The organism is Actinomadura sp. NPDC000600 (assembly GCF_040492135.1).
In the GTDB taxonomy this organism is placed as follows: Bacteria; Actinomycetota; Actinomycetes; order Streptosporangiales; family Streptosporangiaceae; genus Spirillospora.
The window spans coordinates 1-57,142 of record NZ_JBEUPD010000011.1 but is presented as its reverse complement, the minus strand read 5'-3'; the positions used below and the strand labels follow the sequence as shown (position 1 = coordinate 57,142).

The following is a 57,142-nucleotide window of genomic DNA, read 5'->3' as shown; positions in this document are numbered from 1 at the left end:
CGATGACAAGATCATCGCGGTATCGGCGGAGCGGGGCGTGCCGTGGTTCGCGGTCGCCGAGGGCAACCAGCGCACCTTCACCCAGGGCTACGACCTGCTCGGCTGCCTGCCCCCGACGATCGAGCCGCGCGCCACCGGGCACGTCCCGGAGATGATCATCCTGATGCGCCGGCTGATCGAGAAGGGCCACGCGTACGCGGCGGACGGCGACGTGTACTTCGACGTCAAGTCCTGGGCGGACGAGTACGGCGCGCTGTCGAACCAGCGGCTGGAGAACATGCGCTCCGCCGGCGACACCCCCAACGAGGACCTCAAGCGCGACCCGCGCGACTTCGCGCTCTGGAAGGGCGCGAAGCCGGGGGAGCCGTCCTGGGAGACGCCCTGGGGCGACGGGCGCCCCGGCTGGCACCTGGAGTGCTCGGCGATGGCGACCCGGTACCTCGGCCCCACGTTCGACATCCACGGCGGCGGCGTCGACCTGATCTTCCCGCACCACGAGAACGAGATCGCCCAGTCCCGCGCCGCGGGTGACGGCTTCGCGCGCTACTGGCTGCACAACGGGCTCCTCACCGTGGACGGCGAGAAGATGAGCAAGTCCGTCGGCAACGTGGTGCTGCTGCCCGACCTGCTGGGCAAGGCCCGCCCGGTCGAGGTGCGCTACTACCTCGCCTCGGCGCACTACCGCTCGCTGATGGACTTCACCGACGCCGCCCTGGCCGAGGCCGTCTCCGCCTACCAGCGGATCGAGGGCTTCGTGACGCGGGCCTCTGAGCTCGTGGGGGCCGGCGCGCTGTCCTCCGTGCCGTCCGCGTTCGCCTCCGCGATGGACGACGACCTGGGCGTCCCGCAGGCGCTGGCGGTGCTGCACGAAACCGTCCGGGAGGGCAACAGCGCTCTTGCGTCCGGCGACAGCGCCGCAGTAAAGGTGCACATGACAGCCGTCCGGGCGATGGCGGACGTCCTCGGCATCGACCCGCTGGCGCCGCAGTGGCAGTCCTCCGGCGAGGACGACCTGCACCCCGTCGTCGACGCCCTGGTCAAGGTGGCGCTGGAGCAGCGGCAGGCGGCCCGCGCCCGCAAGGACTACGCGGCCGCCGACGCCATCCGCGACAGCCTCTCGGCGGCCGGTATCGTCGTCGAGGACACCCCGCAGGGCCCACGCTGGGAGCTGAAGCGCGGCTGACCGTGCATGGCGCACGCCGCGCGCCGGATAAAATCGAACGTTCGCGGGGGTTCGTCGCCGTCCGCTTATCTTGAGCCGCCCGGCCGGGGCGAGCAGGCAATCGTCGCGAAGGGCGTTACCGACAAATGGCAGCCAAGCGCAAGGGCAAGGGACCCACCCCCAAGGCCGAGGACCGGCACTGGCACGGCAAACGCCAGAAGGCCCGCGCCGTGAAGAACTCCAGGCGCACCGGCACCCCGACGCTCGGCCCCGGCGCGCGCGCCCAGGGCTCGTCGGAGACCCGTCCGGCCGGGCGTCCCGCCGGTGCGCGCCGCGCGACCGGCGAGGTGCCCGAACTGGTCACCGGCCGCAACCCGGTCGTCGAGGCGCTGCGCGCGGGCGTCCCCGGCACGGCCCTGTACGTCACCTCCGGGACGGACGAGCGCGTGCGCGAGGCGATCCAGATCGCCGCCGACCGCCGCATCCCGCTGCTGGAGACCGGCAAGAACGAGCTCGACCGGCTGACCGACGGCGCCGTCCACCAGGGCATCGCGCTGCAGGTCAAGCCCTACCGGTACGCGCACCCCGACGACCTGCTCAAGGGCACCGCCCCGCTGATCGTCGCGGTGGACGGCATCACCGACCCGCGCAACCTCGGCGCGATCGTCCGGTCCGCGTCCGCGTTCGGCGCGACAGGCGTGGTCGTCCCGGAGCGGCGCGCGGCGGGGGTCACGGCCGGCGCCTGGAAGTCGTCCGCGGGCACCCTCGCGAACGTCCCGGTCGCGCAGGCCACGAACCTCTCGCGCCAGCTCAAGGCCTACCAGAAGGCCGGCTGCTTCGTCGCCGGCCTCGACGCGGACGGCGGCACGACGGTCGCCGACCTGGAGCTCGCCTCCGGGCCGTTCGTGCTGGTCGTGGGCTCGGAGGGCAAGGGGCTCGGGCGGCTCGTCGCCGACACCTGCGACCTGCTCGTCACGATCCCGATGCCGGGCAAGGCCGAGTCGCTCAACGCCGGGGTGGCCGCGGGCATCGCGCTGTACGAGATCAGCCGCCTCCGCGCCTGAGATCGGAAATAATCTCAACGTTCAGATAATTGACGTTGAGGTGAACCACGCGACAGCCCTCCCGGCACCGACCCTGCGCACCCGCTACGCCTCCGACCTGGCCCTCGCCGCCCTCGCACCCGCGAGCTGGGGCACCACCTACGTCGTCACCACCACCCTGCTGCCCGACGGCCGCCCGATGCTCGCCGCCACCATGCGCGCCCTGCCCGCCGGACTGGTGCTGCTCGCCGCCACCCGCCGGCTGCCGCGCGGCGACTGGTGGTGGAAGTCGGTCGTCCTCGGCCTGCTGAACTTCGGCGCCTTCTTCCCGCTGATCTTCTTCGCCGCCTACCGTCTCCCCGGCGGCGTCGCCGCGACGATCGGGTCCGTCCAGCCGCTGGTCGTGGCGCTGCTGTCGCTCGGCGTCCTGCGGATCCGCCCGGCCCGCGCCGTCCTGTACTCGGCCCTCGCCGGAACCGGCGGCGTCGCCCTGCTGACCCTCAGCGGCGAGGCCCGGCTCGACCCGCTCGGCATCGCCGCCATGCTCACCGCGACCTCGCTCATGGCCACCGCGATCGTCCTGGCCAAGAAGTGGGGACGCCCCGAATCGCCGCTGGTCATGACCGGCTGGCAGCTCACCGTCGGCGGCCTCGTCCTCCTGCCGCTCACCCTCGCGCTGGAAGGCGTCCCGTCCTCGCTGACCGGCGAGAACCTCCTGGGCTTCACCTACCTCGGCATCGTCGGCACCGCGGTCGCCTACGCGCTGTGGTTCCGCGGCATCGACCGCCTGAACCCGACCTCCGTCTCCCTCCTCGGCCTCACGAACCCGATGGTCGCCACCCTGGCGGGCCTGCTGATCCTCGGCCAGACCCTCACCCCGTGGCAGGTCGTCGGCTTCACCATCGCCCTGGGAGCCCTGGTCGCGGGCCAGACCCTCAACCGGAGACCGCGACCCGCCGCCGTCTGAGGAACGCCTTCTCGGCCTCGTCCTCGGTACGCCCGATGGCCTCGTCATAGGCTGCGGCGGCCTCCACGTCCCGCCCCAACCGCCGCAGCAGATCGGCACGGACCGCATGGAACAGGTAGTACCGGCCGAGGTCGAGCCGCTCCACCAACTCCAGCGCGGCCCCGGCCCCCTGCACCTCGCCCACCGCCACGGCCCGGTTGAGCGCCACCACAGGACTCGGCGCCACGACCATCAACTGGTCGTACAGCTGGAGAATCTGATCCCACCGAGTGTCCTCGACCCTCCCGGCATCGCTGTGGACCGCGTTGATGGCCGCCTGGAGCTGGTAGGGCCCGGGCCGCCCGATCTCCAGGCACCGCCGGACGAGCGACTGCCCCTCCTCCACGAGCCTTCGATCCCAGAGCCCGCGATCCTGCTCGCCCAGCAGCACCAGCTCCCCGTCCCGCCGCCGGGCGTCCTTGCGCGACTCGATGAGCAGCATCAACGCCAGCAGCCCCAGCACCTCGGGCTCGTCCGGCATCAGCTCCCGCAGCACCCGCCCCAGCCTGATCGCCTCGTCAGCCAGCTCGTCGCGCCCCCCATAACCCTGGTTGAACACCAGATACACGACCGCGAGCACACCTGAGAGCCGTCCGGGCAGATCGGGCAGCTCCGGCACCCGATACGGAATCCCCGCATCCCGGATCTTCGCCTTCGCCCGGACGAGCCGCTGCGCCATCGTCTTCTCCGGCACCAGGAAGGCTCGCGCGATCTCCGCCGTCGACAACCCGCCCAGCAACCTCAGCGTCAGCGCGACCCGGGCCTCCATCCGCAACGCAGGATGGCAGCACGTGAAGATGAGCCGCAGCCGATCGTCCTCCACGGCCGACGCCTCGGCCGGCTCCGCCGCGTTCAGCAGCACGGCCTGCGCGTACTTCCCGGCCCGCGCCGCCTCCCGCCGCAACCGGTCGATCGCCTTGTTCCGCGCCGTCGTGATGATCCACCCCGCCGGACTCGGCGGCGCCCCCTCCACCGGCCACCTGCGCACCGCCTCGGCGAACGCCTCCTGGACCGCCTCCTCGGCGACGTCCACGTCCCCGAAGACACGGACCAGCACGGCCACCGCGCGCCCGTGCTCCTCCCGGAAGACCCGCTCGATCACACCTCGCCCAGGAACGGCCGCACCTCGATCGGCAACCCGGTCACCTGCGTGAACCTGGCCGCCACCTTCAACGCCGCCTCCAGATCCACCACCTTGATGACGGTGATGCCGCCGACGTGCTCCTTCCCCTCCGTCCACGGCCCGTCCGTCGCGATGATCTCGCCCTCCCGCATGCACACCACGGTGCTTGCCTCCGGCTGCTCCAGCCCCCGCCCGAACACCCAGCACTCCTGCCGCTCCAGATCCCGCCGCACCTCGGCGAGCTCCGCCATCACCGGCTCCAGCACCTCCGGCGGCGGGATCTCCCCGACCGGCTGGATGATGTTGAGCACATAGAGCTTCATCCCTCCTCCTTCACCGAACGACGCCGCCCCCACGACACTGTCCTTCCCCGCGAGGCCCCCTCCCCTCCCACACGAACGGCCCTCCACCAGATCGACACCCACCCCAGAAAAAACCCGGATCCCCCCGAGCCCCCAAGTCGACTACGATGCGGGACGAGCCCGCCGGCGTAGCTCAATTGGCAGAGCATCTGTCTTGTAAACAGAAGGTTAGGGGTTCAAGTCCCCTCGCCGGCTCCCAGCTCAAAGCCCCCTTCCGCCCAAGGAAGGGGGCTGTTTGCTAACAGTCTTGCTAACAGCGGCCTACGCCGCGCCGTCGACCCTCTCCGCGAAGATCGTGGCCGCTTCGGCGAGCTGCTCGTTCACGACGTGCGCGTAGACCCGCAACGTGATCGCCGGATCAGCGTGCCCGAGCCTTGCGGCGACGACGTGCACGGGAACGCCCGCCAGGAGCAGAGTCGTCGCGTGGACGTGGCGGAGGTCGTGGAGCCGAGCGTGGGGGAGAGGCGTCACGCCGTCCGTCGCGTTGTGCTCTTTGATCAGCGTCGCCATGAGGGACGAGACCGTGTCCGGATGCACCGGCCCACCCCATCCCGTCGTGAACACGTGACCGTCCTCCGCGCCCTTCCAGAACTCTCCCGCCTTGAGCTTGTCAGCGAACTGGCGCTTCCGGTGGGCGCCGGCGACGAACCCCACCGACCCTTTGATGTGGATCGAGGCCCCGTCGAGGTCGACGTCAGGCCACCGCAGGTTGAGCAGCTCACCGCGCCGAGCACCGGTGTAGGCGGCCAGGTGGAAGAACGCCGACAGCCGATGCTTCTCAGCAGTGAGGAGGGAGGCCCGGAGCTGCGCAGCCGTCCAGACCTTGCCGGGCTCGGCACGGTGGAGCCGAGGCCGCTTCGCCCGTTCCGTGGGGTTGGACGTCGCCGAGCTGCTCGCCGCCCTTGAGCACCACATCGACGACCCGAGACCGGCGAGATCAGTTGGGGTGCCAACGCCCGCACCATCCCGGCCGCCAAGGCCCGGCTCTCCGGCACGCCCAGCGCCGCAAGCGGCCACGCCCAGGACCTCGGCCGCAGACTCCTCCAGCTCCAGCGCGACCGCCGCCTGAACGACGCCGACATCACCGAGCTTGCCGGCCTGTCCGGTCACGTGGTCGAGCTGGCGAAGACCATCGACATAGCCGAAGACGGCGCCGCACGGCTGGAATACCGCTTTGACATGCTGAATCTCGGCGACAAGCCGCAGGCCCGCGTGTCCTGCGAAGTCTGGTTCCAGCACACCACCGGGCCCCTGGTCATCAAGCCCGTCCCCGACATTGACCGGCGCATCGCGATCCAGCGGATTCACGACACGACCAACCTCGCCAAGTTCGCCTTTCAGATCTCGCCGCCGCTCAAGCCGGGGGAGTGGGCCCGCGTCGGCTACGTCTGCGAGGCCGGAAAGTTCGATCTGAACCACTACTGGCGCGAATCGATGCCGCGCTACTGCCGCCGCTACGAGATCCACGTCCGGCAACGCGGCGTGGACCTCGCGGGATGCACCGCGAGCGAGGAACATCCCGACGGTTCGGAGAACTCCGCCACCGATAGCCTCGTGTGGGACATCGACGGCAAGGACGCCGTCATGTCCCTGACCCGTGATCACCTGCGCCCGAATCAGGCCGTGACGCTGCGCTGGGAGCCGATCCGTGAACCTGCGTGACGAGATCGAAACGACCCTACGGACCTGGCACGCCTACGAGACCGGCCGCGGATCAGTCGCCGTGATCGACTTCGACTGCGCACCCACCACCACGCCCACCGAACCGGCCGACAGCCGCTTGGCGGTCTACCAGCGTCTGACCGATCTACGCGCCCGCACCGCCGAGGCCGGAGCCGACCGCCTCACCGCCGATCTGGCCTACCTGGGGGCGCTGCTAGGCGAACACAGGCCTTTGAACGACTACGTCCAGGCAACCCAGGGATGCCCCGCCGCCGGATGGCAGGACGGCTACATCACCCACCGAGGCGAGCAGGCCCGCCACGCACTCGACACCTTGGGCATCGCGTGGGGGCCCGACACCGCGCGCGAGCTGAACGCGGTCGAGGGGCCCATTGAGACCGACGAGGCCCCCGACGCGATCCGCCAGGCCGCCGCCGACTACGAGCCCGCAGTCCGCCAGATCACCGGCAGCCAGGCCCCGTTCAATCTCACCGTTGAGACGGCCGAGGTTGACGCCTACTGGGCGTACTGGCTGGACGGTGCCGGCGACAAGGTCCGCCTACGCCTCAACCTCCGCCGCGCCAGCTTCACCAAGGTAGCCGCCCGCCAATTCGCCCTTCACGAGGTCCTCGGCCACGGCCTCCAGGGCGCGAGCTGGTCAGCCCGAGCCGCCACCCAAGACGTCCCCTGGGTCCGCCTGATGTCGGTCCACGCCCCCCAGCAAGTCCTGCTCGAAGGACTGGCCCAGGCGCTACCCCTGTTCATCGCCCCCGACGACGAGCTACTGGCCACCCGGACCAAGTTCGACCACTACAACCAACTCGTTCGCGCCGAGCTGCACATAGCCCTCAATCAGGGCGCCGGCATCGCCGAGTTGGCCGACCATGCCCGCTTTCGCATGCCCTGGATCAGGGACGCCGCCATAGCCGACCTGCTCACCGACCGAGGAGCCAACCCCCAACTCCGCTCGTACCTGTGGGCCTACCCGGCCGGAATCGACTGGTTCGCCAACCTCGCCGAAGCCGACAAGCCGACCAGGACGAGGGTCCTACAGGCCGCCTACCACGACCCGCTAACCCCGAGCGACCTAGAGGCCCTCTGGCCGGCAGGCCCCACCATCGGCGGCCAGGCCACCTAAAACCCAAGGTCAGCCGGGTACCCCGCCGACCGGATGAGACCTCCGATGTGGTTACGGAGTCAAGCGACAGCTGTGATTCCGGCGGGGATTCTTGTTCTCTGGCCGTCGGTGGGCTTTAGCGTGATCAAGGTGGATGCGCGTGAGGGGGACCGGCTGTCCGCCGAGGAGTTTCAGAGCATGCTGCGCCTGCTGCGACGGTTCGCTGACACCGAGATGGACCAGTTCGCACTCTGGCGACTCGATAGCGGAGAGGCCGAGCCGGTCTATGTGTCGGTCGGGTTGAAGCCCGTCGGTGCCGCGGAGTCATCGTTCACCCGGTTGGAGGCCCCTGACGTGGGGCGCTAGCTTCGATGCGCTTGCTGCCTCACGCTGCTGCGGTGACGGGTGGGGCGAAGGCTTTGACCGGGTCGTAGTGCTGCCTGGTCTGGAGGCAGTGGTGGAGTTGTCCGAGCATCCGGTTGAACAGGTTGCGCAGAGCGGCGGCGTGCCGGTCTCCGTGGTCGCGTCGCTGCTGGTAGTGGCTTCGCGGGGGCCCGGCTTTGGCTGCCGCGCAGAACGCCCATCTGAACCCGGTGGCGGCCAGGCGGTTGTTCTTGATGGAGCGCCGGGTGATGGACACGCTGCGTCCCGAGGCGCGGGTGACCGGCGCTGACCCGGCGTAGGCCTTCAACGCCCGGGCGTCGGCGAACCAGGCCCGGTCATCGCCGATCTCGGCCAGCAGCCGGGCGCCGAGCTCGTCGCCCAAGCCGGGAAAGCTGGTGATGATCTCGTAGTCGGGGTGCTGGGCGAAGGCCTCGGCGACCGCCTGGCCGAGCCGGTCGGCGTTGCCGCATTCGGCGTCCAGGACGGCCAGCAGCGCGCGGGCCTGGACGCCCATCGCGTCTTCGACCAGCGGTGGTTGATGCAGGTGCGGCCGCCGCAGGGCCTGCTGGATCCGGCGGGCCAGCTCGTCGATGCCGCGTTGCCGACCGGCCCGCCGCAACGCCGCGGCGATGCGGGTGCGCGACAGCCGGGCGGCCGCCGACGGCGTGAACGCCAGCGCCAGGACGGCGCGGGCGTCGCGCCCGGCCAGGTTGGTGGATCGGTCGCCGGCAAAGGCGGCCAGGAAGGCCGGGAAATACTCGCGCAGCAGCGACCGCAGCGCGTTGGACGCGCGGGTCCGCCGCCAGATCGCGTCCTGGTGAGCCCGAGCCAGCACCGCGATGGCGCGGGCCAGCTCGGTGTCGTCGGGCAGCGGCCGGTGAGCGTGCGCGTCGGTGCGCAGGATGCCCGCCAGCGTCATCGCGTCGACATGGTCGGACTTCTTGCGCGCGACCGAGTGCCGCTCGCGATAGCGGGCCACCGCCATCGGGTTGATGGCGAAAACCCTCCGGCCCGTGCTCCACAGCGCCGCCACCAGCAGCCCACGCGGCGTCTCGATCGCCACCGGGATCGGATCGCCGGGGTCGTCCCCGACGTCGGCCAGCAGCTTCAGCAGCTCCTCAAACCCCTCGGCGCTGTCGTCGATCCGGCGTTTGGCCAGTAGCTGACCGGCCTCGTCGACCACGGCGACGTCGTGATGGTCCTCGGCCCAGTCGATCCCGCAGAACGCTTTCACCCCGGTGCTCTCCCTCGATCACCTGTGACCAGTCAGTGCAGGTGGCGGCCTGGCCGGGAACGCGCGGCGCCCTAATCACAAGGCTCTACGGCCTACCCTCCGATGGAGCCGTCCGCGATCCCAGCGACCCGCGCGGGCCCCAGTCTCATCCGGGAGCTCCAAGGCTCAGAACTTTCTCAGGGGTCACCGCGCGGGCGGCTCGAACCACGACCGGCAACCTGCCACCAACACCACCGCGGCGAGGCCCACCTGCCGGACTCGGTCTGGACGCCCAACGACCCTGATTAGAACTTTCTCTACGTCTTCAAGGGCGCCGCTACGCGTCGCCGGCGGCCGCCCGCCCCGGCGCGCCGGGCATGCGGCCTGTCCGGTCCGGTCCCGCCGCGCCGGAACGAGCGGCCGACCGTCACCGAGGGTTGACCACAACGACGGCTTAAGTACGGCACCTTCGCCTTGAAGCTTTCAAGGCGTATAGGCCGACAGCCAGATGAAGCCGTCAAGGTCTAAGGCGGTGAAACGCCGGTAGCGCGCGCCCAGTCAATCGGGTTGATCAACGCCGACTGCACCCGTATTTTGAACCAGGATGCACGATTTGCCGTAACCAGCTGCGAGAGAGCGGCGCTGAGGATAGCATCGGTGACTCGAACACGGGAGACGGAGACCGATGAATTGGCTTGATGAACTGGATATTGACCGGGCTATCGCCAATGTTTCCCGAGACCAGCTTAAGGATTGGTATCGAGATCCTTGGGGCTGGCCTGAGAATAGATTCATCCGCCAAGGTGAGCGAGGCTATCTCGCCGCGCGAGCAAAAGCCGTAGGAGCCCGCAGGGTTGCCAATCTAGATGTGCCAAAAGAAAACTTCTCTTTCCGTCCGGCAGTAGTTATGGATCCGGTGGATCGAATCCTCTATCAGGCGCTTGTGGATCGAATCAGCAGGTCCTTGGTCGGCAGTATGCCCGATTGGGTGCATGGCTGGCGCCTGAAGAGGAACAACCCCGAATCGGGTCATTATGCGGGAAATAATCTCGAGTGGGATCGCCAACGAGCAGACCTTAGCTGGCTTGTCACCCTATATAGCCACGGCCTTAAGACGGACATAGTCTCATGTTTTGCGTCGATGCCCATCATCCGAGTGTGCGAGGAGATTGAAAGAAGAGCAGGAAGCGAGCATGTGCCTTCCCGGCTAATTTCAATGCTGGAAACATGGGACACAATGCCCGGCAGGTACGGTCTGCCGCAGCGGTCAATGGCGTCCTCTGTGATAGCGAACATGTTCCTCGCACCACTGGACCACCGCATTGGCATCTTCAACGATGAAAACGCCAGGCCCGTCAGGAAGAGCGAGAAGACCGAGAAGCGAAAGGCCATCTTCGCTAGCCTTTACCCTGATCACCTGAGCACGAGGTGGATGGACGACATTTGGGTCTTCGGCGATGATGCTGGTGCTCTCAGAAGTCTTCAGGTCGAACTGCAAAAGATCGCTCGCGATTATGGGCTTGAGTTGAATGCCTCAAAGACAGGCGTATATAGCGGCGACGAACTCGCGGAGCTTGCACTCAAAATCAATCACAGTGCGATCGACAATGCACTTGATGGCAAGGATCCAGATCCGACACCACTCGAAGAACTCATCGATGCCATAGTCAACGATCCGGAGGGTATTGATCGCCCATCAGTTCGATTTGCCACGGTTCGGATGCGTAAACAAAATCTCAAAGCCAAGCTGCCACTACTCCAAGAAGTTGCACCCAGAATCCCCCATGCAGCGGACCATCTTGCGCGCGCATTCCGTGACTTTGATACTTGGCGTGACTTGCAGGACTGGTATCTCGACTATCTGGATAGTGACTGGTCGTGCTTCGAGTGGAGTTCCGCTCAGCTTGGAACCATGTTCCCTGCTAGCGCCAAGGTCGAAGCAAGGCTTGTTGAAAGACTAGAAGATGCCGCCAGCGCTAGGCCCTCCCTGCCAATGATGGCGCTAGCGATGCAGCGGCTCTGCAGATGGAAGCCATCTGCAGTAAAAGAACTGGTTAGAAGCCTTCATGAAGTCGCAGATCTTCCGCATGAGCGCAGGCTCCTTGCCTTGGCAGCAGTTGCCGTTGAGGACGAGCGCTCTCTAATTGGCGAACTTCTTAGCGAGTATGAAGAAAATTTGGTCACTCTTGAAATGATCAAGTCGGCTTCCTATCGCCCATTTAGGGTTGCTGGGGACTTCGATGGCACCCCGAAAGAGTCGCCCCAGCACGAGTGACCTAGATTCTGAAGACAGGCGAGCGACAGGAACTTCCGGTGCTCCACTTGCAGGAAGAAATCTGGATGCCCTGAAGCAGAGCTAGTTGTTCTGTCCCGCGAGGTTGGGAACGCGGCTGGCGGGTGGTTTGCCGGTAAGTGCGGTGGCCGCGGTTTCAATCATCCGATTCAAAATTCATTGATGAACCAAACTCCGAACGGCGCTAGAAGTGCTACTGGAATGACCAAGGTTACGTAAGGAAAAGCCATCGAACCGAAATATCCTAGCCAGCCGAAGAACCAGCGTACGCGCCCCCAGAAGTGGGCCGGGACTCGCTGCGTCTTCCGATAATCATGCACGGTGTGATTCTCGGAAGATGTCATCGCTATATTGTACTCATCTTGCAGCTTCTGATATTTTTCGCGCCTATCTGAGCCAGCATATTCTTTTAGATTCTCGGCCGAGACAGAAATTTGCTGTATCCTCTTGTAGTTTTCCTCCATCGCCTTGGCTCTTGTTCCGTACTCAATACTGGAGACCACGAGCGAGATAGATAGAGAAAATACGGCCAAAGCGACCATTAGGGCATCGCCACCCTTGCCATACATCTCTCTCTGGGCCAGCATTCCGACTGAAGCGATTACTGTCGAAGTCGACAAAGCAACAAGAGCAACGTTCCAAGCCATATTTGCGCGCGCTAGACGGCGGTAAGCGTTGAGTCGACTCAGGTATGTATTGTAACTTCTTTTCTCCAGTCGCTCTATCGCCGGTGAAATCTCATCAGACAGCCCCGTCACTGGTCTCCTCCGGATTATTTTCTCGACAAAGCATCCGTGATCCTATGGGTGCGATTGGTTTATCAGAGAAAAACTGCCCTTCGGGGCATTGTGATATTTGCTGCTGCTGCCCACGCGGGACATCCTCTGAAGCGCTGTCCGCTTGGGTGCTTGGCCGAGCCCTATTCGACCATAGCAGTCACCGCCCACTCCGCTCTGGCGAAGAGTTGATTGGTCAGGCCTAATCGCCCTCTACCGGGCGGACACCTGCGGGCGACAAGTTCGCCCGGTCCCTAGTTGCAAGACTGATGTGGGATGCGTGTGGACAGGGTACTTTGACCTCTAGCGAACTGTTCAGTGGTTCAGCCCTACGATCTCCAGAGAGTGGTTGAGATGGGTTGTGTGGTCGGGGGCGATCGCTGCCGCGCGGCTTCCGGTGCTCGGGCCGTGGCCGGCCCTGCGCTCCGGGTCCGCTTGGCCTCGGACGATCGAGTGCTGTCGCTTCTCCGATCAGGTCGAGGGTGTGCAGGTCAGCACCTGCGGCGCTGTGCCATTAGCGTGCCATTGGGGGCGGTCAGTGAGGGGTACTCGCGGTCACTCGCGGGACGGTCGAACGTAGGTCAGGCAGGGTGACGGCTGAGTTCGTGATGCTTCCCAAGCTGACAGCAGGCGGTTCGCTCAGGAGCCTGCTGTACAGCACAGAAGTACCGCAACAGAGGCTTACGCCTCCTGGGATCGGCGACCAGTCGCACACGGGTCTACCTGCGGCGATGCAGACGATCACCGGGTGGCCGGTTTCTTGTAAACAGAAGTTAGGGTTCAAGTTCCCTCGCTGGTTCCCAGCAGCTCAAAGCCCCCTTCCGGGCCGTGGAAGGGGGCCTTTGCTGAGAGCAGGCCCTACGCCGCGCCGCCGACTCTCCGCAAAGATCGTGGCCGTTTCAGCAAGCTGGCCGTTGACGATATGCGTGTAGACCCACAACGGATCGCCGGGTCAGCGTGCCCGAGGTGAGCGGCGACGACGTGAACGGGAAGGGCCGCCAGGAACAGAGTCGTCGCGTGGACGTGCCGGGGGTCGTGAAGCCTTGCGTGGGGGAGCGCGGCGACCCCGCTCGCCGCGTTGTGCTCTTTGATCAGGGTGCTCATGAAGACGAGACCGTGTAGCGGTGCATCAGCTCACCCAACCCCGTGGCGAACACGTGGCCGCCTTCGGTGCCCTTCCAGAACTCACCGCCTTGAGCTTGTCGGCGAGCTGGCACCTGCGGTGGGCCTTGAGGACGTCGACCGTGCCGGGGTCGAGGCTGACCCCACACGAGACCGGCCGCTCTTGGTCGTCCTCTCGATGCGCTCGAGCCCGTCCATTGGGCTATGGGGCAGGAAGCCGGTTCGGTGGCGCCGAGGGTGTCTCTACTCGGCTCGCAGGCCCAAGCCGAGGGCACGAGCCCTAGACTTGGGCCTTCTGCGTTTCCGCCTCCACACGCCGCTGTGCGTTGAGCGTGCAATCAAGCCACCGACACGAGCGCGCCGGCCCCGGCTGGCCTGGTCCTCCACTTTCCGCTCGGCTCGACCAGGTCATTGATTCAGGCCTCTCACCGTTCCTGCGTGCCGCCCTGGTGTCCTGGGCGTCGAAGCGATCTCAGCCGAGACGTCGGGGTTCAGCGTAGGCCGTCGTCCCGTACGAGCAGGTCATAGAGCAGTCTGCCGGCGGCGATCAACACTGCCCCGTACCTGGCGAGGAACTCCCTTGCTCTCTTTGTCTTCGGACGTTCATCCATGATCACAGTCCTCTCGCGACGTGAACTCGATGCTTCAAGTCTGCGGCGTCGGCTATCGGGCGAGTCGAAAGATGACAGGTGATAGGGGGAAGCCCTTCCTGGAGGGTTAGAATCCCACGTCGATGTGACACTAGTTGACGGGGGACGACATGCCTCGGATTCCGATACTGGACGAAGATGCCCTCCCGCCGGGGCCACACCGAGACCTCGTGGTCGCTCTCCAGGAGATCCACGCTGCTGCAGGTTGGCCGAGCACGCGAAGGATAAGCAGGATCGAGGCGGAAGAGTTTCCTGGGACTCTGAGCCACGAGCGGGTCCGTACGATCATCAGTGGCAAGACCCTTCCCCGCTGGGAGACCCTTGAGACGTTGGTGCGGGCGCTGGTCCATCTCAGGGGCTCCGCTCCCCGAGAGGTCGCCGCCGAGGTCAGCAGGTTCATGTCGCTCTGGAAGGCCGCGTCGGTGGGCGAATACGGCGCGGTCGAGCTGCTCCTGCACGCCGATCCCGCCGACGGCGTGCATGGAGACGGCAAGCAATGGGTCGCGAGCGATATCGCTCGGCTCACGGTCAATCCCATCTACGCGATCGAGATAGACCCGCAATTGGCATCGCCGCATGAGCCAATCGTCTCGGAAGAGGAGTGGGTAGCTGCCAATCTCCGCATGATCGCGGATGTTGGCCCCGAGGCCTTCCTCAGGACGCTTCTCCACGTCCTCAAAGGGGGATGGGTCGCAGGCGGCGACGATGAGAACGAAATAGCCCCTGCGGCCCTCGACGCCTTCATCACCGAACAAGTACTCAGGCGGATCGGCGAAGAGCCAAACGCCCTTGGCCGCTCGGCAGCAGCGCTCGACCGCCATGGGGACGCTGAGGAGGCCATCGCCGAGATCGAGGAACTTGAGTCCGACGTCGTCGTGCTTCGGGAGACGCTCACCATGACCCCGGACAACTGGAACACGATGTCACCGCAGGCGCAGCGACTCGTCTTTCTTTATCTCATAGATCGCGTGTTTGTCGGCCCTCCGGGAGCCGGAGCCGAGCAGATCGAGATTGTCTGGCGCGTCCCCCCGGCTGACAGTTCTTCGGTTTGACAGCTGCCAGAGGTTCTTCTGGGCCCTTGCGGTGTAGCGCTGGAGTTTGGGGCGTTGTGCGATGAGTGATGATGCAATGAGCTGCGGCCCCAAGGTGTGGAGGATCCAGTAGCTTCGAAGAGTACATACATCCAACACGCAGACCGGTTCGTACGCCGGCTGGTTGGCTGGCGAGGTCGACTTCCGCCTGCCGGATGCGCAAGGCCGTCCAGGTTGGTCGCGCCGAATACGTGCCGAGACTCGCCCGTTGCCAGAAGGTATCGTCCGGTCCTGGAGATTCGGCGGTGGGACTGCAAATCCGACGGTGGGGCGAGCGCGAAGCGGGGGTCTCGCGACCCCCAGCCCCCCGCGGGCCGGAGGGTACGCCCGCGCGAATCTGTCTGCCACACCGTCTCGCCGTTCGCGCGGGCGCACCCTCCGGGACGGGTGTGGGTGCTAACGGCGGTGCTAACAACAGGGTCGGACGATCTTGGACGGGGTGTGGACGTCCGAGAGTTCGCGGCGCTGGTCAGCGGGCACGTGGAAACATGCCTGGACGTCGTTGATCTTGCTTGTAAACAGAAGATTAGGGGTTCGTGTCCCTTCACCGGCTCCCATCGCAGGCCCCTCCCGACCTTTGAGTCCTTGGGCCCGTTACAACGCTGCGAGTTCACTGATAGGCCGTGGTGAAACCGGCGATGGCGGTGATGAGGCTCATGACTATGCCGTAGGCGAGAGCAGCTTTGAGTGGGATCAGATCAGATAGTGCGAGGGTGCTGGTGGGGTCAGTGCGGCGGTAGGTGAGATAGATGAGAGGGGGATAGAGGAGGGCGAAGGCGGTGGTGCCAATGATGAGGCCGACCGCGCGGAGGCGGCTGTCGGACTGGTCGCGGACGGCGGTGTTCACATCGAACCTGATCTTGGCGGCTTGGGCTGTCAGGTCTGCCGCCGCTGCGGGGTCGGACTTGGCTAGGCTCTGGGCCTTGGAATCGAGCGCGCTGGCGTGGGCGTGCTGCGCCTGCTGGAGCTGGGCCGAACCGGGCGGAGACTTCAACTCAAAGAGCGCGTGCTTGTCCAAGGCGAATCCGATGATCAGAAAGTAGACGATCGTTCCCCAGCCGAGCACTTTCAAGATCACTTCTCGCCGTGCGGCGCCGTCCATCTCCATGGAGAACCCTCCTGTTAGGCGCGTAGGGATCTACATTATGGGGATCTTCTGCTTTTCTTCCCGGAGAAGAAGGCAAGCCGACAGGTAGTGACGCAGCGCCGGGGTATTCCGTCGACGTCGTGGCAGCCCTGATCGTCAGCGAACTGTCCGACGATGCCCGCTGGACCAGACGGCATTCACGGCCGATGGATCGGGGCGACAGCGCACCTGGACAGGGGGCTGGCCGTGTCCAAAGCGCGAGCCTCGTGACCCGAGCCGCCCACCGGCCGGTGGACCGCGCCTTTGCCTGGTCGGCGTGCAGCGTGCGCAGGCTATTTATGATCTCCGGTGTGATAACCGAGCGCGCATAAGCCGCTCCCGGCCTTCCGGCCAGGGGGCAGCGGCGCTCACGCCGTTGGCATGGCTTGCCGCGCGCGCGGCCGATGTGCGCGGCGGCGGCTCCGGTCGCGTGACCGCCCGCGAGGCTGGGCTCGCTCTCGGCGAACGGGATGCTGCGGAGTTCAGCCACCGTAGGCCGATCCGGGCCCAGGCAATGGCTTCTGCTCGACACGATGCCTGATACGGAATCGTTGATACGGCGCTTTGGCCGACCCCCACCCTGCCGGCATGAGGACGAAGCCGCGGGCCGCGCCGCACCTAACCCGACTTGCGGTCCCTGCGCCGATTGAGGCAAGCGAAGAAAGCCTGAGAGGCCCTGATCACAAAGGAAGGGTCTCCGCCCCCCTGCAGCGACTGTGTTCCGATGAAGTTCGCGTTGGGATCCCGCCGTCGTTCATACTCGGCGTTGGTCTGCCCGGGAATGCGCTTCTCAGGTGCGGTCATCGTGCTCCAACGGTCGTTGTGGACCTCGCCTTATGGCGCGAGCCGCGGCTTCGTCGCTCTGACGCAATCCGCCCCCCTCTGGTTGCCCCGGCGGGGTGACTACGGCTACCGACCGCAGCCCTCGCGTCAGCGCCTGGGGAGCCGGTTCCAGTGCTCGCTTCGCGCCATGGCTGTGCATACGCGGCGCGGCGAGCCGCACCAGCTTCTGGCCCGGACCTACGCGATCGCTCATACCGGCAACCGGGTCGTGTTGATCAAGATGTTCCCGCGTCCTGACGCCGACGCAGCGGCGATCTTGTGCTGCGCCCGGCCCGTTAGCAGCCCGTACCTCCTGACACACTGGGCTCTGTGGCTGAACTCAACGGCATACCTGTCTCCCCGAATGAGCTCCAAGCACTGGCTCTGGTGAACTACGGTCACTTCACCTCGATGCGCGTGGAAGGCCAGCACGTCAGGGGCTTCTCACACCATCTGGAGCGGCTTGTTCGAGACTGCCGTGTGCTGTTCGGTCACGAGTTGGACCGCCAACAGGTCCGGGAGTACGTCAGACAGGCCACCGCCGGACGGGACGGCGTGTTCGTCGTGCGCGTGACGATCTACGATCCCGACCTCGAACTTGGCCACCCGGGAGCCCGAGCCAAACCGAAGGTCCTCGTCACGACCCGCCGGTCCGGGGCGTGGCCGATGGCGCCGATCCGGGTCCAGTCCGTCCCCTACGTGCGCGAGCTGCCTGAACAGAAGCACCTCGGCCTGTTCGGCACCCTCAGGCATCGCCGCAACGCCCAACTCGACGGATTCGACGACTGCGTCTTCACCGACTCGGACCTGTACGTCTCCGAAGGAGCAACGTGGAACATCGGGTTCTTCGACGGACAGCAAGTCATCTGGCCTAACGCCGAAGTGCTCACAGGCGTGACCATGCGCCTACTGCACGAGGTGCACGAAGCGACATCCATCGCCCCCGTCAACCTCTCCGACCTGCCCGGCATGGAAGCCGCGTTCGCGACCAACACGGCCATTGGAGTGCGCGCGATCACGGCCATCAACGAGGTGGAGTTCCCGGAAGAGCATCCGATTCTGGAGACCCTTCGCAAGGAATACGAAGAGATCCCGGCGGAAGCACTCTGAGAACCGTCCCGCTGTGGTGCGGGCGACGGTTGGACGACTGCGAAGCGGGGGCTCGCGACATCCAGCCTCCGAGGACCGGAGGGCGGGGCCGCGCGAAGCTGTCTGTCATTTCGTCTCGCCGTTCGTGCGGGTGCGCCGTCCGGGACGAGCGTGCAGCCGTCCAGAGGACGAGTCGGCGGCGGGACCGGCGCGCAGTGGGTGTCCACAGGCTGTCCATGCCCGTTCCTGACCGGCTCCTCCATATCTCGAAGTCGAAGGGACGCAGGCACAGGGGCCTCACATCGATCTCATGTGAGGCTGCGGGCCTATGGGGGCTGAGTCGGAGCGGGGCGTGTTCAGGTCGGCTGGGGTGGTGCTTTGGTGGTCAGCTTGGCGATCTGCTCTGCCAGCAGCATGACGAGCAGGCTGATCCCCACACCGCACAGCGTCCACAGCACTCGGTAGCCCTCAGCCGCGTAGTCGGAGGGCTGCGGAAGGTCCACCATGATCAGCACTCCCGCGGCGATGGCCGCGCTGTAGAGCGTGTAGCTGAAGAAGCGGATCCCCGCCGCGTGCATGAACAACACGAGCGCCACCACTCCGAGTCCGTGCTCCACCGCGAACAGCCGGAGTCCGTGTTCGCTCGCTGGAACCAGCAGTAGCAGCGCGGCTGCTGCGGCGCCGATCAACGCGCCCACAAGGCGCTGCGCGGCTATGAGCGTCGTCTGCTCCAGGCTCGGCTTCATCGCGATCATGGCCGCGATCGGGATCCAGACGCCGTGTGACAGGTTCAGTCCAAGCGCGAGCGCGACGGTGCCGGCGATGACCACGGCGCGGATCACCACGAACATGACCAGTGGTCGAGTCGGCTTCTTTCGCGAGGCGTCGCCCGGGATCTCCGCGAACGGCTGGGGCGAGTCCGCACGCCCGCGGATCAGCCACCAAATGAACGTCACGGCGATCCACAGCGCTGCCCCACCGGCCCAGGCGAGCACCTGAGCCCAGGTGTAGTTGGTGATGCGGGCGTGTTGATGGAGGTTGAACTCCAGTCCGATGACGACGATGAACCAGATGTTGAGTAGCAGGGCGTTGACGAGTCTGCGCACCCCGAATGCGACGGTCAGTCCGGCCGCGAGCGTGACCACGAAAGCCGCCAACACCGGCCAGCCCCAGGCCTCCCTCCCGATTCCGAACCCCAGCGCGGTCAGCCCTGCCCCGACCAGTGCAAAGGCGGAGATGTGCGCCACGCGATGTCCGTAACCGCCTCCCGGGTCGGACAGCGCAGCGAGAAGCAGGCCGAACAACGCGCTGAGAAGGTACTGCTCGTGCCCGATCGCCCAGAAGACGAACAGCGGCACCAGCCCGACGTCCAGAAACGCCACCGCCCGCGGCCAGTTGACGTCCGCGGGGTTGAGTTGGAACACCTCCGACAGCCAACTCATCACCCTCCGGCTGTGAACAGGCTGTCCTCCTCGTTCGGTCGCCCTGGTCATGGCCCGCCCCTGTCCGCCCGCCCGTCGCCGGGTATGCCGCTCCAAGTCCCCAACTTTGTGGAGGTACTGCTGGCGTACCCCGACCGAGCGCCCTTCTTCTCTTGGACGAGGATGGAGCCCAAGGGTGCCTCGTAGGGCTGCCCAGCAAGGTCAACAAACGATCTGGGCAGTTGTCGTGCTCTTGGAGCAGGGGTCTCTTTGCGCCCGGGCCGGCCGCCACGACCTACGGCACTTGGGCGACGCCGGCGAAAACGCGTAGCTCTCCCACCGGGGCACCGCCTTCGGGACGCCACGCCGCGACATCGACCAAGCCCGGCTCGAGCAACGGCAGCCCGCCGAACATTCGGCCGATCTCCCCACATGTGCGGAGCCGCGCGTCCGCCGACGATCCGGTGAACACCTTGCCGATGCGCTCGCGCAGCTCACTGCCGGCGCCGTCACCGGACACGTGTGTGATCACCACGTGCGAGCCGGGGGCCAGAGCGTGGGCGTAGGCGGCCACGAGCCCGGCCGGGTCGTCGCCGTCGCCGATCAGATGCAGCACGTTGACGAAGAGCAGCCCGACCGGCTCTGACAAGTCCAGATGCTCGCCTGCGCCCTTGAGCACCGCGTTGGTGTCGCGGATGTCGGCCGACAGGAAGGTTGAACCCGAGTCGGGGGCGAGGAAGGCGCGGCCGTGCGACAGGACGATGGGGTCGTTGTCGACGTACACGGTCTTGGTGTCGGCGGCTGCGGCCTGGGCGACCTCGTGCGTGTTCTCCACCGTCGGCAGGCCGGCGCCGAGATCGAGGAACTGGCGGACACCCAGTCCGGCCAGGTGGCGGACCAGCGCCGTAGGAAGGCCCGGTTCTGCCGGACAGTGTCGCGGATCTCTGGAGCGATCTCCAGCAGCATCTCCGCGGCCCGCCGGTCCACGGCGTGGTTGTCCTTGCCGCCGAGGACGTAGTCGTAGACGCGCGCGGCGCTGGGACGGTCGACATCGACATCGGAGGGGGACATGTGCACGAATGCTGCCACGGGACTTACCGGCAGAAACAATGCTGTGACCGGACGTGGTCGAAATTCGTTCGGACTGCGGATGCGGTCCCGGGTCCTGGCGCGGCTGACTGCGCCATCCCCTAACGCTGGAGGACTCATAAACAAAGGTCGCGCGATCAGGATGATGAACGGCGACGAAGATTATGACGACGACTCCAGCGTGATGATGACACCGACCTTCGGGCCTGCAAGCGCTGGGCGCAGGGCCGGTCAGCGGTCCTGCGCCCGTCCGTCGCGCGTCAGCGATCGGGGTCGACCGGTCTCACGTCTTCTTCTGCCCTTTGGCCTGGCCGGCGCTCGCAGGAGTCCTCCGGCTGGTTCCCCGACTGGTGCCGGGGTGCTCCATGGCCTTGAGGATTTCGGGAGCCAGGGCCTCCGCCAGCGCCGGGGCCAGGGCATCGGCCAGGGAGGACGCGAGGACCTCGACGAGCAGGAGCCGCTCGAGCGTCAGGCCCGTCGGTCCCGCCGTCGATGCCGATGTCATCGCCGTCTCGATCAGTTTCGCCTTGGAATCCCCACCGCGCGCGCGAGCCTTCGTGGTCTGACCGCCCTCGTTGAGGATTTCCCGGATCAGATCGTCGACCAGTGACTCGATTGGATCCTGACCAGCCGACTGGCCGGATTCCTCGGACGCCATGAATTGCTCCTCTGCGGTTGTTGCGATCAGTCCCCCGGTCACCGGGTTCCGGCGACCGGGGGACGTTGTGCCTGCGGCCCGATGTCCTTGTCAGCGCTTCGCGAGCGCGGCGAGCAGGAGCGGGTGCTCGATGATGCCCTCCCCGTCCTGTTCCCGGCGGCGCATGAGGGCGGCGAGCAACAGCGGGTGCTCGATCGCGGGCTCGGCGGCCTCCTCGCGACGGGAAGCAAGCGCAGCGAGCAGGACCGCCTCGATCGCGCGCTCCTCGCCTTCGCCCTCCTCGACGGACGGGGCCCGCTCTGCTGTCGTCGTCACGAAAGTCTCCTTCCCATGTGGGTGACAGTATCCGTACTTCGTTGGCAGAATTCCCCCGACAAACGGCACACTATGCAGTGCAACCAAGTCGCAGCCCATCTATTGACCGGCGCATTATCGTGGCCGCTAAGGTGCCATTTCTCGGCATTGGTGCTGCCAAATTGCGCTAAAGAAGTGACGGGTCGCGGGCGCTTGCCGGTCACGGCGCCGGATGCGCCGTCCCTGCGAGCCCTGGGAGATGACCGAATCGGACGCTCCCGACCGAGTGGTGGTGTGCTCCTTGGCGTGCAGCGCTGGGTACGGGGATCCATGCAGAGCTGTTGAGCCGTCACACTGGGCGAGTTCGACTTTGGGGGTTTGATGCGTGCAGGCGTCGTGGTCGCCGCGCACCCCGGCGTGGAGGAGCTCGCCGTGCGGGCCGAGGAGTTGGGCTTGGACAGCTTCTGGGTCAACGACACCCCTATGGTCCACGGTGCCCCTTTCATCGCCCTGGGACTGTGCGCGAAAGCCACCAGCCGCATCAGGCTCGGCATCGGCGTGACCTCACCGGCGCTGCGCTCGGCCCCGGCCGCCGCCAGCGGGCTCGCCAGCCTCAATGCCCTGGCTCCGGGCCGGATCATCTGCGGAGTCGGCACCGGGAACACCGCCCGGCGCACCCTGGGGATGCGGCCGACCACGGCGGCCACGCTGGAGAACTTCACCGCCGCACTGCAGGACCTGTGCGCCGGACGCCCGACCGAGTACCGCGAAGGTGACCGGCGTCGCGACATCCGGTTCCTGCACGCCGGGGCGCACGTGAACACCGCCGACCCGATCGAGTTCGTCGTCGCCGCGCAGGGCGGACCGAAGGCCGCCGCCGTAGCCGGCCGCCGGGGCGCCGGCCTCATCTCCTTCGGCCTGCTGGACCCCGCCGCGTGGCGAGCGTTGCACGACGCCCGCCGCACGCCGGTGGCGCCCCGCGACCCCGACTCCCGGGTGAACTCCTATGTGGTCACCGCGCTCCACGTACTCGACGAGGACGAGGACCCGCACGGCGACGCGGCCCGGGACGCGACGGGCCACCTCGTCCTGTCGCTGCTGGCCTTCGCCGCCGACACACCCGCCTTCGCCGAGCGGCTCGGTCCCGCCGAACGCGAGGCGGTGCGGCGATTCCTCGACCGGCGCGGCACCACCGCCACCGCGCCGGACAGGCACACCAAGCTCTACCCCAACTACCTCGGACGCATCGCACCGCAGGATCGGGACCTGGTCCTGCCTCCGCTGATGAACACCCTGGCCCTTGTCGGCACCCGCGCCGACCTCCTCACCCGCATCACCACTCTGGAACAGGCCGGCGTCGACGAACTCCTCATCCAGCCAGTGATCGACCCACCCGCCGAAATGGCCCAGCTCGCGAACCTCCTCACCTGACTGGGCCCGCCGGTCGTGCGCACGCGTGGAGGCGTGCGAATCCCCGCCGGTGAATATGGACGAGACGTAAGGCCGTGAAGGTCTCTGCTGATCAACTCTGCACGTCCTTCGTGACGGTGATGCCCGTGTGCCCGAGGATCTCCGGGACCACGTGAAGGGGCGTCCCCGGCGCCGGCATCAGCGAAGCCCCCGATTGCCGCAGCTCATGCGGATGCCAATGAGCGAGTCCCACCCGCTTGGCGAGCTTGGAGAACGCGGGGGTGAGAACGTGTACGAGAAGGTGCCTGGGGCGGTAGGCGTGCTCGCCGCGGACGTGGCGGATCGCCCGTGACCTCAGCCATGACAGGGTCCAGCCAGGCTGTCCAGGTCCGGACCTCGTGCTCATGTCTTCAAGGGTGGTACGGGGGCTCAGTACGCTGGCCTTATGCGGATTGTCGCGGTTGCCGATACGCACACCTATCATCGCGAGCTCGCTGTTCCCGAGGGGGACGTCTTTGTGCACGCCGGTGACCTGTGCCGGCGCGGCAAGGACCTCAGAGAACTCGAGGACGCCGCGGACTGGATTCAGGACCTTCCGCATCGGACGAAGGTCGTCGTCGCAGGCAACCACGACTGGATGTTCCTGGACGAGCCCGGACGGGCTCGGGCCGTCCTGGCCGACCGCGGCATCCGCTATCTGGAGGACAGCGGAACAGAGATCGACGGCGTCACGTTCTGGGGCAGTCCCTGGCAGCCGGAGTTCAACGAGTGGGCGTTCAATCTTCCCCGAGGACGTCCGCTCGCCGAGAAATGGGCGATGATTCCGGACGGCGTCGACGTCCTCGTGACGCACGGGCCTCCGCTCGGAATCGGTGACGCGAACGCCTATCCCGGACGCCACGGGTGCGAGGACCTGTTGGTCCGGGTGCGGCAGATCCGTCCCAAGCTGCACCTGTTCGGTCACATCCATCAGGACGGGGGCCTCTGGCGGCACGGGGAGACGACTTTCGCCAATGTCACCACGTGGGAGTGCGAGCGCGGCCCGACTGTCGTCCGCTTGGAGGCCTCGGGCGCCGTGGGCGAGAGGGTGCCACCGGCACGAACCCGCTGAACCGAACTTGGCGCGCTCCCAGGGGGTACAGGCGAGGGGCTCTGCGCCGGGTGTACCGCTTACCGGTCGGCTGCGGATGGCGGGGCGGGAGTAGGAGCCCAGGCCGGTGGTTCGATGCCGCGGATCTCCACTTCTGGGTTGATCAGGTGCAGGCGGTACACCAGGCCTCGGAAGTCCTCAGTGACGCCTCTGGAGGGGCGGGTGCCGCGGAACCTGTGACGCGGGTCGGGGAGGTAGGTCATGGTCTGCCAGATCCGGAACCCTCCGTCGTTCCAGCGGACCCGCGCGAAGCCGAATCCTCTGCGGGCGCCTGCGGAAAGGCCGATCTCGGTGAAACGCCGCACCTCCACCTCGATGTGCTGCCCAAGTCCGGTGACCGTCAGACGGCCATCGTTCGTCAGTACGACGTCCCGTGCGAGGAGGACGCTCGGGACGAGGACCGCCACACTGACCACAATCGGCGAAGCCAGGTAGGACGGAGTTCCCGCTTGCGTGGCCAGCCAATACAGCGGAAACAGGGCAGACGCCACTACGACTGTGATGAGCGCGGCAATGTATGGCGGCAGGTAGGCGCGATAGTGAAGAGAGCGCCCGCCCGCTTCGTCACTCTGTGCCATCGACCCAACTCCATCAGGTCCGGGGATCCCCACAGCACCAACCTGACATGGCGCAGAGCGCTCGACAATCCTCGGCGGCCGCGACGAAGCCCGTGGCATCTACTGCTGGTCGTCGGCCTTGGTGGTCCAGTGGGGGTCGATACGGTTGAGCCAGGCGTCTTGGTCATCCGCCAGGGGCTGGTCCAGGGGCAGCGGCAGGAAGCGGCAGGCGAAGGTCAGCCCGGCGTCGTCCCCATCGCCGCTACGGCATGGCTCCACGCGTCTTCCGTGGTCGCGGGTGCCTGAAGGTGGAAGTACGTGGTCCTGCGCGGCCGATGGGTCGCGGGGTGGGGCCTGGCGTCCACGGCGATCTGCTCGACCACGGAGACGGTGTGCAGGCCGGTCTCTTCGACGACCTCGCGCAAGACGGCCTGTTCCAGGTCCTCGCCGGGACGGACGCCGCCGGCGGGGACCTGCGCACCGGCTTGCGGCATGCCAACGTGGTCGAAGACGAGGAGTTCGGGGACGGCCCCATGTCTGATCACGTAGGCGGCGACACGGGTCCTGGGTCGGGTCATCCGAGCATTGTGGCTCTTTCGGGTTCGCACCTGATGCCGCGCCGGCCGCCGATCGTCCAAGGCCGTCCGGCCGGTTGGGGAGGCCGGCCGGACGGCGGTTCGGAGCGGGGGCCGAGTCGTGTGTCAGCCCCAGGCGACCAGGTCGACGGTGTCGTTGTCGGACTCCGGCTCCTCCAGGGGGTGGCCGGGGGGAAGCGGACGGGCCTTGCCCTCTTCCGCGTCGATCAGTATGGCCACGTCGTGGGTGTTGTTGATCCAGGAGGAGACGTTGTTGGCGGCCGTGTCGTCGCCCATGGGCAGGTCCATGAGGGCGACCCTGTAGCCGGCGCCGATGCCGTAGGCCGGGCCCTGCCGGTTGTAGTCGCGGTAGAGGCAGAGGGTGGCCAGGGGGCAGGCCTCGCCGTCGTTGAGCTGGACGACGCCGGGCGGCAGGTCCGCCTGGGCCGGGGCGGCGGCCTGCGCGGCCGTCGAGACGGCGGAGCCGGTCACGGTCGCGCAGGTGGCCAGGGCCGTCGCGGATATCAGTAGGCGCGCTTTCCAGTTCGCCATTGGGGGGATCTCCGTTTCGTGTGAATCGTTGTGCGGCAGGAGTGACGCCGCGCGACTACATTTGCACGGAGAGTGAGAAGTGCACCAGATTGCAGTGGTGGCCTTATGCGGTCACTTGATTACTTTCCGTGGCTCTTTGCTGGTGGTGCGTTGCCTGATAAGCGGGGAGCGGTCACGCGGTGCTTCACTGTGCGTAGCTCGATGGCCGGAGGGTCAGGGGCCGCACAGGGCGGCCGGGAGGGCTTCCTCCATGGCCTTGTCCAGGGTGGGGCCGCCGCCCGGGTTGAGGTTGACCATGACGGTGGCCTGCCTGCCGTCCGTCGTGGCGCCTGTGCGGACGCTGAAGCCGAGCATGTCGCCATCGTGTCCCCAGAAGCCGTCCTTGCAGGTGGACGAGTTCTTGCCGGGAATCCACTCCAGCCCCAAGCCGTACTCGGAGTGTGAGGTGCGTCCGGTGGGACGGGTCGCCAGCATTTCCCGCATCTGGGCCGGCTTCAGCAGGCGTCCCCGGAGGAGGGCCGACATGAAGCGGTCGAGGTCCGAGGCGCTGGAGATCATGCCGCCTCCGGCTCCGGCCACGGTCGGGTTGAGGCGGGTGATGTCCACCGGTTCGGATTCCGGCCGCACGTACCCGTGGGGGTGCGGGCCCGGGATGCCGGGAGCGTCCGTCGGGACGAAGGTGTCGTGCAGTCCCAGCGGACCGATCACGCGGCGGCGGATCTCCTTGCCGTACGGATGCCCGGTCACGCTCTCGATGATCATCCCGGCCACGAGGTAGTTGGTGTTGGAGTACCCCCAGCCGTCGCCCGGCTTGAACTCCCGCTGGTGCGGGAGGGCGATGTCCAGCAGCTCCCGCGGCTCCCAGTGCCGGAGCGGGTCCTTGAGGATCTCCAGTGGCGACATGTAGTCCAGGACGTCCGGCAGTCCGCTGGTGTGCTGGAGCAGCTGGCGGACGGTGATCTCCCGCCCGTCGTTGTCCGCGCCGTGCACCACGCCGGGCAGGTACCGCTCGACCGGGGCGTCCAGGTCGACGCGGCCCTCGCCGACGAGCTGCAGGACGACGGTCGCGACGAACGGCTTCGTCAGGCTGCCGATCCGGAAGCGGCTGCGGGGGTCCACCGGCGCGCCCGTCCTGATGTCGGCGACCCCGCCGGTGGCCGTCACGCTGCCGTGCCGGTCGTGGAACTCCACGAGTGCGCCGGGAGCGCCGTCCGGGCCGCTGAGGCTTTCCACCACCTGCCGCAGGCGGACGGGGCCGGTCGCCTCCGCCGGGGAGGCCGAGGCCGTGACCGCCAAGGCCAGGGCGATCGCCGTCGCGCGTACTCCGTTTCTTCTGATCATGGACGGGACGATAGGAAGCGGCGGGCCGAGCGCGCATCGGGCGCGTGAGCCATCCGTGCCCTCACCCGTGATGGGGAGCCCCGCATGGGTTGTCGGGGATTCGGGCGGTTCCTACGGTTGAGGTATGGACCAACGGGGTGTGCGGGGGCCAGGGGCGGTCGAGGCTTTCCGGTGGTGGGGGCGGATGGCCCGGAATCCGCTCGACACGTACAACGCCCTCGCCAGACGTTATGGGGACGCCGTCCGGGTGCCGTTCGGACGGAACCGGGCGTTCTTCCTGCTCTCGCGTCCCGAACACGCCGAACGGATCCTGGTCGCCAACCAGGACAACTACGTCAAGGCGTTCACGTATCGGCCGCTGCGGGCCGTCCTCGGGGACGGGCTCCTGACGAGCGAAGGCGATATCTGGCGGCAGCACCGGCGGGTCGTGCAGCCGGTCTTCGCGCACCGGCATGTCAGCGGATTCGCACCGCAGATGGTCGAGACGGCTGCTCAGGTCGTCGGACGGTGGCCCGACGACGTGACCCTGGACGCGGCAGGGGAACTGCGTCGGCTCACGTTGGGCATCGTGGGGCGGGCCCTGTTCGGCAGCCAGCTCGAAGGGGAGGCCGAGAGGACGGGGCGGGCGCTTGAGGCGCTCCAACGCGGTGCCGTGGTCGGGACCTTCATGCCAGGGGTGACCGCTAAGCGCGCGGTGTATCAGCGGGTACCGGGCCTTGGGAGCGCGCTGGAGTACCTGGACGGGATGGTGCAACGGGTCGTCGGGGGCTCGTCCGGCGGCGAATTGCTGAATCTCCTAGAAGAGAGCGGCCGGTTCACCGAGGCGGAGCTGCGCGACGAGGTCCTGACGCTGCTGCTCGCCGGGCACGAGACCACGGCGGCCTCGCTCGCCTGGACGTTCATGCTCCTGTCGAAGTACCCGGCGGCCCGGGACCGCCTGGAGGACGAGGTGGACGAGGTCCTCGGCGGCAGGGAGCCGAAGGCCGAGGACGTCGACCGGCTGCCGTGGACGAAGGCCGTCCTGTCGGAGGCGATGCGGCTCTGCCCGCCCGCGTGGACCATCGAACGCGACGCCCTGGAAGGCGACGACGTCGCCGGGGTGGAGGTGCCGGCCGGCTCGACGATCGCCGTTCCGCCCTACCTGATCCATCGCAACGCCGACGTCTGGCCCAATCCGGAGGGCTTCCAGCCGGAGCGCTTCATGGGCGAGCAGAAGCACCCCCGGTACGCGTACCTGCCGTTCGGCGGCGGGCGCCGCATCTGCGTGGGCGCCGGTTTCGCGATGCTGGAGGCGACCCTGGTCCTCGCCACCATCACCCGCACGCACCGGCTCGACCTGGTGCCGGGCGTGCCCGTGCCCAGCCGGGCGGAGATCACGTTCCGTCCTGCCGGGCCCGTGCCGATGCGGGTCATACGAAGGTAGCTCCCTTGCTCAGGCGGGCCGGATGTTGTGGTTGCGGTGGAACACGTTCTGCGGGTCGTAGGCCCTCTTGACCTCGCGCAGCCGCCGGAGGTTCTCGGGGGTGTAGGCGGTGGCCGTCCTGGACGGGTCGTGCAGGAAGTTCAGGAACGAGCCGCCGGTCGCATGGGCGGCGAGCGGTGCGGCGTCTGCCGGGGAGCCGTCGATGGTGAGGGAGAACGGGACGTCCCGGTGCCCGACCGGGCCGGCGTCCGAGGCGGGACTGGCCATGGCGCCGCCCCAGTGCCGGACCTCGATCCCGGACGCGCCGCTGTGGGCGATAGCGGAGATGAGGGCGTCGGGCAGGTCGTCGTAGAGGTGGAAGTGCAGGGGCGCCGTGCCGCCCAGCGACTCGGTCTCGGCGTAGGGCATCGTCCGGAAGTCGTCGTGCAGCGGCGGGCCCGCGGCCTCCAGTAGGGAACGCAACGCGCGCGCGCCGTCTTCGGCGGGTCCCGCGTAGACGCCGCGGACGGCGACGACCCGCCCGTGGTCCGCGTGGTTCGTCAGCGCCACGGAGACCGTGAGCGAGTCGGGACGCGTGGGCGCCTCGTCCCGGAAACGGGTGAGAACGTCGGCGGCGCCCTCGGCGGGGAACAGCGCGACCCCCGCGTAGACCGTCGAGACGGGGTGGAGCCGGAACTCCAGCGACGTGACGACGCCGAAGTTGCCGCTGCCGCCGCGCAGCGCCCAGAACAGGTCGGGGTGGTGGTCGGCGTCGGCGGCGAGGTGCCGGCCGTCGGCGGTGACGAGTTCGGCGCGCAGCAGGTGGTCGGCGGCGAATCCGAACCGGCGCGACAGCCAGCCGACGCCGCCGCCGAGGGTGTAGCCGGCGACGCCGACGGAGGCGTGCGAGCCCGACAGCGGCGACAGGCCGAGCGGCGCGGCCGCGGCGATCACGTCGCTCCAGCGGGCGCCGGCCTCGGCGCGGGCGACGCGGCGGGACGGGTCGACGAGCACGCGGGACATGCGGGACGTCCTCAGCAGCAGCCCCTCGTCCGGCGGGACGACCGTGCCGTGCCCCGTGGCCTGGACGGTCAGCGGCAGCCCGCGCTCGCGGGAGGCGAGGATCGCGGCGCGGACGTCCGCCACGCCGGTGGCGTCGACGGTCAGCGGCTCGGCGGTGCGGGTGCGGATGGCGGTGTCCATGGCGGCTTCCTTTCGGAGGATTTTTCTCCACTTATTCCCACGGTAACACTGACTGGAGGTTCTGTCTCCACTTAGTTCGGCACCATCCCGGCGCCGTCGCGGCCGAAGCTATAGTCACACTTCTTGATAGTCAATGATCGTGACTAATATGGAATCGGAGGATGGACCTCCACTACGCTGGGGCCATGGGTGCGAAGCAGCGGCCGCTGCGGGCCGACGCGCGGGACAACCGCGACCGGATCCTCGCCGCCGCCCGTGAGGTGTTCGTCGAACAGGGTCCGGGTGCGCCGCTGGAGGAGGTCTCGCGGCGCGCGGGCACGGGCATCGCCACGCTCTACCGGCGCTTCCCCGACCGGCAGGCGCTGACGAGGGCCGTCGCCTTGGACGCGCTAGAGCGCACCAGGGACGAGGTCAAGCGCGCGCGGGACGACGAGCCGAGCGCCTTCGCCGCCCTCGTCCGCTACATGCACCGCGTCCTGGACATCCGCATCGGCGCCGTGTTCCCCGTCCTGCTGGACCACATCCCCTTCGACGACGAGGAGATCGTCGCCACCCGCGACGACGGGGTCACCGTCATGCAGGAACTCGTCGCCACGGCCCAGAAGGACGGCGACCTGCGTCCGGACGTCACCCACGGCGATATCGGGATGCTGCTCGTGCGGCTGTCGCGCCCGCTGCCGGGCCCGATGCCGCGGGAGACGGCCGAGGAACTGGCGCACCGGCACCTCGACCTGATCATCGACGGCCTGCGGGCCGGCCGCCCCGGAGAGTCCGGCCGCCCGGAGGGGCTCGGCGGCCCGGCGCTGACCTTCGAGGACCTGCGCTCCATGGGGGACGGCCCGGCCAGGTGACGTCCCGCCCGGAATGGGCACAGGCAGGGGCATGAACATCACAGGCATCATCACCGCGATCGTCATCGGTGCGATCATCGGGGCGCTCGGCCGGCTGCTGCTGCCCGGTCGCCAGCCCATCGGCGTCCTCATGACCGTGATCGTCGGTATCGTCGCCGCCCTCATCGGGACGGCCGTCGCGCAGCAGGTCGGTGTGGCCACGACCAACGGGATCGACTGGATCGAACTGGTCTTCCAGATCGGCCTGGCGGTGATCGGCGTGGCGATCGTCGCGGCTTTCCGGCGCAGGCATGATCGCGGCCATCGGCGCTACGAACGCTGACGCCGTCCCCGTCTCCTCCGCCTGACCTGGGCCGTCGCGGCCGCCGCCTCCCCGCGGCGGCCTTCTGGCCGTCTCCGGCCGCGGCCATGCGGATCTCGTCAAACGCCGCTTGCGGCAGGCGAAACTTTGATCTCATAGGGCGATTGAAAGGATGCGGAGAGTAACAGAAGGTCAGGGGGAGACCGTATGGCGGGGAGAGTCGCGTCCGTCGCGGGGTACGACAGGTTCCTGCTTCTGCGCAGGCGTTTCCGGCGGGCGGCGGTGGTGGTCACGGCCGGGTTCCTCGGGTGGTATCTCGTCTTCGTCGGGCTGGCCGCGTTCGCGCGCGGCTTCATGGCGCGGACGGTCGCCGGGCACATCAACGTCGCGCTGCTGCTGGGGCTGCTGCAGTTCGTCTCGACGTTCGCATTGACCTGGGGCTACCTGGCGTACGCGCGCCGCCGGCTCGACCCGCTGGCCGGTGAGCTGCGGTGACCGGGCGGACCCTGACCTTCGGCCTGTTCCTGGCGTTCGTCCTGATCACGCTGGGGATCACGGTGTGGGCGCGGGCGACCACGCGCGGCGCCGACGACTTCTACGCGGGCGGCCGGACGTTCACCGGCCCGCAGAACGGGGTCGCGCTCGCCGGCGACTACATGTCGGCCGCGTCCTTCCTCGGCATCGCCGGGATCATCGCGCTGAACGGGTACGACGGGTTCCTGTACTCGATCGGGTTCCTGGTGGCGTGGCTGCTCGCGCTGCTGCTGGTCGAACTGGTCCGCAACGCGGGCCGGTTCACGATGGGGGACGTGCTGGTGCGCCGGGTGCGGCGGCAGGCGCCGGTGCGGCGGGCCGCGGCCGTCTCCACCGTGACCGTGTCGGTGTTCTACCTGCTCGCGCAGATGGTCGGGGCCGGTGCCCTGGTGTCGCTGCTGCTCGGCATCCACCGCGGCGAGCGGTTCCTCGGGATGGACGCGGGCACCGCCAAGACCGTCACGATCGTGGTGGTGGGCGCGCTGATGATCCTCTACGTGGCGTTCGGCGGGATGAAGGCCACCACCTGGGTGCAGATCATCAAGACCGGGCTGCTGATGGCGGGGGCGGCGGTGCTGGCGGGGCTGGTGCTCGGCAGGTTCGGGTTCGACCCGGGGGCGATGCTCGGGTCGGCCGCCGACGCGAGCGGGAAGGGCGAGGCGTTCCTGCGCCCCGGGCTCCAGTACGGGCGGGACGTCCCGGGCGACGCCTACCGCACCGTGGTCAACAAGCTCGACTTCATCAGCCTCGCGCTCGCCCTCGTGCTCGGCACGGTGGGGCTGCCCCACGTCGTCGCGCGCTTCTTCGCCGTCCCGGACGGGCGCGCCGCGCGCACGTCGGTGTCGTGGGCGATCGGCCTCGTCGGCGTCTTCTACCTGATGACGCTCGCGCTCGGCTTCGGCGCGGCGGCCCTGGTGGGACGGTCCGCGATCGTCGCGCAGGACCCGTCCGGCAACACCGCGGTGCCGCAGCTCGCGCGGGCCGTCGGGGAGCACGTCGGCGGACGGGCCGGCGGGGACGTCCTGCTGGCGTTCATCGGGGCGGTGGCGTTCGCGACGATCCTCGCGGTGGTGTCCGGGCTCGTGCTGGCGTCGTCGACGTCGCTGGCGCACGACTACTTCGGACAGGTGCTGATGCTCGGCCGCCCGCGCGAGTCGCAGGAGGTGGCGGTCGCGCGGTTCGCCTCGTTCCTCGTCGGCTCGCTGGCGATCGTCCTGGCGGTGGTCGCCCGCGACCTCAACGTGGCGTTCCTGGTGGCGCTGGCGTTCGCGATGGCGGCCTCGGCGAACGTCCCGGTGATCGTGCTGTCGCTGTTCTGGCGCCGGTTCAACTCCGCCGGGGTCGTCGCGGGCATCTACGGCGGGCTGGTGGCGTCGCTGGTGCTGGTCTTCTTCTCGCCCGTCGTGTCCGGCAAGATCGACCCCGTGACGGGGCAGAGCCTGTCGCTGTTCCCCGCGGGCGTCGACTTCCACCTGTTCCCGTTGGAGAACCCGGGCCTCGTCTCCATCCCGATCGGCTTCGCCTGCGCGGTCGCCGGCACCTTCGCGGGACGCGAGAAGGCCGACCGGGAGCGCTACGACGCCCTCTCGGTGCGGGCGCTGACGGGTGCGGGATCACAGTGACCTGGGCGGTCCGTCCGGGTTAGCATGCCCTGCCCGGTTTGATTACCCGTGGGTACGGAAGACTGATCCGGGAAGATCCGCGCTGTCCAGGACCGTGCCCTAATGTGCCGAGTGCCCGGGCCAGGGGCGGTTCGCGTGGCAGAATGTCACCCGCCGTGGAGCGCGGCGGTCTGCCGGAGGGAGGGGCGGCGTGTCCGAAGCCGGTCGGCGTCGTCCGGCGCATGCCCGACCGGCCGAGCCGCTGCTCCGGCTCGGCGCCCGGACGACCGCGGTCCTCACCGTCCTCACGCTCGGCGCGGCCGTGGCCGTGCCCGCGGCGATGGTCTCCGGCAGCCCGGCCAGCGGGCAGACGGTGCGCGGGGCTTCCGCGGGCGCCGTCGCCGGGCGGCTGCTGAACGCGCCGACCGACCAGATCCGCTCCCGCGAGTGGCACCTCGACGTCCTGCGCGCGCAGAAGGCGTGGCGGTACTCCAGGGGACGCGGCGTCACGGTCGCCGTCCTCGACACCGGCGTCGACAGGCGCCACCCCGACCTCACCGGGCGCGTCGTCACCGGCCCCGACCTCACCGGCGGCGTGCGCCGCCCCGGCAGCCGCTACTGGGGGCTGCACGGGACGTCCATGGCCAGCATCATCGCCGGCCACGGCCACGGCCCCGGGCTGTCGCAGGGCATGATGGGCGTCGCGCCGCTCAGCAACGTCCTGTCCATCCGCGTCACGCTGGAGAACGACGACCCGCTGCGCCGCGACAGCGGGCAGCAGCCGGGCGCCGGCGGCGACCGCGACGCCGTGGCCCAGGGCATCCGGTACGCCGTCGACCACGGCGCCGGCATCATCAACATGTCGCTCGGCGGCGGCCGCCAGGCCTACGACGGCACGCCCTCGCAGGAGAAGGCGATCCGGTACGCGCTCTCCAAGGGCGTCGTGCTCATCGCCTCGGCGGGCAACGACGGCTCCGGCGCGAACCGCAAGAACTTCCCCGCCGCCTACCCGGGTGTGATCGCCGTCGGCGCGCTCGACCGTCGGCTGCGCCTCTGGAAGGACAGCAACCGGCGCTCTGGCGCCGCCGTCTGCGCGCCCGGCGTCGAGATCGTCAGCGCGGACGCCAGCAACGGCTACGTCGTCGGGACGGGCACCAGCGCCTCGTCCGCGATGGTCGCCGGGGTCGCCGCGCTCGTCCGCTCCCGCTACCCGAGACTCAGCCCCGAGGAGGTCAGGCGGGCGCTCCTCCAGGGCTCGCCGGCCCGGCCCGGCCATCCCACCGGCTCGCCCGAATGCCGCGGGACGGTCGACGCGGTGCGGACCCTCGTCGCCGCCAACCAGATCAACAAGACCTCCAGCGGACCGGTGGAGACGCCGCCGCCCCCGGCCCCGACGCCGCAGCCCGCCGCGCAGCCGGTCGGCCGCGACTCCGGCTTCCTGTTCCCGCTCGTCCTCGGCGGCGGCGGGGTGCTGGTCGTCCTCGGGCTCGTGCTCGGCTGGCGGCAGCGGCGGCGCCCGGAGGACGACGACGGGGACGCCGACGCCGTCGCCGACTACGGCCTGCCGTCCGCCCCGTCCGCGCCGCGCGAACCCGTGGCCGCCGGCGCCCCGGCCGTGCCCGCCGGTGCGTACGAGGCGCCCGCGGTCGCGCCGGTCAGCTCGCCGCTCTTCCAGAGCAACGAGGTCTACCAGGCGCCCGCCTTCACGGAGGAGGCCCCGCCGCACGAGGCATTGCCGCAGGAGGCCGTGCCGCTGGACGCCCCGATCTGGGACGTCCCGCCGCCGGACCCCGGCCCCGCGGGTTTTGCTCCGCCGGACGCAGGGTTCGCTGCGCCGGAGGCAGGGTTTGCTGCGCCGGAGGCAGGGTTCGCTGCGCCGGACGGAGGGTTCGCTGCGCCGGAGGGCGGTTTCGCTCCTCCGGACGCCGGTTTCGCCGAGCCCGCGCCATCGTCCGGCTGGGACGGGAAGCTCCCGCCGCCGATCGAGCCGAAGCAGCCCCCGGTCATGCCGGGCGAGCTGCGCCCGTTCGTCCCCGGCGAGTTCGCCGCGGGCGGGCACGGCACGCGCAACGGGCACGACCCCCTCAACGGGCATGACCCTCTGAACGGGCATGACCCCCTGAACGGGCACGACCCTCTCAACGGGAACGGGCACAACGGCGGCGGGCTCAACGGCTCGGCGCGCGAGGAGCCGTCCGTCCTCGACGACGACGAGTGGGAGGCCTTCCGCCGGGGCGCGCTCGACACGCCGGACCTCCCCGAGACCGGGACGACGGCTCCGCTCGCCGCGGTATCCCCGGAACCCCCGAACGAGCCGCCGCCCCCGCACGTACCTCCCGAGGACGAGGGGCCCCTGGGCGGGTTCCCCGACGTCCCGCTGCCCGGTCCGGGCGATGCCGAACCGCCGGAAGGGCCTGTCCCGCCGCTGGGCACGGCCGACGACGAGCCGCGCGGGCGGCACTCGAAGCCGCCGCGCCCCGCCGACGACGAGGACTACCGGCCGCCCTGGTGGTGAGCGCGGTACTCCGGCGGGCGTAGCGCGAGTGCCTCCGGCCAGGCGATGCGGGCCCCCGTACCCGTCGCCGAGCATCGACTTATCCGAACACAGGAAGGGTCGATGAACGATGGTGACGACGTTGGTGACACAGGCGGCCGCGATGCACCCGGGCGGCTGGAACGACGGGGACGCCCCCGCCTTCTGGCCGGTCTTCCCGGTCATGTTCGGCCTGTTCTGGCTGGCGGTCCTGGGCACCGCCTTCTACTTCATCCGCCGGCGGGTGCACGACGGCGCCGCGGCGGCCAAGGCGGCGGCCGACCCGATGACCAAGGCGCGGTCGGTGCTCGCCGAGCGCTTCGCCCGAGGCGAGATCGACGAGGACGAGTACCTCACCCGCATGTCAGCCCTCCGCAACAGCGACTGACCGCGAACGGCGCCAGTGTGGGCCCACCCCACACTGGCCCCGTCAGAACGATCGCCGCTTCAACTCCCTCGCTGTATGCGGCCGTTGTCCGACGCCGTGGAGGCCAAGGTCACAGCGCGGCATCGTCAACGAATGGCTTGGCTGCCTTGGCGGAATTCGCAGCCCCTGACTGTACGGCCTTGGGTCCGGCGTCGCGGCACCCACCTAGCCTGGAGGGACGTGGATCGAGACAGGAAGTGAGTGATGTGCCCCATCCCGACGGCAAGGCAAAGGATGACCGGGTGTTCACTGTGGCCGTGAGGCTGCTCAGTGAACTTGGGTACGACGGCGTCACCAACAGGATGATCGCCGATGCCGCGGGTGTCGGTGTGGAGACGGTGGTCGAGCGCTACGGTGGCAAACACGCCCTTTACCTGACCGTATTCAAGCGCGCTCTGCAGCGGCGCATCGACTGGGTGCAAGCGGTTGAGGCCGTCTACACGCCGGATCTCGACGGTTTCACCCGGCTGCTCGACACGTACCTTGACCTTGCCATGGAGACCCCGGAGCTCGGGGCCTTCTGGATGCAGCGCTGGCTTTCCGACGCCAGCGACATCTCAGAACTGGAGCCCCTCTTCGGCGGGCCCTCATTCGGCCGGCTGGTCGAATTGGTGAGGGGCACTCTCGCCGACGACCTGGACGTCGGGATGGTCATGCGGACGTTCAGTTGGACCGTTCTCGCCTTCTCCCAGCGCGGCCTCGTGGACACGGATGGGCGGCGTCGGGAACCCACTGATCCGGCCACGCTGCAAAGGTTCCGCGAGCACCTGCACGGGCTCGCCCGCCACGTCATAGCCCGTCCGGACGGGAGGGCGCACACCGTGATGCCGCCGCAGCAACCCTAGTCGGCTGCGGCCTCTTCGAAGATGCGGCCGATTCCGTCCGGGTACATCGGGGCCTGGACTGCGGCGTCGGCGAAGCGGGTGAGGAGGCGGGCGAACTCGGTGCGCTCCCGCTCCGACCAGCCGGACATCAGCTCGTCGAGGTAGGCGCGGCGGAACCGGTCGGAGACCTGCTTCACGCGCCGGCCGGCCTCGGTCAGCCCGAGGTTGGCGCGGCGCGCGTCCACGGGGGAGGGGCGCCGTGACACCAGGCCGGCGTCGATGGCGTGCCCGACGAGGCGGCTGGCCGTGGACGGGTCGATCTCAAGGCGTTCCGCGACCGCGCCGACCGTGGGTTCGCAGGACGGTTCGTCCGAAGGCCCGCAGTCGGTGAGCGCGGCGACCGCGTTCACCACCATCAGGTTCGACAGTTGCAGCGGGCGCCCGTCCGTCGCGGCGGACGTCTGGGCGCGGATGCGCTTCACGAGGTCGGGCTTGGCCCAGACGCGGCGCAGATGGAACAGCGCGGTCGCGATATCGGTGAGCACGCCGTCGGCGGGGGGTTCGGGAAGGCTCCCGTCCCGGGGCGCGGCCCGCTCGGCGGTCCGTCCCGTGGCGGAGGTCTCCGTCGCCATGCAAGGTCTCCGTTCCGTGGTCGCCGTCTCAGGCGCCGGACGCTGCGGATCACCCACTCTAACGGATGTAGAGTACATATTTTTGGCGGCGCGCCGGGGCGGCGTTGCCACTGGGACACACGGAGCGAAAGAGCCCCAGGTGAACGGGGATGTGATGCACTGAAGCACCGGCGTCCGTTCCCCGGGATCCGCCGGAACTTGTCGGCTCGGACGCGTAGCATGGCTCCCGCCCGAACCCGGACGACCCGGGATCAGTAACCACAGAGGGGACCTGATGCGAGCGGCGAACGCCCCCGGTGACCCCCGCGGTGACGTCCCCCCGCAGGACAGAACCATGGACGATGGTCAACCCCCGCGACCTCTGACCGAACCAGGCGCCGCCGAGGGCGAGGACGGGGCGGACGACGCCGCGTTCCGCGCCGACGGGCTGTCCGAGCGCGACCGCCGCATCCTCGCGTTCGAGCGGCAGTGGTGGAAGTACGCCGGCGCCAAGGAGCAGGCCATCCGCGAGACGTTCGACATGTCGGCGACGCGGTACTACCAGCTCCTGAACATCCTGATCGACCGGCCCGAGGCGCTCGAGTGCGACCCGATGCTCGTCAAGCGCCTGCGCCGGATGCGGACACAGCGGCAACGCAGCCGTGCCGCGCGGCGACTCGGCATCCGGCCCTGACCTGACCAACACTGGTCAGGTGAACTCTCCCCGCTCTGCGACGGCCGTCGGCGCCGACGGCCTTGACGCCATCCGTGAGAACCCGACCGGGGCCGTGCTCGGCTTCGACTTCGACGGCACGCTGGCGCCGATCGTCCCCGATCCGGCCTCGGCCCGGGCGCATCCGGACGCCGCACCGGCCCTGGCCCGGCTGGCGCCGCTGGTGGGCTCGCTGCTGATCGTGACCGGACGCCCCGCCGCCGTGGCCGTCGAGTACGGCGGCTTCGAGGGGATCGACGGCCTCGTCGTCCTCGGCCAGTACGGCCTCGAACGCTGGGAGTCCGGCACGCTGACGGTGCCGGAGCCGCCGCCGGGCGTCGCCGAGGCCCGCGCGAAGCTGCCCGGCGTCCTGGCCGCCGCGGGCGCCCCGCCCGAGACGTTCGTCGAGGACAAGGGGCAGGCGCTCGCCGTCCACACCCGGCGGTGCGCCGAACCGCAGGTCGCGCTCGACCGGCTGCGCAGCATCCTCGCCGCGCTCGCCGAGCGGACGGGGCTGTCCGTGGAGCCGGGACGCTACGTCCTCGAACTGCGCCCGCCCGGCATGGACAAGGGGAAGGCGCTGCGCTCGTTCGTGGACGACCGCTCGCCCCGCCCCTCCGCCGTGCTGTTCGCCGGGGACGACCTCGGCGACCTGGCCGCGTTCGACGCCGTCGACGAGCTGCGCGCCGAGGGCGTGCCCGGCGTCCTGGTGTGCAGCGGCTCGACCGAGGTCACCGCGCTCGCCGACCGGGCGGACCTGGTGGTCGACGGCCCCGCCGGCGTGGTCGACCTCATCGGCTCGCTCGCCGACTCCCTCTCCTGACCCGTCCGTCCGCCTCCTGCGCCCCGGCCGGGACGCAGGGGGCGGACGACTTGTTGGCGAGGTGATAAGAACCACGTCCCGAGTTGTCGTTTCTCGCGAGACTCCGGGGGCCGTTGTGGAACCAGGGTCTAATTAGGCCAAAATATGGTGAATTGCGGTAGTGCGGGTTCACGGGGGAGCCGCACGACGGACATCGGGAGGCTAGACGGTGGACACGGAGCCGGGACTTCCGCGCCGTCCGGGCGACATCAGGCACACGCCCTCCCAGGGCATCCCGAGGGCCACGCCCCGGGAAGGCACGCCCGTCCAGCCACCGGGCGCCCAGGCCCCGTCGGGCGTCCCCATCCCGCCGGACGCCCCGACACGTCCTATAGTCCACACCGCCCCGGCCGCGCCAGCCGCGCCGACCGCACCGGTCGCCCCGACTACGCCGCCCGCGGCCCCCGTTCCGGCTGCGCCGGTAATGTCGGACGCGCCGGTTATCCCGGTCGTGGCGGACGCGCTGCTGGCTCCACCCGGGCCGCCTGCATCGACTGTTCCGCCCGCATTGGCCGTGCCGGGCGCGCCGGTTACGTCGGACGTGCCTCTGGCTTCGCCCGCTCAGCGCGCGTCAAATGTTCCGTCCGGGTCGTCTGTTCCGTCCGCGTCGGCCGTGCCGCCCGGCTCGGCCGTGCCGCCCGGCTCGGCCGTGCCGCCCGGCTCGGGCGTGCCGGGCGTACCCGATGTGCCGGTCGGGTCGGCTGTTCCGCTCGGCTCGGATGTCCCGCCTGTGTCGTCCGAGCGGACCTCGCCGGGGGTGGCGGAGGGGGCGGTCGCGTCCGGTGGGCAGGGGCCGCCTCGGGTGTGGGGGACGCCGCCGCGGTCGCAGCCGGATCCGCGGCTCGGCGGGTCGGAGTGGGCCGCCGTGCCCGAGGCGCAGGAGGCCTACTCCGAGCGCGAGGAGTGGTCGGCGCCGGGGCCGATGGGCGTCCGCGAGACCAGCGGCATCCAGGTGCGCCTCGGGTCGCGGGAGCGGGAGCGCGAGCGCAGGGAGCGGCGGCGAAAGGGGCGACGCAGCGGTCTGGTCGCGGCGGGCGTGCTCGTCCTGGCCGGACTGGTCACGGCAGGGCTCGTGCTGACGCCCGACTCCGGCGGCAAGGGCGGCGGGACGACGGCGGCCCCCGCGGCCGGGGAGCAGCCGCCGGGCGCCGCCAAGCTGCCGCCCGCGGGCTCGCCCATCACGGTCGGCACCGCCGACGGGTCCCGGTACAGGATCGCCGCGGTCACGTCCGGGATCAGCGACGGCGTGGTGACGACGTTCCAGTCCTCGCCGCCGTCCGGGACGTCGTTCCCCTACATCGAGTACATCCTCAGCAACCCGACCGGCCAGAAGGTCCTGCTCGACTTCCCCGGCGACGTGTTCGTCAGGCGCGACCTCGTCACGCCGGATGCACGGGGACGCTGCATGCCGCAGGCGGGCGTCCCCGAGACGATGTGCACGCCGCCGACCAACAGCCAGGTCGTGCGGCGGCTCGCGGGGGGCGCGCTGCTCGCGGGGGACGGCGGTGACAAGTACCTTCCGCCCGGCGCGGCGTACCTGGTCCGCGCGACGGTGGACGTCCCGGTCGACCGGCGCGTCAGGCGCTCGGACATGGGCCTGTACGTGTGGAAGCAGCTCTACATGGCCGACCGGCTCGCCAAGCAGGCGCCCTTCCCGAACGGAAAGTGAAACCGCCGTGGCCCTGTCGGCCACGGCGGTTCCGGTCGTCGTTCTCCGGGGTCACTCGGCTTCGGGGTCATCGGCGAGGATCCCGTAGAGGCGGCGGCGGGCGTCGTTGACCACGTCCAGCGCGCGCGCCTTCTGCGCCTCGCTGCCCACGGCCATCACCTGCTGCAGGGCCCCCATCAGCTGGCCGATGGCCTCGCGCCCGCGCAGGACGTTCTCGCCGGCGGCCTCGGTGACCTCGTCCCAGGGGGCGGTGGTCTGCGCCGACGCCTCCTCGCGGCCGGCGTCGGTGAGGGAGAACAGCCGCTTGCCGCCCTGCTCCTCGCTGCTGACCAGGCCCTCGTCCTCCAGCATCTGGAGGGTCGGGTAGACCGAGCCGGGGCTCGGCCGCCAGACGCCGCCGGTGCGGCCGTCCAGCTCCTGGATCATCTCGTAGCCGTGCATCGGCCGCTCGGCCAGCAGGGCGAGCAGCGCCGCCCGGACGTTGCCGCGCCGGGTGCGCCGGCCGCGCCCACCGCGTCCGCGATGGCCGGGACCGAAGCCGGGCCCGGGGCCGCCTGGCCCCCACGGGCCGAACGGGTCGCCGCGGCGCCCCCGCTCCCTGGGTCCCCGGAAGCCGCCGCGCCCTCTCATCGTGTGCTCGTGCATCGCAGTCTCCTTATAGTGATCGGTTGCGATGCCTCAACGATATATCGGTGACGGGTCGCGATACAACAAATGTGACGTGAATCACTCCGAGGCATGCCCGCCCTGAACGGAACCAGGCGCGGAGCGTTCGCCGCTCCGCGCCTGGTCGCGCGCTTCCGTACCGGTCAGGGCCCTGGATCAGGGGGCGGTGACCTTCAGGCTGTCGAGGATGTCCTTGGTGGCGTCGCGGTCGTCGGCCTCCTTGACGCGGATCCACAGGCCGAACTTGCCGGCCTTGTCCTTCAGGCCGACCTCGGTGACCGACGGCGTGCCCGCCTTGCAGGCGGTGTAGCGGGTGATCGTCCCGCTGAGGGCGCCGTCCGGCGTGGTGTAGTTCTCCGGCGCGGCCTTCGTGCACTGCGCGTGGCCGGCCGCGTTCGGCGGCGGAAGCTGCCCGGGACGCAGGTCGGTGGTCACGCCGATGAACACGCCGGGGCCCTTGCCGTTGCCGAGGAAGGCGGCCTTGTCGGGCGTCGCGCGCAGCACCGGCCGCGGCTGGCCGTCGGTGAGGCCGACGGCGGACGGCGTCCACGTCTGCTCCTGCTGCTTCGGCCACGCCTTCGGCACCGCGGCCTTGATCTTGCCCGCGTCGTCGGAGACGGCGACGAAGTCCTTCGGGATCGCCGACGTCTTCTTCTTGCCGTCCTTGCCTTCCTTGCCGTCGCCCCCGGAGAACATCATGCCGAGCGCCAGCCCGCCGATCACCGCGACCACCAGCACGACCGCCGTGATGATCAGCGGTGTGGCGAACTTCTTCGGCGCGCCGCCGCCGCGCTGCCCGCCCTGCCCGCCACCCTGGACCGGCCCGGGGGGCGGAGGCTGGAAACCGGTGGGCGGCGGCCCGTAGGGCTGCTGGCCGCCGGGGCCCATCTGCTGCATCGGGGCGCCCTGCTGGGGGCCGTTCTGCGGCGGCTGCGTCGGGAACACGGCCGTCTTGCCGTCGTCCGCCGGCTGCGCCTGCGGCTGGGCCTGGTAGGCGATCGTCCGGTCGTTGTCGTTGTCCGGGGCGGTGGGCCGCTCCGACTGCCCGAACGGGGCGGCGCGCCCGCCGGGCCGGTCGACGACCGTCACCTCGTCGGAGGACGGAGCGGGCGGGACGTTCATCTCGGACGTGTGGAGGTCGTCCTCGCCGGGCTGGTCGAACCGGGTGCGCATGTCCGCCGGGGCGCCCTGGGCCGCCGGGGCGGGCTGGGCGGGACCGGGCTGCGGGACCGGCCGCGGCTGCTGCTGCTGGAGCTGGACGCCGTCGTGGTAGAAGTCCTGGACGGTCGCGTCGGCGTCGATCTGCGGCGCCGGCGACGAGGACGCCGCGGGGACGGGCGCCGGCGTGCCCGCGGACGTCGGCCGCAGCGTGGACAGCGCCTCCGCGAACGCCTCGGCGGTCGGCCACCGCTTCTCCCGCTCGACCTCCAGCGCCCGCAGGATCACCTGGTCGAACGCGGGGGACAGCCCCTCGCGCAGCTCGCTCGGCGCCTTCTTCACCGGCGCCGGGCCCGGGGCCCGCCCGGTGAGCATGTGGTACGTCAGCGCGCCGAGGCCGTAGACGTCCGCGCGGACGTCGAGCCCGCCGCCGAACCGCGCCTGCTCGGGCGACATGTACCCGGGGGTGCCGACCGGGAGGGTGAACGCCCCGGACGCGTGCGCGAGCGCCTTGGCGAGGCCGAGGTCGGCGATGAGCAGCTTCTCGCCGCCGTCCGGCGTCGACTGGAAGAGCACGTTGGACGGCTTCAGGTCGCGGTGGATGACGCCCAGCGTGTTGATCACCTCGACGCCGTAGGCGATCTGCTCGGCGAGCGCCACGGCCTCGCTGACCGGAAGTGGCCGTTCGCGCATGCGGTCGCCGAGCGTTCCGCGGTCCGCGTACGACATCACGAAGTAGGGACGCCTGTCAGGCAGCTCGCCGATGTCGTGGACGCGCACGAGCCGCTCGGAGTCGGCGCGGCGCAGGATCCGGGCCTCCTCCAGGAACCTGTTGCGCACGTCCAGATCGTCGATCAGGCTGCCGTTCAGGACCTTTATGGCGACCTGGGACTCGAGGGCGTCGTCGTGCCCCAGCCACACAGAGGCGAACGCCCCCGAACCCAGGACGCGATCGATTCGGTAACGGCCTACTGATGGTGGGAAAGACACTCCCGTATCATCCCAACAACGGGGTGAGCGCGCGAACGAGCATTGAGGCGGCATGGCATTCGACGAGAGGACCGAGGAGCTGGCGGTGAAGGCCGCGCAGGGCGACCAGGGCGCCCTGAACGAGCTCCTCCGCAGGATCGAGCCGGACGTGCTGCGGCACAGTTCCCGGTTCCTGCCCTGCCGGCAGGACGCCGAGGAGGCATGCCAGGACGCGCTGCTCCAGGTCGCGCGGAACATCCACCGGTTCGAGGGCCGGTCGCGGTTCAGCACCTGGCTGCACGTCGTCGTCGCCAACTCCGCGCGCTCCACCTACCGGTCGCTGAAGCGGCGCTCGGTCGAGCAGGCGGGCGAGCTTCCGCAGCAGCGCCCCGACCCGCGCCGGACCAGCGTCATCGCCGGGTCCCGCGTCGACATCCTCGACGCCATGGAGGACCTGGAGGCCCGCAAGCCCGACCTCATCCAGGCCCTCGTGCTGCGGGACGTCTCGCAGCTGGAGTACGCGGAGATCGCCGAGCAGCTCAAGCTGCCGCTCGGCACGGTCAAGTCCCGCATCCACGAGGCGCGCAAGCAGGTCAGGCAGACGCTCGGCGAGTCCTACACGTGACCCCGCCCGTCAAAGGTGGGTAAGCGGACAGCAACGGTGCGTGCATAGCCAGGGCCCCGCACCGGGGCGCTGCACCAGCATGCGTGCATGTCACCAGGACCGGCGCTCCGCCACGACCGCCCGATCTTCGTCTTCGGCTGCCCGCGCTCGGGGACGACGCTGCTGCGGCTGATGCTGCACTCGCACGCCCGCATCGCGATCCCGGCGGAGACCAAGTTCGTCCTGCCCGTCTATACGGCGCGGTGCGATTTCGGTGACCTCCGGGACAGCAAGAACAGGCGGGCGCTCGCGGAGTGGATCGCCAGGGAGCGGTCCACCAGGGTGCGGACGCTCGGCATCGACGCGGACGGGCTCATCGACGAGATCGTCAACGGTCCGCCGACGCTCGGCTCCGCCGTCGGCACCGTCTTCCGCGCCTACGCCCGCCTGCACGGCAAGCCCCGCTGGGGCGACAAGCGCCCGAGCTACTCCCAGCACGTCGGCGCCCTGTTGCGGATGTTTCCCGACGCCCAGTTCGTCCACCTCGTCCGGGACGGCCGGGACTGCGTCGCGTCCCTCATGGAGATGCCCTGGTTCGACGCCGACATCCACCACGCCATCTCCGCCTGGCGGGAGACGATCGACCGCGGCCGCCGGCTCGCCGAGCGCCTCGGCCCGGACTGCTACTACGAGCTGCAGTACGAGCGGCTCGTCACCGACCCCGCCGACGAGCTGACCCGGCTCTGCGGGTTCCTCGGCGAGGACTTCGACCCCGCGATGGTCCACCCGGAGGGCCTCGCGAAGCGGATCGTCCCGGCCGGCAAGCGATGGCACGGGCGGACGCACGACGCCGTCACCACCGACCGCGTCGGCTCCTGGGCCGAACGCCTCGACGCCTGGGAGATCAGTCTCGCCGAGGCCGCGTTCGGCGAGCGGCTCGCCGAGTACGGCTACGAGCCCAGCGGCCTGCCGAAGCCCGCCGCGGCCCACCTCGCCCGGTTCACCCGCACCGCCGCCCACCGCCGCATGGCCCAGAGCAAGGCCGCGCTGCGCGAACGCTGGAGGCAGCACCACGAGCCGAACCCGGTCGAGTGCCTCCTCCCCGCCGAACACACCGCCACCACCGCCGCCCCCTGACCGTCATTGCGGCGGGCGAGACCCCCACGCCCCCAACCTGACCGTCGTCAGTCGAGGGCGGCCAGTTGGTCGGCGAACCAGCGTTGCGGGGGGAGGGCCGTCGCGGCCTCGGCCAGGCGGGCGCAGCGCTCGGCTCGCCGGGCGCGCGGCATGAGCAGGGCCTGGTGCAGGGTCTCGGCCGTCTGCGAGACGTCGTAGGGGTTGACCACCAGCGCGTCCTCGGACAGCTCCGCGGCCGCGCCCGCCTCTCGCGACAGCACCAGCGCGCAGCCGTGCCGAGACAGCACGGGCCCCTCCTTCGCGACCAGGTTCATCCCGTCGCGGATCGGGTTGACGAGCAGGACGTCGGCCAGGCCGTAGGCGGCGAGGGAGCGCGGGTAGTCGTCGTTCACCTGCAGGATCAGCGGGTCCCAGTCGGCCGTGCCGAACTCCTCGGAGATCTGCCCGGCCATGCGCTCGACGGCCGCGGTGTAGTCCCGGTACTCGGGCAGGTCGTAGCGGGACGGGTAGGCGAACGCCAGGTGCACCACGCGGCCGCGCCACTCGGGATGGTTGACGAGCATCTCCCGGTAGGCGGCGAGCCCGCGCACGATGTTCTTGGACAGCTCCGTCCGGTCGATCCGCACGATGAGCTGCCGGTCGCCGACCTGCTCCCGCAGCGCGCGCGCCCGTTCGACGACGTCCTGCTCGGCGGCGCGCCGGCGCAGCGCCGGGCCGTCGACGCCGAGACCGTGCACGCCCACGCGCGTGGTGTGGCCCGAGCAGGTGACGGTGCGGGCCACGCGGTCGACGCGCGCGCCCGGCAGCAGTTCGCAGCAGTCGAGGAACGCCGACGCCCAGCGCTCGGTGAGGAAGCCGGCGTGGTCCGCACCGAGGATGCCGAGCAGGACCTGCGCGCCGATGTCGTCGGGGAGCAGCCTGAAGTACTCCGGAGGCGCCCACGGCGTGTGGGAGAAGTGCACGATCTTCAGGTCGGGACGCCGGTCGCGCAGCATCCGCGGGGCGAGCGAGAGGTGGTAGTCCTGGATCGCCGCTTTCGCGCCTGGGGCGGCGTCGCGGGCGAGGGCGTCCGCGAAGGCCGCGTTGTACGCCTCGTAGGACTGCCAGTCGCGCCGGGCGCGCGCGTCGAAGTGCGGGCTGCGAGGCGTGTCGTACAGCAGGTGGTGGACGAACCACAGCGTCGAGTTGGCCACGCCGTTGTACGCGCGGTCGAACGTGGCGGCCGGGATGTCGAGCATCCGCACCGCGGCCCCGCCGGTCTCGTATCCGGCGAGGTCGAGGCGGCCGTCCGGGGAGCGGCGCGCGGCCGTGCGGTCGGCCTCGCCGAGGCTCGCGCACACCCACAGCACGTCCGCGTCCCCGGCGGACGGCTCCGGCGACGTCCCGGCCGGACGCGGCGGGCCGGGGTCGCGCGGGGCGCCCGTGACGGCGGCGAGGCCCGACACCAGCCCGCCGCCCCCGCGCCGCATGGTGAGCCCGCCGTCGTCCGACAGCGAGAACGACACCGGCCCCCGGTTCGAGGCCACCAGCACTTGGCTCATACGGGAAGGGTCTCAGTTGGGACCGAGGCACATCAAAGTGACCCGCGAGTTGACATCCTCTTCGCCCTAAGGGACGGAGATTCCCTCCACGCTGCGCGTGGAACGCACGGCGTCCGGGTGGGTTCCCGCTTCGTTGTGCGCTGCCGGGACGAGGCCCGGTCTTACGTGCGCTCCACGGGCGTTGAGGTCCGCCTGTCCAGCGGCCCTGATATTCCTGGCCAGCCGGGTCCGGCCCAGACCGGTCACGCACAGGTCCTCGGCGTACACCGCTTGGTTCTCGCGGATGATCTGCGTCGAGAGCTTGTGCTGCCAGTCCCGCCGGGTGTCGGCCACCCGCGCATGGGCGCGGGCGATCTTGACGACGGCCTTCTCGCGGTTCTGGCTCCCGCGCTGCTTGCGCGCGAGGGCTTGTTGCAGCCGCTTGAGCTTGCGGGCGGCGCGCCGCAGGAACTTCGGCGCGGCCACCTTCGTGCCGTCCGACAGCACCGCGAAGTGCGTCAGACCCAGATCGATGCCCACCTCGGACTTGACCGGCGGCAACGGCTCGTCGGTCACCTGCACCACGAACGAGGCGAAATACCGCCCGGCCGCATCCTTGATGACCGCCACGCTCGACGGGGCCGAGGGCAGGGCGCGCGACCAGCGGACAGCCAGATCCCCGATCTTCGGCAACCGCAGGCGGCCGTTGCCCAGGACCTTGAAGCGGGAGTTCCTGGTGAACCTGATCGCCTGCCGGTTGTCCTTGCGCGAGCGGTACCGGGGCGGGGCCACCGACGACACCTCGCCCAGCCACGCCCGTTCCGGGGTCGCCTTGGCCTGCGTGATGATCCGCCTGGACAGCTCGGCGTCCGAGATGTACGGCAAGCCCTGCTCGCGGGCCTGCTGCCGTGCGCGCAGCCCGTCGTTGAACACCACCCGTGCGCACCCGAACGCCCTGGCCAGCTCGATCTGCTGACCAGGCGTTGGATACAAACGGTAGTTGTAACGTAACTGCACGCCCGCACCGTACCGGTCCATGACCGAACCCGAAGGCAATAGCACCGAGAGAGACCGCGTCGTTGCGATGCACGTCCACCTGGTCTTCGTAACGAAGTTCCGGCACAGGTGTTCGCCGACCGGCACCTGTCCCGGATGGAGCGATCATGCGGGACGTGCACTGCCCGGGCCTTGGCGCCCCTCCCAGCGCGGGCCTTCACCCCCGGCCTGGAAGACCGGAGCACTGGCCCGCATTCCGGTAGCCCGCATCGCCCGCGCTGCCGCCCGTTTCGCCCGGTTAGTCATTCTCCCAGGGGGTACCCGGTCGCCATGAGCAAGTCCGAGACGACGAAAACCGTGCTCGTCGCCGGTGCCGCGAACCTCATCCTCGCGATCACGAAGCTGGTCGCCGGCCTGCTGGCCGGGTCCAGCGCCATGCTCGCGGAAAGCGCGCACTCGGTGGCGGACACCCTCAACCAGGGCTTCCTCTTCGCCTCGCTCCGGCGCAGCGAGCGGCCCCCCGACAAGCGCCACCCCTTCGGCTACGGCAACGAGCGGTACGTGTGGTCGCTGCTCGCCGCGTTCGGCATCTTCGTGGCCGGCGCGGGGTTCTCGATCTTCGAGGGCGTCCTGACCATGACGGGCCACGGCGGCACCGGGACGACGGTGTGGCTCGCCTACGCCGTCCTCGCCCTCGGCGCGGTGCTGGAGGGGACGTCCTGGATCCGCGCCTTCTACCAGGCCAGGAAGGAGACGCGCGAGAACGACCGCGACCTCGTCGAGCACGTCCGCAAGTCGCCCGACGTGACGTTCAAGACCGCGCTGTTCGAGGACACCGCGGCGATGGTCGGTCTGGCCCTCGCCGCAGGCGGGCTCGCGATGCGCCAGATCACCGGCTCGGAGTTCTGGGACGGGCTCGCGTCCGTCCTCATCGGACTGCTCCTCGTCGTCCTCGCCTTCGGGATCGGCCGCGAGAGCGTGGGCCTGCTCATCGGCCAGGCCGCCGACCCCGAGGCGCAGCGCACGATCCGCGCCGAGATCCTCGGCGCGCGGGGCGTGACCGGCGTGGACGAGCTGCTCACCATGCACTTCGGCCCCGAGCAGATCCTCGTCGCGGCCAAGGTCCACTTCTCCGACGCCATCAGCGCCGACGAGGCCGAGGACGTCGCCGGGGAGATCGACCGGCGGCTCCGGGAGTGCGTCCCGATCGTCAAGCACGTGTTCCTCGACCCGACCCAACGCGTGATCAAGAGCCCCGCCGGGTAACGTCTCAATCCCTGGACCCGCCTGTCTGGCATCCGGTCAGTTCATGTAAAGTCACGCATACGAGTTCATAGCGCTCGTGATCGACAACTTCATAACGCTCATCCAGAGGGGTGGAGGGACCGGCCCTGCGAAGCCCCGGCAACCACCCGGCTGAGGCGCGTCGCGATCCTGCGAAGGCCGGCCGGGAGATGGTGCCAACTCCGGCCTGCGACCAAGGTGGCGCAGGGAAGATGGGGAGAAAGGCCTCGCCCTCATGGCACTCACGCCTGCCACAGACCTCGGACCGGCTACCGCTCTCGTCTGCCGCGAATGCGGCTCGTCCCGCGACCTCGGGCCCTTCTACGCCTGCGAGGAGTGTTTCGGGCCCCTGGAGATCGCCTATGACTTCCAGGGCGTCACCCGGGACGCGATCGAGTCCGGGCCGCGGAACATCTGGCGCTACCGCGGGCTGCTGCCCGTCCCGGCCAACGTCGCCGACACTCCGAACACCGAGCCGGGCCTGACCCGCCTCGTCCGCGCCGACAACCTCGCGGAGAGCCTCGGCCTGCAGAGCCTGTGGGTGAAGGACGACAGCGGGAACCCGACCCACTCGTTCAAGGACCGCGTCGTCGCCGTCGCGCTCGCCGCCGCCCGCGAGCTCGGGTTCAAGGTGCTGGCCTGCCCGTCCACCGGGAACCTCGCCAACGCGGTCGCCGCCGCGGCCGCTCGCGCCGGGATCCGCAGCGCGGTTTTCGTCCCCTCGAACCTCGAGTCCCAGAAGATCATCACGACGGCCGTGTACGGCGGGACGTTCGTGACGGTCGACGGCAACTACGACGACGTCAACCGGCTCGCGTCCGAGATCGCCGGGGAGCAGGACGACTGGGCGTTCGTCAACGTCAACGTCCGCCCCTACTACGCCGAGGGCTCCAAGACGCTCGGCTACGAGATCGCCGAGCAGCTCGGCTGGCGGCTGCCGGACCAGATCGTCGTGCCGGTCGCGTCCGGCTCCCAGCTCACCAAGATCGACAAGGCGTTCCAGGAACTGATCAAGCTGGGGCTGGTGGAGGACAAGCCGTACCGCGTCTTCGGCGCCCAGGCCGCCGGGTGCGGCCCGGTCGCCACCGCGTTCAAGGCGGGCCACGACGTCATCCGCCCGGTGAAGCCCGACACGATCGCCAAGTCCCTCGCGATCGGCAACCCGGCCGACGGCCCCTACGTCCTGGACGTGGCCCGCCGCACCGGCGGCGCCGTCGAGGACGTCACCGACGAGCAGGTCGTCGAGGGCATCCGGCTCCTCGCCCGCACCGAGGGCGTCTTCGGCGAGACCGCCGGCGGCGTCACCGTCGCGACCCTCCGCAAGCTCGTCGAGACCGGCGCCCTCGACCCGGGCGCCGAGACCGTGATCATCAACTCCGGGGACGGTCTGAAGACCCTGGACGCCGTCGCCCCGGTCGTCGCGCCGTCGGCGAACATCGCCCCGTCGCTGGAGGCGTTCCGCGCCGCGGGCCTCGCCTGAGAACGAAGGAGCAGCATGAGCAGCGTGTCCGTCCGTATCCCGACGATCCTGCGGACCTACACCGGTGGCGAGTCCGAGGTGAAGGCCGAGGGTGCCACCCTGCGCGCGGTCGTCGCCGACCTGGAGGCCAGCTACTCCGGCATCTCCGCCCGCATCCTGGACGACGCGGGCAAGATCCGCCGGTTCGTGAACGTCTACGTCGGCGATGAGGACGTCCGCTTCGCCGAGGGCCTCGACACCCCGACGCCCGAAGGCGCCCAGATCTCCATCATCCCCGCGGTGGCGGGCGGCTGACACAGTCCCCGCCCAAGCCCCGGCACGTCCCATCGTGCCGGGGCTTTTCCGTGCACGGGCGGCGAATTCGCGATTCTTCGGAACGCGGATGCCCCGGTGGATACCGAATTGGGCGGCTGTTCGCGCGGTCCGGCTAAACGCGCATGGATCAAGCTTTAGCGAGCGTCGGATTCCCGTCTCGGATCTTGATCATCGCCTCTCCGGCACTTGGTTTTCTCGCTGGTCACGCCCTGGAAGATTGTTCCCGGAGTGGCGCTCCCTGGGGCGCCGATCGGCATACGAGAGTGAGGAAAGGCATGAAGCGCATTTTGCGCACGATGGCCGTGACCGGGATAACGATGGGGGCGGCCGTCCTCGCGGCTCCCTCGGCCATGGCCGACATCAACTTCTACTCCGTGGAGAAGGCGTACCTCGGGCACAACGGCCCCACGTACGTCAGTGAGCACGGTCCGGGCGACCTGATGTACACCGACATCATCCGGTCTCCCAAGGCCGCGACGGCGATCGGGAACAAGCCGGTGAAGACCGGTGACATCACCACGAAGCTCCACGGCGGGAAGCACAACACGGCCGTCACCGGCGTCGAGGGCGCCGAGGAGGAGGCGACCAAGGTCGCCCTGGCCAAGGCCGCCGAGCACGAGGAGGCCGCCCCGCAGCAGCAGGCGGCTCCGCAGCAGCAGGCCGCTCCGCAGCAGGAGGCGGCTCCGCAGCAGGAGTCGCTGCAGGCCGCTCCGGAGCAGGACGCCCAGCAGGCCGCGCAGCAGCAGGACGCGCAGCAGGCCGCGCCCGAGCAGGACGCCCAGCAGGCCGCGCCTGAGCAGGACGCGCAGCAGGCCGCCCCGCAGCAGGACGCGGAGATGGCCGCGCAGCAGCAGGACGCGCAGCAGGCCGCGCCCGAGCAGGACGCCCAGCAGGCCGCCCCGCAGCAGGACGCGCAGCAGGCCGCGCCTGAGCAGGAGGCCCAGCAGAACGCTCCGGAGCAGCAGCAGGCCGACGCCGCTCCGCAGATGGCGCAGCGGCGGGCCGACAGGCCGGAGCCCCGGTCGGTGGACATCCACGCGGCCGAGAAGGCGGCCGTCGGTCAGAACGGCCACGTCCTCGTGGGTGAGAACGGCTCCGGCGACGCGGTGTTCACCAACCTCACCAAGTCGCCCCACTCGCTGGTCTTCGCCGGGAACAGCGCGACGATGACCGGCGACATCAACAGCCACATCCACGGCGGTAAGCGCAACACCGTGATCAACGCGGTGGCGGGCCCCGAGCAGGAGTCCGCCAAGTAGCGGACCGCGATTCCTGCGAGAGCACCCGAAGCACCACGGCCGCTCCGGCCCGGTCACGCATCGAAGCCGGAGCGGCCACCCATGTCCGGACCGTTTGCGGCGGCCCTTCGCCTGGGCCGAGAAGAAAATCCTCGCCGCGCGCCGAACTCCACGAAAGCGGCCCGCTGGGCCGCGGCAAGCACAGGCGATCGGGCCGCCGCAAACGCCGCCGCATTCCCCCGGAACGGCATCAGCGGACGCAACGGGCAAGGTCCTCCTAAAATCGTCCGCACGCATTTTCTCCGATTAAATGGCCCCCTCGGCCGCCGTCGACCAGAGCGGCGCCACCGTTCGGCCACGGCACCCGAAGTGGTCATTTCCTGGCGCCCCGGTTCGGCCGCGCTCGCGGCGGCCTCACCGATCAGTGAGACGTTGGTTGCCGCTGCCCCGCTCCTGAGTGCGCGCTGACGCCGCTGCTCCCCGGCACGCGGCCCTCGGCAGTGCCACGGTCGAGTGACAGGCCAGGAGCCTGCGGCTCCCGCGCTGATCCTCGGCATGACGGCCATCGTGAGGAGTGCCGCGACCTGCACGGGTGACGGACGCGCGCCCGCGGTCCCACCGCTGGTCAGGGCGGGTTCGGGACGCCGGGGTGACACCTTCGGGCGAGGATGTGTGGCGCTTGCACTCGACGGGGTAGAGTGCTAAACAAACATTGGCACTCTGCTGTGGAGAGTGACAACTTCACACAGTCATGGGTCGGGGCGATGAGGCCTCAGGCCGGCGGCGGAATGGAAGTCGTCGGCGGGGCCGTCCGTCGCGGGCGTCGGCTCGATCCGTCTAAGCCACCTTGTTCCGGGAGGACTGGAGCCTATGGCTGCAAAGATGATCGCGTTCGACGAGGAGGCCCGCCGCGGTCTCGAGCGCGGCATGAACCAGCTCGCCGACGCCGTGAAGGTGACCCTTGGTCCCAAGGGCCGCAACGTCGTGCTGGAGAAGAAGTGGGGCGCCCCCACCATCACCAACGACGGCGTGTCGATCGCCAAGGAGATCGAGCTCGAGGACGCGTGGGAGAAGATCGGCGCGGAGCTCGTCAAGGAAGTAGCCAAGAAGACCGACGACGTCGCGGGTGACGGCACCACCACCGCCACCGTGCTGGCCCAGGCGCTGGTGCGCGAGGGTCTGCGCAACGTGGCCGCCGGCGCGAACCCGATGTCGCTGAAGCGGGGCATCGAGGCCGCGGTCGAGCGGGTGAGCGAGGAGCTGTCCAAGCTCGCCAAGGACGTGGAGACCAAGGAGCAGATCGCCTCCACGGCGTCCATCTCCGCGGGTGACCCGCAGATCGGCGAGATGATCGCCGAGGCGATGGACAAGGTCGGCAAGGAAGGCGTCATCACGGTCGAGGAGAGCCAGACCTTCGGTCTGGAGCTCGAGCTGACCGAGGGCATGCGCTTCGACAAGGGCTACATCTCGCACTACTTCGTGACCGACCCCGAGCGGATGGAGGCGGTCCTCGAGGACCCGTACATCCTGATCGTTCAGGGCAAGGCGTCGGCCAACAAGGACCTGCTGCCCGTCCTCGAGGGCGTCATGCAGTCCGGCAAGCCGCTGCTGATCATCGCGGAGGACGTCGAGGGCGAGGCCCTGGCCACCCTGGTCGTCAACAAGATCCGCGGCATCTTCAAGTCCGTCGCCGTGAAGGCGCCGGGCTTCGGCGACCGCCGCAAGGCCATGCTGGGTGACATCGCCACGCTGACCGGCGGCCAGGTCATCAGCGAGGACGTGGGTCTCAAGCTCGAGAACACCACGACCGAGATGCTGGGCCGCGCCCGCAAGGTCGTCATCACCAAGGACGAGACCACCATCGTGGACGGCGCCGGTGACGCCAACGAGATCGCGGGCCGGGTCAACCAGATCCGTACCGAGATCGACAACACCGACTCCGACTACGACCGCGAGAAGCTCCAGGAGCGCCTGGCCAAGCTCGCGGGCGGTGTCGCGGTCATCAAGGCCGGCGCCGCGACGGAGGTCGAGCTCAAGGAGCGCAAGCACCGCATCGAGGACGCCGTCCGCAACGCCAAGGCCGCGGTCGAGGAGGGCATCGTCCCCGGCGGTGGCGTGGCGCTGCTGCAGGCCGGCACCAAGGCGTTCGACAAGCTGGAGCTGTCGGGCGACGAGGCCACCGGTGCGAACATCGTCAAGCGCGCTCTCGAGGAGCCGCTGAAGCAGATCGCCGTCAACGCCGGCCTCGAGGGCGGCGTCGTGGTGGAGCGGGTCCGCAACCTGACCCCGGGCGAGGGCCTGAACGCCGCCACCGGCGAGTACGTCAACATGTTCGAGTCGGGCATCCTCGACCCGGCCAAGGTGACCCGGTCCGCGCTGCAGAACGCCTCGTCGATCGCCGCGCTGTTCCTGACCACCGAGGCCGTCATCGCCGAGAAGCCCGAGAAGAACCCGGCCCCGGCGGGCGGCATGCCCGACGCCGGCGGCATGGACTTCTGATCGGGTCCTCACGTCGCGCCTGCGGGTGTGAGTGAAAGGGGCGGTTCCTTCGGGGACCGCCCCTTTTGGCGTGCCATGGGGCCGAAGCCGGGCGGGGTGGACGCCATCGGGAGGGTGGAGATCCCGGCGTGGATGTCCGCGGCGATGGCCGGGTGCCGCCGGGGCGAAAGAAGAATGTTCCTCAGACGGTCACCTTGTCCGCACCGCCGCAGGTCAGTGGGCCGGGAACGCGGGGCGGCGGGTGCGCTGGGCCTGGCCGGGCGCGGAAAGTGCTTCCCCTGGGGGCCTGCCGTTGGCAGGATCGCCGCTTGGAAGGCATGCCGCGGAGGGTGCGGGCACGCCGGCAAGGTGAACAGTGAGGGCGGTCGCCGATGCGGCCGATGAGGCAGGAGAACGCGTGAGCGAAGTGTTCAGCTCCCCGGTGCTCAGGGTCGAACAGCCTCGCAGGGGACCGTTCGCCAAGTCGCGGTACAAGGTGCTGGACGGCGACGGGACCGTCCTCGCCATCGCGGCGCCGACCGAGGACCACGGCGACTCGGCGGTCATGCGCGGCCTGTTCCCCGGCAAGTCGAACCTCGACGCCCGGGCCGTCCTGCTGACGACGCCCGACGGCGAACCGCTGTACGTCGTGGACAAGCAGGCCGGCCGGGAGTACACCGAGGTCCTCCGGCCGGACGGGGAGCGGGTCGGTTCGTTCGTCACCGAAAGGGTGGGCCGCCGCTACGTCGTCTACGACGACGGCGGGACGCACATCGGCACGGTCGAGGTGGACGTGCCGCGCAACAACTTCGAGGTGAAGGACCCCGACGGCGGCAAGGTGGCGCACGTGCGCAAGAAGTGGGCGGGGCTCGCCACGCACCTGCTGACGACGGCCGACAAGTACGCGGTGGAGATCACCGACCCCGTCCGGGAGCCGCTGCGGACGATGGCGGTCATGACGGCCATCGTCATGGACATGAACCTGCACGAGGCCAAAGAGATCACCTAACCCGGCGGCGGCCGCCCGGCGGGGGTTCCCGGCCGCCGCGAAGCGAGGTACGTTCCGTGCGTGCAGGCCATGTCCGAGCGTCCGAGCGGCTGGTGGATCTCGCCGGCCATTCCGACGATCGCGAACTGCGCGCTGGCCGTCCTCTGGGCCTTCTCGGCCCTCGGCGGGTGGGGCGACGCCGCCTTCTGCGGTGAGGGCGAGGGCTACGACCCGGGATGCGGCGCCGGTTTCGACGACGCCGTGCGGGTCTCGGCGCCCGTGGCCCTCATCGCCGTGGCCGTCGCTGTGACCGCCTGGTCGATGCCGGGTGTCCGGCGCAAGCCGCACCGGCTGGACGTGCTCCTCACCGCCGCGGCCTTCGCCTGGGTGATCGCCGAGGGGGTCCTGTTCGTCGGCGGCTACCTGGCCCAGTCCTGAGCCACGCCGAAGGGACGGCGTTGCCGAACAGAGACATCGGCCGCGTGAATGCGAAGTTCGAGTCCTGCGAGTGGGGTGAACCCGGGCAAAACCCGAGGTAGATCCGGCTCCGGAGTGGTCCCGGCGCGGACGGGCGGGGGAACCGGAGCCATTGACACGCGCGAGCCGGTTTGACGTTCCCTCGTCTTGGGCATACTGTTCACTTCGCCCCACGGGAGTGCGGGACGCCTGACGGCGGCCGGCCCGGGGGAACCAACCACGATCAAGCTGACGCGGCTTCGTCGCGCCCGCAACGTCGTGTTGGGTCGGAAAGGCTCGATTTTGACAATCGGACCGGATCTGATGAAATAGCTCCACCGCCCGGAAGGTGCCGCGCAAGCGGGATTGGAAAGGCGTATCGGAGAAGCCCGGAATTGACAGTCCGGACGGATCCGATAAAGTAAGGCGAGTCGCCCCGGAGCGGGAAACGCGAAAGCGGATCCAGCGCGGTGGGTGTCCGTTTCTTGAGAACTCAACAGCGTGTTAAAAGCCAGTGCCTTTATCGGCTCGGTCGATTGTTCGGCCGGGTCGCCCCGTGCCGCTCTCCTTTGTGGGGGTGGTGGGGATTTCTTTGAGGCAATGCCGCCCCTTTTTGGGGTGGTGATGCCGGGATTGTTTCCTGAGGTTTGGCCGGCTGGGGTTCGCCCCCTGGTTGGTCGTTTGGACCTTGATGGAGAGTTTGATCCTGGCTCAGGACGAACGCTGGCGGCGTGCTTAACACATGCAAGTCGAGCGGAAAGGCCCCTTCGGGGGTACTCGAGCGGCGAACGGGTGAGTAACACGTGAGCAACCTGCCCCTGACTCTGGGATAAGCCCGGGAAACTGGGTCTAATACCGGATACAACCACTGGTCGCATGGCTGGGTGGTGGAAAGTTTTTCGGTTGGGGATGGGCTCGCGGCCTATCAGCTTGTTGGTGGGGTGATGGCCTACCAAGGCGACGACGGGTAACCGGCCTGAGAGGGCGACCGGTCACACTGGGACTGAGACACGGCCCAGACTCCTACGGGAGGCAGCAGTGGGGAATATTGCGCAATGGGCGGAAGCCTGACGCAGCGACGCCGCGTGAGGGATGACGGCCTTCGGGTTGTAAACCTCTTTCAGCAGGGACGAAGCTAACGTGACGGTACCTGCAGAAGAAGCGCCGGCTAACTACGTGCCAGCAGCCGCGGTAATACGTAGGGCGCAAGCGTTGTCCGGAATTATTGGGCGTAA

The 57,142-nt window shown here is 69.3% G+C and carries 51 protein-coding genes, 1 tRNA gene, 1 rRNA gene, 1 pseudogene and 1 riboswitch (1 of these 55 cut by a window edge); of the genes and pseudogenes, 33 read left to right on the top strand and 21 right to left on the bottom strand.

The genetic code is table 11. The features are described from left to right. The 3 genes from cysS to ABWI07_RS17920 form a co-directional block, all read left to right on the top strand. A protein-coding gene (gene cysS, locus ABWI07_RS17930) for a cysteine--tRNA ligase (protein WP_353819180.1) crosses the window boundary here: on the top strand, positions 1–1,183 show its 3' portion. 212 nt of this gene lie to the left of the window's left edge; only the last 1,183 of its 1,395 coding nucleotides appear in the window; its start codon lies beyond the left edge, outside the window; it ends in the stop codon at positions 1,181–1,183. A gap of 125 nt (positions 1,184–1,308) precedes the next feature. Further along, a complete protein-coding gene (rlmB, locus tag ABWI07_RS17925) occupies positions 1,309–2,226 on the top strand; it encodes a 23S rRNA (guanosine(2251)-2'-O)-methyltransferase RlmB (protein ID WP_149262977.1) in 918 nt (305 codons plus the stop codon). A 40-nt stretch (positions 2,227–2,266) separates the two neighbouring features. Then, entirely contained in the window at positions 2,267–3,172 is a 906-nt protein-coding gene (locus ABWI07_RS17920; protein WP_353819179.1) for an EamA family transporter, read from the top strand. Here the strand turns inward: ABWI07_RS17920 and ABWI07_RS17915 are convergent. Together ABWI07_RS17915 and ABWI07_RS17910 are read right to left on the bottom strand one after the other, a co-directional pair. Continuing rightward, positions 3,141–4,313 carry an RNA polymerase sigma factor gene (locus tag ABWI07_RS17915; protein WP_353819178.1) on the bottom strand — a complete coding sequence of 391 codons (1,173 nt, stop codon included), beginning with the start codon at positions 4,311–4,313 and terminating at the stop codon, positions 3,141–3,143. The genes ABWI07_RS17920 and ABWI07_RS17915 overlap by 32 nt on opposite strands. Further along, on the bottom strand, positions 4,310–4,657 hold the full coding sequence (locus ABWI07_RS17910; RefSeq protein ID WP_353819177.1) for a YciI family protein: 348 nt from the start codon (positions 4,655–4,657) through the stop codon (positions 4,310–4,312). The genes ABWI07_RS17915 and ABWI07_RS17910 overlap by 4 nt, the downstream gene beginning before the upstream one ends. Before the next feature lie 161 nt (positions 4,658–4,818). Between ABWI07_RS17910 and ABWI07_RS17905 the strand changes: the two genes are divergently transcribed. After that, positions 4,819–4,891 (top strand) — tRNA-Thr (locus ABWI07_RS17905). A 66-nt stretch (positions 4,892–4,957) separates the two neighbouring features. Here the strand turns inward: ABWI07_RS17905 and ABWI07_RS17900 are convergent. Further along, on the bottom strand, positions 4,958–5,806 hold the full coding sequence (locus ABWI07_RS17900) for a tyrosine-type recombinase/integrase (RefSeq protein WP_353819176.1): 849 nt from the start codon (positions 5,804–5,806) through the stop codon (positions 4,958–4,960). On the opposite strand from ABWI07_RS17900, the gene ABWI07_RS17895 reads away from it, so the two are divergent. From ABWI07_RS17895 to ABWI07_RS17885, 3 genes are all read left to right on the top strand, one after another. Then, positions 5,807–6,358 carry a hypothetical protein gene (locus ABWI07_RS17895; RefSeq protein WP_200842258.1) on the top strand — a complete coding sequence of 184 codons (552 nt, stop codon included), beginning with the start codon at positions 5,807–5,809 and terminating at the stop codon, positions 6,356–6,358. Continuing rightward, entirely contained in the window at positions 6,345–7,496 is a 1,152-nt protein-coding gene (locus ABWI07_RS17890) for a hypothetical protein (protein ID WP_353819175.1), read from the top strand. Before ABWI07_RS17895 ends, ABWI07_RS17890 begins: the two co-directional genes overlap by 14 nt. A gap of 120 nt (positions 7,497–7,616) precedes the next feature. Further along, complete coding sequence (locus ABWI07_RS17885; protein ID WP_353819174.1) at positions 7,617–7,841, top strand: hypothetical protein; 225 nt, start codon at positions 7,617–7,619, stop codon at positions 7,839–7,841. A 19-nt stretch (positions 7,842–7,860) separates the two neighbouring features. Here ABWI07_RS17885 and ABWI07_RS17880 read toward each other — a convergent pair whose 3' ends face one another. Further along, positions 7,861–9,093 (bottom strand): IS110 family RNA-guided transposase, encoded by a 1,233-nt coding sequence (locus ABWI07_RS17880; RefSeq protein ID WP_353819173.1) that lies wholly within the window; start codon positions 9,091–9,093, stop codon positions 7,861–7,863. A gap of 664 nt (positions 9,094–9,757) precedes the next feature. Between ABWI07_RS17880 and ABWI07_RS17875 the strand changes: the two genes are divergently transcribed. Next, on the top strand, positions 9,758–11,347 hold the full coding sequence (locus ABWI07_RS17875) for an RNA-directed DNA polymerase (protein ID WP_353819172.1): 1,590 nt from the start codon (positions 9,758–9,760) through the stop codon (positions 11,345–11,347). A 167-nt stretch (positions 11,348–11,514) separates the two neighbouring features. Here the strand turns inward: ABWI07_RS17875 and ABWI07_RS17870 are convergent, their stop codons facing one another. After that, the gene (locus ABWI07_RS17870) at positions 11,515–12,123 is read right to left on the bottom strand and encodes an SLATT domain-containing protein (protein WP_353819171.1); all 609 of its coding nucleotides are present in this window, start codon (positions 12,121–12,123) and stop codon (positions 11,515–11,517) included. A 1,885-nt stretch (positions 12,124–14,008) separates the two neighbouring features. On the opposite strand from ABWI07_RS17870, the gene ABWI07_RS17865 reads away from it, so the two are divergent. Beyond that, positions 14,009–14,965, top strand: coding sequence for a hypothetical protein (locus ABWI07_RS17865; RefSeq protein WP_353819170.1), 957 nt, complete (start codon positions 14,009–14,011; stop codon positions 14,963–14,965). Positions 14,966–15,614: 649 nt separating this feature from the next. Here the strand turns inward: ABWI07_RS17865 and ABWI07_RS17860 are convergent. Next, on the bottom strand, positions 15,615–16,112 hold the full coding sequence (locus tag ABWI07_RS17860; RefSeq protein ID WP_149262968.1) for a hypothetical protein: 498 nt from the start codon (positions 16,110–16,112) through the stop codon (positions 15,615–15,617). Between the two features lie 1,170 nt (positions 16,113–17,282). On the opposite strand from ABWI07_RS17860, the gene ABWI07_RS17855 reads away from it, so the two are divergent. Beyond that, complete coding sequence (locus ABWI07_RS17855) at positions 17,283–18,062, top strand: aminotransferase class IV family protein (RefSeq protein ID WP_149262967.1); 780 nt, start codon at positions 17,283–17,285, stop codon at positions 18,060–18,062. 335 nt (positions 18,063–18,397) lie between these two features. Here the strand turns inward: ABWI07_RS17855 and ABWI07_RS17850 are convergent, their stop codons facing one another. The 4 genes and pseudogenes from ABWI07_RS17850 to ABWI07_RS17835 all read right to left on the bottom strand — a co-directional run bounded on the left by ABWI07_RS17850 (position 18,398) and on the right by ABWI07_RS17835 (position 21,524). Next, on the bottom strand, positions 18,398–19,483 hold the full coding sequence (locus ABWI07_RS17850; RefSeq protein WP_149262966.1) for an FUSC family protein: 1,086 nt from the start codon (positions 19,481–19,483) through the stop codon (positions 18,398–18,400). Positions 19,484–19,757: 274 nt separating this feature from the next. Then, positions 19,758–20,533: pseudogene (locus tag ABWI07_RS17845) on the bottom strand (SAM-dependent methyltransferase). Positions 20,534–20,834: 301 nt separating this feature from the next. Then, complete coding sequence (locus ABWI07_RS17840; RefSeq protein ID WP_149262964.1) at positions 20,835–21,209, bottom strand: hypothetical protein; 375 nt, start codon at positions 21,207–21,209, stop codon at positions 20,835–20,837. A gap of 90 nt (positions 21,210–21,299) precedes the next feature. Then, complete coding sequence (locus tag ABWI07_RS17835; RefSeq protein WP_353819169.1) at positions 21,300–21,524, bottom strand: hypothetical protein; 225 nt, start codon at positions 21,522–21,524, stop codon at positions 21,300–21,302. Between the two features lie 360 nt (positions 21,525–21,884). Between ABWI07_RS17835 and ABWI07_RS17830 the strand changes: the two genes are divergently transcribed. Continuing rightward, entirely contained in the window at positions 21,885–22,934 is a 1,050-nt protein-coding gene (locus tag ABWI07_RS17830; RefSeq protein WP_353819168.1) for an LLM class flavin-dependent oxidoreductase, read from the top strand. Positions 22,935–23,025: 91 nt separating this feature from the next. Here ABWI07_RS17830 and ABWI07_RS17825 read toward each other — a convergent pair whose 3' ends face one another. Beyond that, positions 23,026–23,319 carry a tyrosine-type recombinase/integrase gene (locus ABWI07_RS17825; protein WP_353819167.1) on the bottom strand — a complete coding sequence of 98 codons (294 nt, stop codon included), beginning with the start codon at positions 23,317–23,319 and terminating at the stop codon, positions 23,026–23,028. A gap of 39 nt (positions 23,320–23,358) precedes the next feature. On the opposite strand from ABWI07_RS17825, the gene ABWI07_RS17820 reads away from it, so the two are divergent. Then, entirely contained in the window at positions 23,359–24,024 is a 666-nt protein-coding gene (locus tag ABWI07_RS17820) for a metallophosphatase domain-containing protein (protein WP_149262959.1), read from the top strand. A 59-nt stretch (positions 24,025–24,083) separates the two neighbouring features. On the opposite strand, the gene ABWI07_RS17815 is transcribed toward ABWI07_RS17820, so the two are convergent. From ABWI07_RS17815 to ABWI07_RS17800, 4 genes are all read right to left on the bottom strand, one after another. Next, positions 24,084–24,641 carry a hypothetical protein gene (locus ABWI07_RS17815; RefSeq protein ID WP_149262958.1) on the bottom strand — a complete coding sequence of 186 codons (558 nt, stop codon included), beginning with the start codon at positions 24,639–24,641 and terminating at the stop codon, positions 24,084–24,086. A 215-nt stretch (positions 24,642–24,856) separates the two neighbouring features. Further along, positions 24,857–25,198 (bottom strand): NUDIX domain-containing protein, encoded by a 342-nt coding sequence (locus ABWI07_RS17810; protein ID WP_353819166.1) that lies wholly within the window; start codon positions 25,196–25,198, stop codon positions 24,857–24,859. Positions 25,199–25,321: 123 nt separating this feature from the next. Then, positions 25,322–25,747 carry a peptidase inhibitor family I36 protein gene (locus ABWI07_RS17805; protein ID WP_353819165.1) on the bottom strand — a complete coding sequence of 142 codons (426 nt, stop codon included), beginning with the start codon at positions 25,745–25,747 and terminating at the stop codon, positions 25,322–25,324. A gap of 213 nt (positions 25,748–25,960) precedes the next feature. Further along, positions 25,961–27,088 carry a serine hydrolase domain-containing protein gene (locus tag ABWI07_RS17800; protein WP_353819164.1) on the bottom strand — a complete coding sequence of 376 codons (1,128 nt, stop codon included), beginning with the start codon at positions 27,086–27,088 and terminating at the stop codon, positions 25,961–25,963. A gap of 184 nt (positions 27,089–27,272) precedes the next feature. Here ABWI07_RS17800 and ABWI07_RS17795 point away from each other — a divergent pair, with 184 nt between their 5' ends. Next, the gene (locus ABWI07_RS17795) at positions 27,273–28,511 is read left to right on the top strand and encodes a cytochrome P450 (protein ID WP_353819163.1); all 1,239 of its coding nucleotides are present in this window, start codon (positions 27,273–27,275) and stop codon (positions 28,509–28,511) included. 9 nt (positions 28,512–28,520) lie between these two features. Here the strand turns inward: ABWI07_RS17795 and ABWI07_RS17790 are convergent, their stop codons facing one another. After that, positions 28,521–29,693 (bottom strand): FAD-binding oxidoreductase, encoded by a 1,173-nt coding sequence (locus tag ABWI07_RS17790; RefSeq protein WP_353819162.1) that lies wholly within the window; start codon positions 29,691–29,693, stop codon positions 28,521–28,523. 185 nt (positions 29,694–29,878) lie between these two features. Between ABWI07_RS17790 and ABWI07_RS17785 the strand changes: the two genes are divergently transcribed. From ABWI07_RS17785 to ABWI07_RS17755, 7 genes are all read left to right on the top strand, one after another. Beyond that, positions 29,879–30,544, top strand: a complete 666-nt coding sequence (locus ABWI07_RS17785) for a TetR/AcrR family transcriptional regulator (protein ID WP_160161109.1) — start codon at positions 29,879–29,881, stop codon at positions 30,542–30,544. A 31-nt stretch (positions 30,545–30,575) separates the two neighbouring features. Next, positions 30,576–30,866, top strand: coding sequence for a GlsB/YeaQ/YmgE family stress response membrane protein (locus tag ABWI07_RS17780; RefSeq protein ID WP_353819161.1), 291 nt, complete (start codon positions 30,576–30,578; stop codon positions 30,864–30,866). Positions 30,867–31,052: 186 nt separating this feature from the next. After that, a complete protein-coding gene (locus tag ABWI07_RS17775) occupies positions 31,053–31,340 on the top strand; it encodes a DUF485 domain-containing protein (RefSeq protein ID WP_149262950.1) in 288 nt (95 codons plus the stop codon). After that, positions 31,337–33,001, top strand: coding sequence for a monocarboxylic acid transporter (locus ABWI07_RS17770; RefSeq protein WP_149262949.1), 1,665 nt, complete (start codon positions 31,337–31,339; stop codon positions 32,999–33,001). The genes ABWI07_RS17775 and ABWI07_RS17770 overlap by 4 nt, the downstream gene beginning before the upstream one ends. Before the next feature lie 190 nt (positions 33,002–33,191). Beyond that, the gene (locus ABWI07_RS17765; protein ID WP_353819160.1) at positions 33,192–35,495 is read left to right on the top strand and encodes a S8 family peptidase; all 2,304 of its coding nucleotides are present in this window, start codon (positions 33,192–33,194) and stop codon (positions 35,493–35,495) included. 109 nt (positions 35,496–35,604) lie between these two features. Beyond that, complete coding sequence (locus ABWI07_RS17760; RefSeq protein ID WP_353819159.1) at positions 35,605–35,901, top strand: SHOCT domain-containing protein; 297 nt, start codon at positions 35,605–35,607, stop codon at positions 35,899–35,901. A gap of 236 nt (positions 35,902–36,137) precedes the next feature. After that, complete coding sequence (locus tag ABWI07_RS17755; RefSeq protein ID WP_160161108.1) at positions 36,138–36,785, top strand: TetR/AcrR family transcriptional regulator; 648 nt, start codon at positions 36,138–36,140, stop codon at positions 36,783–36,785. Here ABWI07_RS17755 and ABWI07_RS17750 read toward each other — a convergent pair. After that, complete coding sequence (locus ABWI07_RS17750; protein ID WP_149262947.1) at positions 36,782–37,396, bottom strand: MarR family winged helix-turn-helix transcriptional regulator; 615 nt, start codon at positions 37,394–37,396, stop codon at positions 36,782–36,784. The genes ABWI07_RS17755 and ABWI07_RS17750 overlap by 4 nt on opposite strands. A 334-nt stretch (positions 37,397–37,730) precedes the next feature. Here ABWI07_RS17750 and napA point away from each other — a divergent pair, with 334 nt between their 5' ends. The 3 genes from napA to ABWI07_RS17735 all read left to right on the top strand — a co-directional run bounded on the left by napA (position 37,731) and on the right by ABWI07_RS17735 (position 40,618). Then, positions 37,731–38,069, top strand: coding sequence for a nucleoid-associated protein NapA (napA, locus tag ABWI07_RS17745; protein WP_149262946.1), 339 nt, complete (start codon positions 37,731–37,733; stop codon positions 38,067–38,069). Positions 38,070–38,088: 19 nt separating this feature from the next. Beyond that, on the top strand, positions 38,089–38,910 hold the full coding sequence (gene otsB, locus ABWI07_RS17740; RefSeq protein ID WP_149262945.1) for a trehalose-phosphatase: 822 nt from the start codon (positions 38,089–38,091) through the stop codon (positions 38,908–38,910). A gap of 769 nt (positions 38,911–39,679) precedes the next feature. Further along, positions 39,680–40,618, top strand: a complete 939-nt coding sequence (locus ABWI07_RS17735) for a hypothetical protein (RefSeq protein ID WP_353819158.1) — start codon at positions 39,680–39,682, stop codon at positions 40,616–40,618. A 51-nt stretch (positions 40,619–40,669) separates the two neighbouring features. On the opposite strand, the gene ABWI07_RS17730 is transcribed toward ABWI07_RS17735, so the two are convergent. Continuing rightward, the gene (locus ABWI07_RS17730) at positions 40,670–41,263 is read right to left on the bottom strand and encodes a PadR family transcriptional regulator (RefSeq protein WP_149262942.1); all 594 of its coding nucleotides are present in this window, start codon (positions 41,261–41,263) and stop codon (positions 40,670–40,672) included. Between the two features lie 177 nt (positions 41,264–41,440). Continuing rightward, positions 41,441–43,363, bottom strand: a complete 1,923-nt coding sequence (locus tag ABWI07_RS17725) for a serine/threonine-protein kinase (protein ID WP_502912830.1) — start codon at positions 43,361–43,363, stop codon at positions 41,441–41,443. Between the two features lie 121 nt (positions 43,364–43,484). On the opposite strand from ABWI07_RS17725, the gene ABWI07_RS17720 reads away from it, so the two are divergent. Continuing rightward, on the top strand, positions 43,485–44,036 hold the full coding sequence (locus ABWI07_RS17720) for an RNA polymerase sigma factor (RefSeq protein ID WP_141578537.1): 552 nt from the start codon (positions 43,485–43,487) through the stop codon (positions 44,034–44,036). Positions 44,037–44,123: 87 nt separating this feature from the next. Then, positions 44,124–45,152, top strand: a complete 1,029-nt coding sequence (locus ABWI07_RS17715) for a sulfotransferase family protein (RefSeq protein WP_353819156.1) — start codon at positions 44,124–44,126, stop codon at positions 45,150–45,152. A 47-nt stretch (positions 45,153–45,199) separates the two neighbouring features. Here the strand turns inward: ABWI07_RS17715 and ABWI07_RS17710 are convergent, their stop codons facing one another. After that, entirely contained in the window at positions 45,200–46,693 is a 1,494-nt protein-coding gene (locus ABWI07_RS17710) for an alpha,alpha-trehalose-phosphate synthase (UDP-forming) (protein ID WP_353819154.1), read from the bottom strand. 66 nt (positions 46,694–46,759) lie between these two features. Further along, entirely contained in the window at positions 46,760–47,689 is a 930-nt protein-coding gene (locus ABWI07_RS17705; RefSeq protein ID WP_353819284.1) for an RNA-guided endonuclease InsQ/TnpB family protein, read from the bottom strand. A gap of 309 nt (positions 47,690–47,998) precedes the next feature. On the opposite strand from ABWI07_RS17705, the gene ABWI07_RS17700 reads away from it, so the two are divergent. From ABWI07_RS17700 to ABWI07_RS17665, 8 genes are all read left to right on the top strand, one after another. After that, complete coding sequence (locus ABWI07_RS17700; RefSeq protein ID WP_160161107.1) at positions 47,999–48,934, top strand: cation diffusion facilitator family transporter; 936 nt, start codon at positions 47,999–48,001, stop codon at positions 48,932–48,934. 95 nt (positions 48,935–49,029) lie between these two features. Then, positions 49,030–49,171, top strand: a riboswitch (SAM riboswitch). A 16-nt stretch (positions 49,172–49,187) separates the two neighbouring features. Further along, positions 49,188–50,432 carry a threonine synthase gene (gene thrC, locus ABWI07_RS17695; RefSeq protein ID WP_353819153.1) on the top strand — a complete coding sequence of 415 codons (1,245 nt, stop codon included), beginning with the start codon at positions 49,188–49,190 and terminating at the stop codon, positions 50,430–50,432. 15 nt (positions 50,433–50,447) lie between these two features. Next, positions 50,448–50,726 (top strand): MoaD/ThiS family protein, encoded by a 279-nt coding sequence (locus ABWI07_RS17690; RefSeq protein ID WP_149262935.1) that lies wholly within the window; start codon positions 50,448–50,450, stop codon positions 50,724–50,726. Positions 50,727–51,022: 296 nt separating this feature from the next. Continuing rightward, positions 51,023–52,006 (top strand): hypothetical protein, encoded by a 984-nt coding sequence (locus ABWI07_RS17685; protein WP_353819152.1) that lies wholly within the window; start codon positions 51,023–51,025, stop codon positions 52,004–52,006. Positions 52,007–52,855: 849 nt separating this feature from the next. After that, positions 52,856–54,484, top strand: coding sequence for a chaperonin GroEL (groL, locus tag ABWI07_RS17680; RefSeq protein ID WP_141578529.1), 1,629 nt, complete (start codon positions 52,856–52,858; stop codon positions 54,482–54,484). Positions 54,485–54,881: 397 nt separating this feature from the next. Continuing rightward, complete coding sequence (locus tag ABWI07_RS17675) at positions 54,882–55,472, top strand: phospholipid scramblase-related protein (protein ID WP_353819151.1); 591 nt, start codon at positions 54,882–54,884, stop codon at positions 55,470–55,472. 60 nt (positions 55,473–55,532) lie between these two features. After that, positions 55,533–55,889 (top strand): hypothetical protein, encoded by a 357-nt coding sequence (locus tag ABWI07_RS17670; protein WP_149262933.1) that lies wholly within the window; start codon positions 55,533–55,535, stop codon positions 55,887–55,889. 706 nt (positions 55,890–56,595) lie between these two features. Then, a 16S ribosomal RNA gene (locus ABWI07_RS17665) occupies positions 56,596–57,142 on the top strand; the annotation flags it as partial.

Excerpts from the sequence above, each read along its gene's own strand:
- rlmB (WP_149262977.1), top strand. The coding sequence starts at position 1,309 with ATGGCAGCCAAGCGCAAGGGCAAGGGACCCACCCCCAAGGCCGAGGAC.
- ABWI07_RS17910 (WP_353819177.1), bottom strand. The coding sequence starts at position 4,657 with ATGAAGCTCTATGTGCTCAACATCATCCAGCCGGTCGGGGAGATCCCG.
- ABWI07_RS17875 (WP_353819172.1), top strand. The coding sequence starts at position 9,758 with ATGAATTGGCTTGATGAACTGGATATTGACCGGGCTATCGCCAATGTT.
- ABWI07_RS17860 (WP_149262968.1), bottom strand. The coding sequence starts at position 16,112 with ATGGAGATGGACGGCGCCGCACGGCGAGAAGTGATCTTGAAAGTGCTC.
- ABWI07_RS17850 (WP_149262966.1), bottom strand. The coding sequence starts at position 19,483 with ATGAGTTGGCTGTCGGAGGTGTTCCAACTCAACCCCGCGGACGTCAAC.
- ABWI07_RS17840 (WP_149262964.1), bottom strand. The coding sequence starts at position 21,209 with ATGGCGTCCGAGGAATCCGGCCAGTCGGCTGGTCAGGATCCAATCGAG.
- ABWI07_RS17830 (WP_353819168.1), top strand. The coding sequence starts at position 21,885 with ATGCGTGCAGGCGTCGTGGTCGCCGCGCACCCCGGCGTGGAGGAGCTC.
- ABWI07_RS17825 (WP_353819167.1), bottom strand. The coding sequence starts at position 23,319 with ATGAGCACGAGGTCCGGACCTGGACAGCCTGGCTGGACCCTGTCATGG.
- ABWI07_RS17820 (WP_149262959.1), top strand. The coding sequence starts at position 23,359 with ATGCGGATTGTCGCGGTTGCCGATACGCACACCTATCATCGCGAGCTC.
- ABWI07_RS17815 (WP_149262958.1), bottom strand. The coding sequence starts at position 24,641 with ATGGCACAGAGTGACGAAGCGGGCGGGCGCTCTCTTCACTATCGCGCC.
- ABWI07_RS17810 (WP_353819166.1), bottom strand. The coding sequence starts at position 25,198 with ATGACCCGACCCAGGACCCGTGTCGCCGCCTACGTGATCAGACATGGG.
- ABWI07_RS17805 (WP_353819165.1), bottom strand. The coding sequence starts at position 25,747 with ATGGCGAACTGGAAAGCGCGCCTACTGATATCCGCGACGGCCCTGGCC.
- ABWI07_RS17800 (WP_353819164.1), bottom strand. The coding sequence starts at position 27,088 with ATGATCAGAAGAAACGGAGTACGCGCGACGGCGATCGCCCTGGCCTTG.
- ABWI07_RS17795 (WP_353819163.1), top strand. The coding sequence starts at position 27,273 with ATGGCCCGGAATCCGCTCGACACGTACAACGCCCTCGCCAGACGTTAT.
- ABWI07_RS17790 (WP_353819162.1), bottom strand. The coding sequence starts at position 29,693 with ATGGACACCGCCATCCGCACCCGCACCGCCGAGCCGCTGACCGTCGAC.
- ABWI07_RS17785 (WP_160161109.1), top strand. The coding sequence starts at position 29,879 with ATGGGTGCGAAGCAGCGGCCGCTGCGGGCCGACGCGCGGGACAACCGC.
- ABWI07_RS17780 (WP_353819161.1), top strand. The coding sequence starts at position 30,576 with ATGAACATCACAGGCATCATCACCGCGATCGTCATCGGTGCGATCATC.
- ABWI07_RS17775 (WP_149262950.1), top strand. The coding sequence starts at position 31,053 with ATGGCGGGGAGAGTCGCGTCCGTCGCGGGGTACGACAGGTTCCTGCTT.
- ABWI07_RS17760 (WP_353819159.1), top strand. The coding sequence starts at position 35,605 with ATGGTGACGACGTTGGTGACACAGGCGGCCGCGATGCACCCGGGCGGC.
- ABWI07_RS17750 (WP_149262947.1), bottom strand. The coding sequence starts at position 37,396 with ATGGCGACGGAGACCTCCGCCACGGGACGGACCGCCGAGCGGGCCGCG.
- napA (WP_149262946.1), top strand. The coding sequence starts at position 37,731 with ATGGACGATGGTCAACCCCCGCGACCTCTGACCGAACCAGGCGCCGCC.
- ABWI07_RS17730 (WP_149262942.1), bottom strand. The coding sequence starts at position 41,263 with ATGCACGAGCACACGATGAGAGGGCGCGGCGGCTTCCGGGGACCCAGG.
- ABWI07_RS17720 (WP_141578537.1), top strand. The coding sequence starts at position 43,485 with ATGGCATTCGACGAGAGGACCGAGGAGCTGGCGGTGAAGGCCGCGCAG.
- ABWI07_RS17715 (WP_353819156.1), top strand. The coding sequence starts at position 44,124 with ATGTCACCAGGACCGGCGCTCCGCCACGACCGCCCGATCTTCGTCTTC.
- ABWI07_RS17710 (WP_353819154.1), bottom strand. The coding sequence starts at position 46,693 with ATGAGCCAAGTGCTGGTGGCCTCGAACCGGGGGCCGGTGTCGTTCTCG.
- ABWI07_RS17700 (WP_160161107.1), top strand. The coding sequence starts at position 47,999 with ATGAGCAAGTCCGAGACGACGAAAACCGTGCTCGTCGCCGGTGCCGCG.
- thrC (WP_353819153.1), top strand. The coding sequence starts at position 49,188 with ATGGCACTCACGCCTGCCACAGACCTCGGACCGGCTACCGCTCTCGTC.
- ABWI07_RS17690 (WP_149262935.1), top strand. The coding sequence starts at position 50,448 with ATGAGCAGCGTGTCCGTCCGTATCCCGACGATCCTGCGGACCTACACC.
- ABWI07_RS17685 (WP_353819152.1), top strand. The coding sequence starts at position 51,023 with ATGAAGCGCATTTTGCGCACGATGGCCGTGACCGGGATAACGATGGGG.
- groL (WP_141578529.1), top strand. The coding sequence starts at position 52,856 with ATGGCTGCAAAGATGATCGCGTTCGACGAGGAGGCCCGCCGCGGTCTC.